The sequence below is a fragment of the Streptacidiphilus sp. EB103A genome (assembly GCF_041261405.1).
Taxonomy (GTDB): domain Bacteria; phylum Actinomycetota; class Actinomycetes; order Streptomycetales; family Streptomycetaceae; genus Streptacidiphilus.
Map to the genome: position 1 here is coordinate 288,357 of NZ_JBGCAQ010000002.1, position 57,671 is coordinate 346,027.

Below are 57,671 nucleotides of genomic sequence, written 5' to 3' on the forward strand. Positions count from 1 at the left end.
ACCCGCGGTCGGTGTCGAGCCTGCTGGGCGATGCCCGGCGGGTGAACGCGGGCGTGGGCTCGTTGGCCGCCGCCTCCGCGGCGGCCTCGCTACTGCTGTACTCCGACGGGGACGTCATCTCCGCGTACCGGGTGATCAGCGCCGCGCTTCGGGCCCCAGACGTCGAGCCGGCCGCGGAGGAGGTCAACTCGGCGATCTGGATCCTGTCGCTAACCGTCGCCCTCAACGGGCGCAAGGAGATGTGGGACTCCTACCGCGAACTGGTGGAGCGGTACCGCGACCTGCTGCCCGAGTCCGTTCTGGTCCGCTCCGAGATCGCTACCAACCCCGCCACCGCCTCGCCCGAGGCACTGGCCACCTTGGACCGGCAGATCGCGGACCTGGCCGCCGAGCGCGATCCCGGGCAGATCATCCGCGTCGCCTACGTCGCCAACGACGTCGACCGCCTCGCCGACCTGCGCGAACCGCTGCTGCGGGTATGGCGCGAAGGCAGGCAGGCGGGTGCCGTCGCCTCGGTGACCAACGCGCTGATGCTGCTGTGTGGAGAGAGTTACCTGGCCGGGCGCTGGGACGACACACTGCGCTTCGCCGAGGAGGGCCTAGAACTCGTCGAGGCCTACGGGTACCTGGAGTTCGTCTGGTACCTGAAGTACAGCAAGGCCCTGGCCGCCGCCGCACTGGGCCAGCAGGACGTGGCCGAGGAACCGCTGGAGTGGATGCTGTCCTGGTCCCTCCCGCGCCAGGCCTTCATCGTGCCCCAGCACGTGTACCGGGTACGGACCCTCGCCGCCATCGGCCGCGGCGACTACGAGACCGCGTACGCCGAGGCGGTCAGGATCAGCCCTCGCGGCGTGGAAGGCGGCACCGCCCAGCAACTGCAACTGTTCGTGGCCTACGACCTGGTCGAGGCGGCTGTACGCACCGGCCGCACCGCACAGGCCCGGGATTTCGTCGACGCGATGCTGCGCATGGGCATCGCGAAGATCTCCTCCCGCTGGGCGCTGCTCGTGGCGGGAGCCCAGGGCCTGGTGTCTGAGAGGGAAGCGGCCACTGCCTACTTTGAGCGGGCCCTTGAGGCGGCGCCCGAGGAGCTGTGGCCCTTCGAGCGTGCGCGGGTGCTGCTGGCGTACGGCGAGCATCTGCGCCGGGAGCGGGCCACCGTCGAGTCGCGGGTGCACCTGGTTGCGGCGCTGGCGCTGTTCGACCGGCTGCGGGCCGCGCCGTGGGCCGAGCGGGCCAGGAACGAGATGAGCGCCACCGGCCTGTCGCGCCGTCCGGCCGACGTGAGCCAGGTCCAGCTCACCCCGCAGGAGCTGCAGATCGCCACGCTCGCGGCCTCGGGGCTGACGAACGAGGCGATCGAGGAGCGGCTGCACTTGTCCGCGCGCACCGTCAGCGGGCACCTGTACAACGTTTTCCCCAAGCTCGGCGTCACCGCCCGCGCCGGCCGACGGGACGCGCTCACCGCCCTCGACCAGCACGATCGGCAGGGCCGGCCCTAACCGGGCGAGAGAACGTCACCGGCGGAAGAACCAGGTCGGATGACCGGTGCGGTGTGTGGGGCCCCAGGATGAGGATTCGGTTGTCCCCGCCGCTCGGGGGGACAACGCATCCCGGAAGTAACACCACCCAGTCCGACCTTGAGCGACGAACCATTCTTCTTGATCTACATGGGAGTCACTGATGAGTTTCGTCGTACCCCAATCCCCGGCCGGCCTGCATTCCCAGGGCGGTGGCCTGCACGTTCCCGCCGCCGAGGGCATAAGCACATGGTTCAACGGAGACATCTACACGACCAAGCTCACCGCTGAGCAGCCAGGCGGGGCGTTCGGTTTCGTGGAGGCCAGCGTGCCTCCGGGCGGCGGCCCCGCCCCGCATGTCCACGCACACACCGACGAGACGTTCTACCTCGTCTCCGGGGAGCTGGAGTTCCTCGACGGTGACCGGGAGTTCACCGCACGCACCGGCGACCTGGTCTTCTGCCCGCGGGGCAACACCCACCGGTTCACCAACACTGGCTGCACCCGGCCAAGCTGCTCTTCAGGGAGGTGCCGAGGGCTTGTTCGTCGAAGGCGGCGACGAGCCCCGGCCGGGGATGCAGGTGCAGCCGTGGGGGCCCGAGCGCATCGACGAGCGGATGCTGGGCCTGCTGGCCAAGTACGACACGGGCCTGCCCGCCGCCCCGTAGCGGTAGCTGAACAGTAAGGAGCCCGGTAGCGCGTTGCGCGCTACCGGGCTCCTTACTGTTGGGTCAGGTCTCGATGTCGATGACGATCTTGGCGTGGGCCGAGCCGTCCTCGACGGCCGCGTGGGCCTGGGCGACCGTGTCCAGGCTGTAGCGGCGGGGATCGAGCAGCGGCTTGAGCAGGCCGGCGTCGGCCAGGGAGGCGGCTTCGCGCAGGATCTCGCCGTGGTGCTCGCGGCCGTGGCCGGTGAGCATGGGCAGCAGGGTGAACACTCCGGAGTAGGTGGCGCCGCGGAAGGAGAGCGGGGCCAGGCCGTGGGTGCCCCAGCCCAGGGCGCTCAGGACGTGGCCGGTGTAGACGCGCACAGCCGTGAAGGAGTTGTCCAGGACGGTGCCGCCGACGGTGTCGAAGACGATGTCGAAGCCTTCGCCGCCGGTGTGTGCGGCCACGTACTCCTGCACCTCGGTTGTGGCGTAGTCGATCGCGGTGGCACCGAGCTTGCGCACGACCGCGGCGTCGGCGGCCGAGGCCGTGGCGAAGACCTCGGCGCCGCGGGCGCGGGCGATCTGTACCGCGACGTGGCCGATGCCGCCGGCACCGCCGTGCACCAGGACCTTGTGGCCAGGGCCGACCTTGGCTCGGTCCACCAGTCCCTCCCAGGCAGTGACGATCGACAGCGGTAGGGCAGCGGCCTCGCGCATGGTCAAGGTGGCGGGCTTGTGGGCGAGCAGGCGGGCGTCGGCGGCCGCGTACTGAGCCAGTGATCCCTGCAGGTCGCCGACACCGCCGCTCAGGCCGTAGACCTCGTCGCCGACGGCGAAGCCGGTGACCTGCGGCCCCACCTCCTCGACGGTGCCGGCCAGGTCCAGGCCCAGCACCGCGGGCAGGGCAGCACGGGCGTGTGCGGCCAGACCGGCACGGATCTTGGTGTCCAGGGGGTTCACGCCGCTGGCGGCGATCTTGACCAGGACCTGGCCGGGGCCGGGCACGGGTCGGGGGATGTCGGCGAGTTCCAACGCGGTGGCGAACTCGGTCAGGACGGCTGCGCGCATGATCATGGTCTCTCGGTAGGTCCCGGTGGTGGCCGCCGTCACGAGGGGCGGTTGAGTCGGGGGCGGGCTGTTGGACCGGTGTGGGCCAGGTCGAGGACCGCTGCCGTGAAGGCGGCGGGGTTCTCTTGGGGGAGGTTGTGCCCGGCGTGCGGCACCCGGCGGTGGGTGCGCGGGCCGGTGAAGTGCGCCGCTGACGCGGAGCCGCCGGTGGCGGGGAAGTTGCCGTCCGCCTCACCGTCGAGCGTGATGCTCGGCACGGTGATGGGCGGTTGGCGGGCGAACTGCTGCTCGATCTCCTCGTAGGAGGGGTCGCCCGCGGTAAGGCCGAGCCGGTGCCGGTAGGAGTGGATGACCACGTCCACATAGTCCTCGTTGAGAAAGGCCTGGGCGGTGCGGTCCAGGAGCGTGTCGTCGAAGTCCCAGTCGGGGGAGTTGCGCCGCCAGATCACCTCGGCGATGTCGCGGCGGTTGGCGGTCAGGCCGCGCCTGCCGCGTTCGGTGGCGAAGTAGTGGAAGTACCAGAACCCGGCTTCAAGATCGGGTCGGATGGGCCGGGCGGCGATGCTGATGTCCTGGATGAGGTAGTTGTTCACCGACACCAGGCCCGCGCACCGGTCCGGCCACAGCGCCGCGACGACGTTGGCGGCGCGCCCGCCCCAGTCGTAGCCGGCCAGCACGGCGCGCAGCATTTCCAGGGCGTCCATGAGCGCGACGACGTCGGCCCCCAGTGCCGCCTGCTGCCCCGAGCGTGGGGTGGCGGGGTCCCGGAAGCGGGTGGGGCCGTGGCCCCGCAGGTAGGGGACGATCACCCGCATCCCGGCGGCGGCCAGCTGCGGGGCGACGCCGACGTAGCTGTGGACGTCGTAGGGGAATCCGTGCAGCAGCAGGACGGCGGGGCCCTGGGCTGGGCCCGACTCGAAGTAGGCGACGTCCAGGACACCGGCCCGCACCGTGTGCAGGGTGCCGAGCCCGGCAGATCCTAGGGACGTCGCCGGTGCGGGGATCACGGCTGCAGCAGCCACTGGGCCTCGGCGCTGGCGCGCGAGGGGCGCCAGTCGATAACCGTGTGGGTTGCCACCTTGCCGATGCCGAACGGGTCCAGGGCCAGGATCTGGCCCAATGCCTCGCGGTCGGCGGCCCGGGCCAGGACGAGGCCGCCCACCCTGGGGTCCTGGCGGCCCGAGGCGACGAAGTGTCCGGCCGTGAAGTTCTCCTCCAGCCACGCGTTGTGGGCTTCCAGGTGGCGGTCGATTTCTTCGAGCGGCGCGGTGTAGTTCAGGATCACAACGAACATGGTGTGCACTGCCAATCTTCGGACGGAGCGGACGGAGCGGACAGGGCCAGGCTGGTCAGGCGGGCTGGACCCGGGCCCAGAAGTCGTTGAACTCGACGCTGTCGAAGAACGCGACAGCGCTGACGATCCGGTGCTCACGCATGGTCAGGAACCAGGCGTAGGTGTTGTCGTAGCGCGAGCCGTCCCGCACCGTGGCGCTCGCGTCGAACAGGGCGACCACGGTGTCCCCGTCGGCGTACAGCGCCCGCACGGACGGCACCAGCGGGCTGCTCATCCGGGCGTTGAACGGGGTGATGACCGTGTCGAGGAATGCCTGGCGGGTGGGGTAGGTGCCGGAGGCGACGCTGTTGCCGACGATGGTCCAGTCGGCGTCCTCGGCCAGGAGGTCGAACACCCCTCCTGTGCCAGCGGCCCAGGCGTCGAACGCGTCCGCGACCAGTTGCTTGTTGGTTTGCTCGGACATGGTGTTTCTCGTTTCATCGGTGAGGGGTTTCGGCGGCTGCGCCGTCCCTGTCCATGGTCGTCGCCGCCCCTTGGCCGGGCATGAGTCATCCGACCCGGGTTTCACCGCCCCGGACCCACCCGGGTCCAAGCGGGCACCGGCCCGGTGCGCCCACCGCAGGCACATGGCACACCGTTGCGGTGGTGTTGCCGCGGACCGCACGGCTCCGGTTCGACGCAGGCGCCGCATAGATGCCCTTCACAGTCGGGTCGGATGACTGGTGCGGCGTGTGGGGCCCCGGGATGAGGATTCAGTTGTTCCCGCCACTCGGCGGGGCAACGCATCACAACCTGAGGAGCACCTCATGCCGTTCGTCAACGTCAAGCTGGTCGACGGAGTGTTCACCACGCAGGAGAAGCACGAGATGGCCGCCGCCCTGACCGAGGTCATGGTCAAGTTCGAGGGATCCGAGGCCTTCCGCGAGATCGTGTGGGTCCTCATCGAGGAACTGCACACCGACGGCTGGCACATCGGCGGCAAGCCCTTCGCCGGCCCCGCCACCCTCCTGGACACCCTGGGCCGCTCCGCCGCCACCTACCAGACCATCGACGGCCACCCCGTCACCCGCCCCGACCTCGCCAAGGCCGCCCCCTACGTGGAGAAGTAACACCACCCAGCATGACCTGAAGGAGCAACGGCCATGCCCGTCACGCAGATCTCGCCGGTCATCCTCACTCTGGACGACGCGGCCACGGCCACCGCCGCAGGCGTCCACAAGGCCACTGAGCTCGGGGTACCGTTCACCTTCTCGGTCCTCGACGGCGGCGGCAACACCGTACTGGTGACCCGGATGGACGGCGCGGCGCTCGCCTCCATCGACACCTCCGGGGCCAAGGCCCGCACCGCAGTGTATTTCGGCGCCGCGACCGCAGATCTGGCCCCCGCGGTGCAGTCCGGCGCCCCGCTGTCCTCGATCCAGACCGCCACCACCCTCCCGCTGGCCTTCGTCGCCGGCGGCGTCCCGATCACCGACGCCTGCGGCGTCGTCGTCGGGGCGCTGGGTGCCGGCGGCGGATCACCCGCGCAGGACCACGAGGTCGCCGCCTTCGCGGTCCAGGCCCTGCGCCGGCCCTGAACCGGCCGCCCGCCCCGCGTCATCCCATCCCGTCCCATCCCTCCCGGTTAGGAAGCAAAGCCATGCCCTACATCACCGTCGCCAAGGAAAACACCACCGATGTCGACCTGTACTACGAGGACCACGGCCAGGGCTCGCCCGTCGTGCTGATCCACGGCTACCCGCTGGACGGCAAATCCTGGGAGCTGCAGATCCCCGCGCTCCTGAAGGCCGGGCACCGCGTCATCACCTACGACCGCCGGGGCTTCGGCCAGTCCAGCCAGCCCACCACCGGCTACGACTTCGACACCTTCGCCAACGACCTCGACGTGCTGCTCGACGTGCTGCGGCTCAAGGACGTCGCCTTGGTCGGCTTCTCGATGGGCACCGGCGAGATCGGCCGCTACATCGGCGCCCACGGCACCGCGAACCTGCGCAAGGTCGCGTTCCTGGCGCCCATCGAACCGTTCCTGCTGCAGACTCCCGACAACCCCACCGGCCTTCCCGCCGCCGTGTTCAACGGGATCATCTCGGCCGCGCAGCAGGACCGGTACGCCTGGTTCACCACCTTCTTCAACGACTTCTACAACCTCGACGTGAACCTGGGCACCCGCATCAGCGAGGAAGCGGTGCGCAGCAGTTGGAACACCGCCACGCGCATGTCCCCGTACGCGTCCTCGGCCGTGGTGCCCAGCTGGCACACCGACATGCGCGCCGACATCGCCAGGATCGACGTGCCGGCGCTCATCCTGCAGGGCACCGCCGACCGGATCCTGCCGATCGACGCCACCGGACGACAGTTCACCAAGGCGGTCCCCGCCGCGCAGTACGTCGAGATCGACGACGCCCCCCACGGGCTGCTGTGGACCCACGCGGACCAGGTCAACGCCGCACTGGTGGACTTCCTCGCCTCCTGACACCCACCGTGTGGGCGGGCAGGCGCCGACTACCGCCGCCCCTGCCCGCCCACCGCCCACACCGGCTCCTACGCCTCAACCCGACAACCACGTCACGCCCCGCCAGGACAGGCGCACGACTGTGAGTACGCACTCCCTGGCCCGTTTGGTGTGTGAGGGTCGCAGCGCCCCAGCAAAGCCCCTCCCTGCGGAGGGGAATTCGATCAGGAAGGCAGCTCATGACACAGGAAACCGCACGTCCCGCCGAGGCCTCCGGGGTCTACCGCCTCGGCGGCGACCTGCCCGTCAACCGGCTCGGCTACGGTGCGATGCAGTTGACGGGCCCCGGAGTGTGGGGCGACCCCATGGACCCCGAGGAGGCCGTGCGTGTGCTGCGCCGGGCCGTCGAGCTGGGCGTGAACTTCATCGACACCGCCGACTCCTACGGCCCGGTCGTCAGCGAGCAGCTCATCCGCAAGGCCCTGCACCCGTACTCCCAGCACCTGGTGATCGCCACCAAGGGCGGGCTCTCCCGCTCGGGCCCGGGCGACTGGCGCGCGCTCGGCCGCCCCGAGTACCTGCGGCAGCAGACCGAACTGAGCCTGAGCCACCTGGGCCTGGAGCGGATCGACCTCTACCAGCTGCACCGCGTCGACCCCAAGGTCCCGCTGGCCGACCAGGTCGGTGAGCTGCTCCTGCTGCAGCAGGAGGGCAAGATCCGCCACATCGGCCTGTCGGAGGTGACCGTGGAGCAGATCAAGGAAGCCCGGAAGATCGCGGACATCGTCTCCGTGCAGAACCTGTACAACCTGGCCAATCGCGGTGCCGAGGACGTCCTGGAGTACGCCGAGCGGGAGAACCTGGGCTTCATCCCGTGGTTCCCGATGGCCACCGGCCGATTGGCGCGCCCGGGCGGCCCGCTGGACACGCTCGCCAAGGAGCACGGTGCGAGCCCCTCCCAGCTGGCCCTGGCCTGGCTGCTGCGGCGCTCCCCGGTGCTGCTGCCCATCCCCGGTACCTCCCGCGTGGCCCACCTAGAGGAGAACATCCACGCCGCGCAGGTCACCTTGACCAACGCCCAGTTCCAGGCACTCAGCCAGGCCCTCTGACCAGCTCCCCCCGGCGAGCCCTGCTGCGCTCCCCTCGCCGCAGCCACCCATGGCCTCGGTCAGGGCGGCGGCGATGAGGGTGGCCCTCCAACGAACCCCTCCCGCGGAGAAGACATCAACCATGAGCGTCGGTCCCCTCGTCCCCCTGCTCGACTCCTGGCAATGGCACGCCGGGGCCGCCTGCCGGGGCATGGCATCGGCCGTGTTCTTCTCACCCCCGGCGAACGCGGCCAGCGCCGGCGCAAACGTGAACAACGCGCCATGGAGGTCTGCCGGGCCTGCCCGGTCCTCGATGACTGCGCCGCGTTCGCGCTGAGCACCCGTCAGCCATACGGAATCTGGGGGGCCTGACCGAACGCCAACGCGACACTCCGCACCCCGCGTCGAGGGCCGCATGAACGCAGCCGCCCCGCCCTATCCCGGTGATGCGTCCCCTCGACCCGTTCCGGGGCTGCGCATCACCGGGCAGCGCACCCCGGACGGCAGAACCCTGCGTGTCAGTGGCGAGATCGACCTGCACACCGCACCGGCCCTGGAAGCCGAGATCTGTGCCTACCTGCGCTGCCGACCGGCCGCGATCACCGTGGACCTCAGCGCGGTGACCTTCATCGACTGCTCCGGACTCAACGCCCTGCTGCGCTGCCACGCACGCGCCGTGCACGAGCGCACCACCGTGCGCATCGGACCCGTCAGTGCCACGGTCGCCCGTTTCCGCGCACTGGTGTGCGCCCTGCACCCGCTGCCCGGCGACCTGGTCCAGGACCAGGCACTGGGCGCACCTGTGGAGCGATTCGAGGCCCAGCGCGCCCACTCACACACCATCGAGATCAACAGCTCCCACGTCGCCATGATCTCCCACCCCGGCACCGTCACCCGCCTCATCGAGGACGCCGCCACCACCGCCCCCTAGACACAGCCCGAGAGCCCAGGCCCCCCAGCAGCTACCGGGTGGCTGTTCTTCCAGGGCGGCCGCCCGACGCATAATTTTCCGCACCCGGGCGTTGAAACAGGACGAGGCAGCGCGGTGCGGTGTCGAATAGAGTCGAGGCACTCACGAAATCCGGGATCGTCATTCCACATTCCTTGAGGTGACCGCAGGCCTATTTCACTCCGGAAGAGGCACCTCCGCATGAACGCAGAGCACCAGGGCACCGAGAGTCCAGGCGTCGGGACCGGCCTGACCGGCAGAAACAGCGAACTGGACCTCATCCGGGCAGTGATCGACGACACCGCCCGGCTCGGCGGCTCGTTGACCCTGTTCGGTGATCCCGGTGTGGGGAAATCCGCCCTGCTCGACGCCGCCGCCGATCTCGCCCGCGCCCGGAACATGAGGACGTTGCGGGCCGCCGGGGCTCAGTTCGAGGCCAATATCGCGTTCGCCGGACTCAACCAGCTGCTGGTGCCACTGGTCCCGCTGTTCGCGGAGCTCGACCCGGACCACGAGAGCGCTCTGCGGGTGGCACTGGGCTTCGGCGGCGGCACGACCCCCTCGCGCATCCTCATCTCCACCGCGGCCCTGTCCCTGCTCCTGCTCGCCGCACGAGAACAGCCGCTGGTCGCCATCGTCGACGACGCCCAGTGGCTCGACGACGCCAGCGCCGACGTCCTGTCGTTCGTGGCCCGCCGGGTCGCCGGAACCCGCGTGCGCATGCTCACGACGGTCCGCACGACCGGGGAGCCCCTGCGCATGCGCGGCGACGTCAACAGCCTCACCATCCGTGCCCTGGACCACTCCCAGTCCGAAGCCCTGCTGCTCACCCGCTACCCGGACCTGGCCGGGCACGTGCGCCGGCGCATCGTCTCCGAATCCCAGGGGAACCCGCTCGCCCTGGTCGAGCTACCCGCGACGCTGACCTCGGACCGCTACCCCACGGCGGAGACGCTTCCCGCCGTGCTGCCGCTGACCGAGCGGCTCACCCGGATGTTCAGTGCCCGGATCGCCGCGCTCCCGCCGGAGACCCGGGACCTGCTCCTGCTGCTCGCCCTGGACGGCTCGGGCCAGGCGCTGTCCGAGGAGAGCGTGGTGGGACCCGATGCCGCCACCCATCTCGACCTCGCCGAACGCGAGCGCATCATCGTCGTCGACGGCCGCCACTCGATCGTCTTCCGCCACCCGCTGGTGCGCTCCGCCGTCGTCGAACTGGCCCGCCCCGAGCAACGCCGCAGGGCCCACCGGACACTCGCCGACTGCCACCGCGCCGATCCGGGACGCCGTGCCTGGCACCTCGCCGACGCGTCCTTCGGCCCCGACGAGGAGGTCGCCACCCTCCTGCAGCACGAGTCGATCCAGGCACTCAAACGCGGAGACCCCTCCGCGGCGGTGGCGGCGATGACACGATCGGCCGACCTGAGCCCGGATCCCGAGCACCGATCCCAGCGCCTGGCCGGGGCCGCGTACTTCGCGGCCGAGGTCATGGGAGACCTGCAGTCGGTCTCCCAACTGCTCACCGACGCGCGCCGCCTGGACGCCAACGTCGGCTCGCTGGCCACCGCCTCGGCCGCGGCCTCGCTCATGCTGTACTCCGACGCGGACGTCGTCTCGGCCTTCCGGGTGCTCACCACCGCTCTGCGCGCCCCCGAGGCGGAGCCGACCGCGGAGGAGATCAACGCCGCGATCTGGGTCCTGTCGGTGATCGCCTCGCTCAACGGGCGCAAGGAGATGTGGGACCCCTACCTCGAACTGGTCGACAGGTACCGCGACATGCTGCCGGAGGGCCTGCTGATCCGCTCCGAGGTCGTGTCCAATCCGGCCCTGGTCTCCCCGGAGGCACTGCACGCCCTGGACCAGGAGATCGCGACCCTGGCCACCGAACTCGACCCCGGGCACATCATCCGCGTGGGATACGTCGCCAACGACGTCGACCGCCTCGCCGACCTGCGCGAACCGCTGCTGCGCGTCTGGCAGGACGCCGCCCGCACGGGCGCCGTCGCCTCCGTCACCAACGCGCTCATGCTGCTCTGCGCGGAGAGCTACCTCGCCGGGCGATGGGACGACACCCAGCGCTTCGCGGAGGAGGGACTGGAGCGCGCCGAATCCTACGGGTACGTCAACTTCGTCTGGTTCCTGCACTACAGCAGGGCACTCGCCGCAGCCGCGCTCGGGCAGCAGGAGGAAGCGGAGGAACCGCTGGAGGCAATGCTGGCCTGGTCGATCCCGCGTCAGGCCTTCATCGTGCCGCAGCACGTGTACCGCGTACGGACCCTCGCGGCGATCGGCCGCGGCGACTTCGAGACGGCGTACGCGGAGGCGACCAGGATCAGCCCCCGCGGACTGGAATCCGGCACCGCTCGGCAACTGCAACTGTTCGTCGCCTACGACCTCGTCGAGGCGGCCGTTCGGACCGGCCGGTCGGACCAGGCGCGGGACTACGTCGAGGCGATGCTGCGGATGGGCATCTCCAGGATCTCCTCCCGCTGGTCGATGCTCGTGGCCGCGGCGCAGGGGCTGGTGTCCGAGGGGGAGGCGGCGAGCGCCCACTTCGAGCGGGCCCTCGCAGCTGCGCCCGAGAATCTGTGGCCCTTCGAGCGCGGGCGCGTACTGCTCGCCTACGGCGAGCACCTGCGCAGGGAGCGGGCCACCGTCGAGTCACGCGTACGCATCAACGCCGCGCTGGCGATCTTCGATCGGCTGCGGGCCGCACCATGGGCCGAGCGCGCCAGGAACGAACTGGCGGCGACCGGAGTGTCCCGGCGGCAGACCGGCTCGACCGACATCCTGCTCACTCCGCAGGAGTTGCAGATCGCGGCGCTCGCGGCCTCGGGGCTGACGAACAAGGCAATCGGCGAACGGCTCCACCTGTCCGCCCGCACGGTCAGCGGACACCTCTACAACGTCTTCCCGAAACTCGGCATCACCGCCCGCGCCGGCCTGCGCGACGCGCTCACCGCCCTCACGACACCGGAGGACCGGCCGCCGGGCGCGGTGGCGCGTCAGGACCCCGACGACCGGTGAGCCGTCGGAGTCCTGGTGTTTCGTCGGGTCAGCTGTCGACGACGATCCGGCTCGGGCAGCGCCGTCCCCAGCGGCCAGATGCGCCTGGCCAATCGCGTCGGGGGTCTAGCGGCGGGGACCCAGCGGGCGGTAAGCACGGGCAACAGGGTGAACGCGCCGGATGACGGACTGGAGAGCAGCGATCAACGCCACCGGGCGAACGGCGGGCAGGCACAGCTGCGGTCCAGGACGCTGCGCTCGTCATTCCTTGTGACCAAACGAGGGCGGGGCGTTCTCGGCAACAGACGCCTCGATTTTCGACCTGTGCTGCGGCCTGTGGAGGTCACTGAGTCGGTCGGCCCACTGCGCGGTGACGGCGAGTACTCGCTTGCCGAGGCGGGTCGGACGGGCCGGGTGGCCGTGGCCGCCGTGGATCAGGAGTTGGCCGTCAAGGGTTCTCTCCAGTCGGCGGATCTGCCGTGCCACCGTGGTCGGATCCAGGCCCGTTTCGCGAGCGAAGGCCTTCAGGGAGGGAAATCGGGCGGCTTCAAGGAACCGCAGTAGCTGGCGCCGGCCGCTGCGGGTTCCGACGGCTGGCCGCAGCAGCGGCGGGAACTGCTCCGCTCCTGCGATGGTCGGCGCCTGTGGCCGCCTTCGGGAGGCGTGCGCGTCCCCTAGTCCGCCAGCAGCGGGAACGGCAGGGAGCAAGCGCCAGCGTCCGGGTGTGGTGCGGCGGGTATCGGAACCGGGCTCGTCGGACGCTGTCCGGTCCCAGATCGGGGCGTTCACACAGGCCAGGGCTCGGAATGTTGATACCGGAGTGCGGATAGCGTCGCTGCCGGGCCCTGCACTGCGGACAGGTGTCGGCCAGTAGCCGGCGGTGGGCCACACAGGCGTAGGACCAGCCGAACCTCCAGGACAGCTGCCACCGACCCCCGGTCTCGGCAAGGCAGTCGGGGCAGAAGCGCGAGCCGGCTCCCGTGCCCTGGCTCCAGATCTGTCTGCGGTGCACAGCGCCCCGGTCACGGTCGATCAGCAGGGCGCGCTGGTCGAAGTGCTCCAGCGTCGTGGCGCGCAGAGCCGTCAGCGTGGCACCGGTCGCCGTGGCCAGGCGCTCGGCCTGTGCCGGGTCGAGACAGAACAGCCAGCGTGCGCGTTGGCGCCCAGGCGTCGTGAACTCGTCGAGTAAGCCCCACCTCGGTCAGGAACTCGTTCATAGGGGTGCGGAGCTGGGCGGCCTGGGCCTCCAGCCACGAATCGAGGGCCTCCCGGGGGACCGGCGCAAGCCGTAGCGGCAGCGACCGCGTCGGCTTCACTCCGAGCCCACCGCCGGCTTGGCTCCCGGAGGCGGAGGCCCCGTCGGGATGCTGGTCATGGTCCCGTGTTTGAAACTCAGCTCCGTCGCCTTCCGGGCCCGCTCCGCTGCGGCGTCGAGCTTCACGCGTTCGAGGAGGCTCTTGTCCAGGCGTTCGGCGCCCGTCCGGGCAGCGCGCGTTGGCAGCCCCTGTTGATCAGTGTCATCAGCGAGCCGATATGGCCCGAGGAGCGGTAGTAGAGGTAGTCGGACAGCTCCTCGGCGAGCATGCCGGGGGACTTACGGCTGAGCACGATCCGCTGTTCGATCGCCAACAGCAAGTAGCGCCACTCCCAGTGCTGCTTGTCGGTCCCGAGCCCGAACACGTCCATGGTCAGCGGGGTGGTCCGGCGGCCGGTCTGCGCCAGCGTGATGTCACCCATCTCGCTGGCCTCGGAGTACAGGCCCCGGTCCTCCAGGCCCATACCGATGAAGATCAGCGTCACCGGGAACTCGTTCGCGATGTGCTTGAAGTGGTTGCTGACCTCCCTCCCGTTTTTATCTGTCCACTTCAAAAGTGCAGGTCATCGACGATCAGGACCCTGGACTCGCACTCCAGCACCCCGGTCACGAAGGCCGGCGCTCGACGCAGTTCGTCGCTCTCGGACAGCGGCGTGGCCAGGTCCGTCGTGAAGTGCTGGCACCACAGCAGTCGCAGGACTGCCGCCCGCACCTTCCACTGCGGGTGGCGCGGAAAGGCGTGGAACGCCTCGCCCAGTGACGCGCCGTACAGATCCGTCTCCCGGATCTCTGTGAGCAGGTGTCAGGGCTTGACGTCGACGACCAGCGGCACGTTGCTCTCCCGCAGCGGAGGAAGTCCGGGACATGGCGACGCCGTCGGTCGTCCGCTGTGGTGGACAGGAGGAACGGCTGGGCGAAGACGGCCCTCACGTCTTGATCGAAGTCGGCGTAGGGCAGGCGTGTCAGCTCCAGCCTGGACTCGTAGACGACGTGGTCACGCATGGTTCCGGACCAGTACGTGCCCGAGTAATGCTTCTGGCCGTACTGCCACCGGAACGTCCGCCAAAACACCGACGGCTCGAAGATGTCGACACCCGTCGTCGGCCAGGACCGGTCCTCGTTGATCGTCCCGTCCATACGGCGAAGGCTCATTGACACTTCGCCAACACGAGACATGGCCCAACCCCCGGACTGCACGGACGCAGGAGGAACCCTCCGGCCCAGACCAGCTGAGACATCCTCACCATCGCGCCGGCGGGCGCCACTGCATAGTTCAGGACCGGGAACAGCACTACTACGAGTGAACGGTCAAACGGGAGTTCGTCTCAATTCCCTGTCCTTTGGGACAGACGAGGGACACCGCCAATGAGAAAAGGACATCAGAAATGCGAACCTACACCAGCACTCATCGGATAGATCGGTGTTGTACGGCAAGCGGTCGCTCACGCAGAACAGCCCAGCACCGCCGCATCGACTGGCCAGCACGGATACGCGAGAATCACTCGTTCGAGTGACGGCATATCAGACATCAATTCACATACCGCCCTCTCGGGCAGGGACGTTCGGGCCCTGCTGCGGACCCTACGGGCCCTCGTGGCCGGGGCCGGTCACGGAGCACCGTAGAGGTGAGCGGCGATGCGGCCGCCAGACTTCACAGGGAGCACGTGATGAAGGAGTTCGACGGCTCGGCACCTGACCACCTCTCATCCGGCGGGCGGTCGATCCAGGACGCCCGCATCTACCTGTACTGCGTCAGGTGCACCGTCCGACTCGTCGCGGTCCTGGAGAGTCCCGCCCTCATGGCCGCCATGGTCGAGGACACCTGTCTGCGCATCGCCGTTCAGGACTGGCACGGCAGGCTGCCGTCCCGCCGGCACCGCAGGTCGCTGACCCGCTGGCATGCCGAGGGGGCCTTCCTGTGCCGCCAGGCGCAGCGTCTGGGGGCGGTGGCGGAGCAGGCGCTCGCCGAGGCCCCCGGGGCCCGTCCGGAGCCGTGCTGAGCGCCGGGAACGGGACCTTCGGGCCCCTGGCAGGGCCGCATGCCCTCTGCGAACTGCCTTACCACAGCTGGACATTGAAGGGGCAACGACAACTCGCCCCATGACCGGAAGGAACGGGCATCATGGCACTCCACCAGAACCCGCAGCAGCACCTCCGCCTCCACCTCCCGACCTGGCGCCGGAGCGCGGGCGCCACGGTCGCGGCGACCTCCGAGTCCGCCGTGACGACGGCCATCGCCGCGTACGCCCTGGCCGCCACCCGGACCCTGCTCGGCTTCGTCTTCCTGTGGGCCTTCTTCGACAAGGCCTTCGGCTGGGGCTACGCGACTCCGGCCGCCAGGAGCTGGGTCAACGGCGGCTCGCCGACCAAGGGCTTCCTGAAGGGGGTCTCCGCCGGCCCGATGGAGTCCACCTTCCACTCCTGGGCCGGCAGCGGCCTGGTCGACTGGCTGTTCATGCTGGGCCTGCTCGGCATCGGCATCGGTCTGGTCAGCGGCGTCGCGCTGAAGCTCACCGCCGCCGCCGGGACCGCGATGATGGCCTTCATGTGGCTGGCCGAATGGCCGCTCGCCCGGCACACCTCGGCCGGTGCGGCGACCATGTCGAGCAACCCGGTCGTGGACTACCACGTCATGTTCGCGGCCATCATGATCGCCGTCGCGGTCAGCGCCGCCGGCACCGCTTTCAGCCTCGGCAGGCTGTGGGCCCGGCTGCCCTTCGTCAGCCGTAACGGCTGGCTCCGCTGACGCCGGCCCCCGAGCCCCGTGCGGGCGTCGCATCGGCGACGCCCGCACGGGGCTCGACTTGTGCCCGCTTCCGGGGTGACCGCCGGTTTCAGCGGGCGAGGTCGCGGCGGGTCAGCAGGGCAGTGGCCGCGGCCAGGCCGGTAATGCCGACGGCGGCTAGGACAGTGAGGGAGAGCCAGGGCACGGTGCCGTGGGCCAGGGCGTCGCCGGGCGTGTAGTAGTGGAAGGGTGTGACGAAGCGCAGTGGCGCAGCGGGAGACCAGGCCTGCGCGATGAAGTTGACGGCGAATCCGACCGCGCCGAGGGCGACCGTGGTGCCGACGACCTGCGCGCGCCGGCTGCCGGCGGCCGAGACCGCGAGGGCGGGGCCGGTCAGGGACAGGCAGAAGCCGCAGCCGAGCAGCCCGGCGATGAACACCCCGCTGAGCGGGACCGCCCGGTGCAACTGCGGGGTGAGGGCGACTCCGGCGGCGATGGTGAGCGTGGCGGCGGCGTTGAGCAGTACGACGGTGGCGGCCAGGGCGGCGGTGCGCTCGGCGAGCAGCCGGATCCGGGAGAGCGGACGCACCATCAGGAGTTCGATGGTGCCGGACTCGACGTCTGCGGCGACTGTCGCGGCGGCGAGGGAGCCGATGGCGGTGAGCTGGATGGCGATCCAGAAGGGGTGGACCAGGCCGGCGCCCAGCAGGCCGGGGTAGGAGGCGATGGAGACGTCGCCGTTGGAGCCGCTGAAGGCCTTGAACGCACCTGGGGGCTGTCTGCCCGCGCCTACGGAGAACAGCTGGGTGGGCGCGATCGTGCGGGCGACGACGACGATGAGTGCCTCGAAGACGACCAGAGCGGCGGCGAGGGCGGCCAGCATCCGGCGGCGGCGGTGCAGGGCCAGCCAGAGCAGCGGGAATCGGCCTCTCATGACGGTACCTCAGTCTCGTCCTCGGGGCCGGAGCCGGAGCCAGGGGTGCGGTAGAGATCGAGGAAGGCCTCGTCCAGTCCGGCTTCCTCGACGGTGAGGTCCGCGACGGGCAGGGCGAGCAGTTCGCGCAGGGTGGTGACGAGCTGGTCCGGTGGGACGAGCAGGCGGACCCGGTCACCCTCCCAGAGCGGCGCCCATTGCTCGGCGGCACCGAGCGGCCGCCGTCCCAGGGCGTCAGCGAAGGTCAGCTGCACCCTGCGGGCGCGTGCTTCGCGCAGGGCCGCGACGCGCTGGACGGTGACCATGCGGCCGGCCCGAACGATCGCGACCCGGGCGCAAGCGCGCTGGACCTCGGGCAGCACGTGGCTGGAGAGCAGCACGGTGCCTCCGGCCGCGGCGGTCTCGGTCAGCAGGTCGAAGAAGGTCTCCTGCACCAGCGGGTCCAGGCCCTCGCTGGGCTCGTCCAGCACCACCAGTCGGGGTTGGTGCTGGAGGGCCTGGACCAGGCCGAGCTTCTGCTTCATACCGCGGGAGTAGTCCCGGACCGGCCTGGCGAGGTCCTGCGCGTCCAGCCCGAGGCGTTCGCACAGCTCGTCCCGGCGCGGTGTCGGGACGCCCTGAAGGTCGCCCAGCAGGCGCAGGGACTGATGTCCGGTCAGTTCCGGGTAGAGGCGGAGCTCGCCGGGCAGGTAGCCGAGGGCCGGGGCGAGCCGGCGGTGGTCCGCGATCGGGTCGAGGCCGAGCACCCGGATCCGGCCCGAGCTGGGACGGAGCAGGCCGACCAGGCAGCGGATCGTAGTGGTCTTGCCCGCGCCGTTCGGGCCGAGAAAGCCGAAGACCTCCCCGCGCTCCACGGTGATGTCGAGATCCTCGATACCGGTTACCGGACCGTATCTCTTGGCCAGTGACCGCAGCTCGATCGCAGCCGTCGCTTCGTCCATGGGCGGTTCTCCTCGTGCCTGCTGCTGCGCGGTCCGGCCGCATACCCCCTTCACTGTGGCGGAGCGGCGCGGATTCCGGCAGCCGCCGATGGTCCCTGTCCCTAAGACAACGAAGTGGGGTGCGACGAGGCCTCGGGCCCCGCCGTACCCCACTTCCGGACTGCGCTGCCTATGCTCAGGGGGCCAGACCGCTTCGGGCGGCAGCCGGTGTGTCGTCGAAGCGGTAGCCGAGCTGGTCGACCACCGCGATCACTCCGTCCACGCCCTTGGCCAGCTGGATCAGGGCGTGCGCGACGCTGCGGTGCTGCAGGGTGCCCGACAGGGTGACCATGCCGTCGGCGACCTTGACGTCCAGCTGGTCCGGGGACAGGCCCAGGACCCGGCCGACGACCTCGTGGCGGATCTCCTCGCGGATGGCCTGGTCGTGGCGCAGGAAGACGCGCAGCAGGTCGCTGCGGCTGACGACGCCGATCAGCCGGCCGGCCTCGTCGACCACCAGCAGCCGCTTGAAGTGCCGCTGCTCCATCACCCGGGCGGCCTCCACGACCGTCCACTCCGGGCGGGCGCATACCGCGGGGCTGGTCATCAGTCCGCGTGCGGTGGTGGCCTCGCTGCGGTCGCGGTCGCGTGCGGACAGCCGCGGCTTGGGCAGCAGTCCGTTGGGGTCCTCGCCGGCCGCTTCGTGGCGCAGCAGGTCCGCCTCGGAGACGACACCCAGCGGCCGGTCCTGGTCGTCGATGACCGGGACGGAGGTGATGTCGTTGCCCGCCAGCAGCTGGGCGATCTCCTTGAAGGGGGTGTCGGGGCCGACGCTCACGACGCCCGGCGTCATCAGTTCTCCCACGATTCGGTGTCGCATCGTCAGATTTCCTTCCCGGTAGCGGTGGTCAGCGGGTGACTGGACGGGGTTCGGCCAGTTCCTGTTCCTCTTCCACTCTCGCCGGTGCGGCGGGTCCCGGCATGGGCCGAGGGACCCGCCGCAGCCGCCGATCGGCCCCCTTGGCACCGCGTCGGCAAGGCTCGGCACGGCTCACCATCAGGGCCTTGACCCGCTACGGTGACCTCCGACAGGTCTCGGCATATGCAGCACTGTGGAGGTAGCCCGTGAGTGGGGAAGAGGCGACGGCCCGGTTGCCCCAGCTTCGCCTGGACGAGTTGTTGGGGGAGCTGCAGTCGCGGATCGACGCGGCCCGCGGCACCCGGGACCGGGTGCAGAGCCTGCTTGAGGCCGTGATGTCGGTGGGCCGTGAGCTGGACCTGGCCCAGGCGCTGCGCCGGATCGTGGAGGCCGCCGCGGTCCTGGTCGACGCCCGCTATGCGGCTCTCGGCGTGATCGGCCCGGACGGGGAGACCCTGTCGCAGTTCCTGACGGTGGGGCTGGACCAGGACCAGGTCGACGCGATCGGTTCGCTGCCTTCGGGGCACGGGATCCTGGGCGAGCTGATCCGCCACCCGGAACCGCTGCGGCTGACCGAGCTGTCCGACCACCCCGCCTCACACGGCTTCCCGGCCCATCACCCGCCGATGCACACCTTCCTCGGGGTCCCGGTACGGGTCCGCGACCAGGTGTTCGGCAACCTCTACCTGACCGACAAGAACGGCGGCCAGGACTTCGACGCCGACGACGAGGCGGTGATCGCCACCCTGGCGGTGGCCGCCGGCGTGGCGATCGACAACGCCCGGCTCTACGAGGAGGGCCGGCGCCGGCAGAGCTGGCTGCAGGCCGGCGCGGAGATCACCCGCAGCCTGCTGTCGGGCCAGGAGCGCCTGGAGGTGCTGCAGCTGATCGCTCAGCGCGGCATGGACATAACCGGGGCCGTGCTCGCCGACGTCACGGTGCCGGTTACCGGTACCGACCAGCTCGTGGTGGAACTCGCCCTGGGTGCGGACGCCCCCGCGCGGCTGGGGCTGACCATCCCGGTCAACGGCACCCTGTCCGGTGCCGCTTTCGCCGGCGCTTCTCCGGAGACCAGCGCGGATCTGCGCACGGATCTGCGCTTCCCCGCAGGGCCGCGCAGGTTCGAGGGGATGGGGTCGGGGGGGGGGGGGGGGGGGGGGGGGGCGCCCCCCCCCCCCCCCGGGGGGGGGGGGGGGGGGGCCGGGGGGGGGGGGGCGGGGGCGGCCCCCCCCCCCCGCCGGGCACGGGCGCCGGCTCCGGCCCGCCCCCGCGGGCCCGCGGGGGGGGGGGGGGTGGGGGGGGGGGGGGGGGGCGCGGGGGGCCCCGCCCACCGCCGAGATCCAAGGGGTGCTGCTGCTTGCCCGGGCGGTTGGGGAACCCGTCTTCACCGCCGAGGAGATCGGGCCGCTGCTGGGTTTCGCGGACCAGGCCGCGCTGGCCATGGAACTGGCTGTGCGGCGCAGGGATGCCGACCAGCTCGCCCTGCTGGAGGACCGCGACCGGATCGCCCGCGACCTGCACGACCTCGCCATCCAGCGGCTCTTCGCCACCGGGATGACCCTGCAGAGCGCCGCACGGTTCATCGAGCACCCCGGCGCGTCGGAACGCGTCCTCCGGGCGATCGCGGACCTGGACGAGACCATCAAAATCATCCGGACCACGATCTTCGGGCTGCGCGCGCGGGAGGCCCAGGGCGGGCAGGCCCTGCGGGCGCGGGCTGCCCAGGCGGTCGGGGAGGTCCAGCACCTGCTCGGCTTCGCCCCCCGGTTGAGCATGGAGGGCCTGCTCGACACCGACGTGCCGCAGCAGTTGGCCGAGGAGGTGATGGCGGTGCTCGCGGAAGCACTCAGCAACACAGCCCGCCACGCGCAGGCCACCCGTGTCGAGGTGGCCCTGCAGGCGACCGCCAAGGAAGTCGTCCTGACGGTGAACGACGACGGAGTAGGCATGCCCCCCGCGGGGCGGCGCAGTGGGCTGGCCAACCTGGCCGAGCGCGCCGGACGGCTGGGAGGGTCCTTCGAGGCGTCCGCGGCGGCGGAGGGCGGCACCCGCCTGGTGTGGCGGGCGCCGCTGGAGCGGTCCTAGCCGGCCCGCAGGGGCCGGGTACGGGTCTCCGCCCGGGTGACGGTCAGGCGCGGGGGCGGCCCGTCGCCGACGCGCTGCGCGCGGCGTGTTCGTTGGTCTGGGTGGCGATGACCGCGGCCTGGACGCGGCGCTCCACCCCGAGCTTGGCCAGCAGCCGGGAGATGTGGTTCTTGACCGTCTTCTCGGCCAGGAACAGCTGCTGGCCGATCTGGCGGTTGGTGAGTCCCTCGCCGATCAGGGCCAGGATCTCGCGCTCGCGCTCGGTCAGGGCCGAGAGGGCGTCCGGAGGCTGCTGGTCCTTGACGGCGTCACCGCGCATCCTGGCCATCAGCCGGGTGGTGGCGCCGGGGTCGAGCATGGACTGGCCGGAGGCGACCGTGCGCACCGCGGCCACCAGGTCGGTGCCGGTGATCTGCTTGAGGACGTAGCCCGAGGCGCCCGCCATGATCGCGTCCAGCAGCGCCTCCTCGTCGTCGAAGGAGGTCAGCATCAGGCAGGCGAGCTCCGGCATCTGCGAGCGCAGCTCCCGGCAGACGCTCACCCCGTCGCCGTCCGGCAGCCGCACGTCCAGAACCGCCACGTCCGGGCGCAGGGCCGGCACCCGGACCAGGGCCTGGGCGACGGTGCCGGCCTCGCCGACCACCTCCAGGTCCGGCTCGGCGTCCAGGAGGTCGTGCACACCACGGCGCACCACTTCGTGGTCGTCCAGGAGGAAGACCCGGACGGGTCCCTTGGACTTGGCTCCTTCAGTGCTCTCCGGCATGGCACGACTCCGTGTTCCTGGCTCGGTCCGCTGCGGCGGGCTGTAGTGAATCTTTCCCTGCCACGGGACTCAGGACCAGGGCCGGTCGGCCCCATTTGCGGTGGCGCTGTCGCGTCGTGCCGGGCGCAGCAGCCCTCAGAGCCCGGACGGGGGCCGTTCGCGCACGGTGGCCAAGGAGGCGAGGGTGTGCGGTTCACCGCGGCGGACGGTGCCGGGGGCCCGGCGGGCCGGATGGTCGGCGTGGTGGGAGGAGGTGAGCTGCCAGGGGACGCTGATGACCATGACCCCGGGTGTGAAGAGCAGCCGGCTCTTGAGCCAGAGCGCGGACTGGTTGTGCAGCAGTTGTTCCCACCAGTGGCCCACGACGTACTCGGGGATGAACACGGCGACCGCGTCTCGGGGACTGGTACGGCGGAACTCGCGGACGTAGCCGACGACCGGTCGGGTGACCTCGCGGAAGGGCGAGTCGAGCACGTGCAGCGGGACGTCGATGTCGAAGTCGGCCCACTGCTGCTCCAGCCGTGCCGTGGCGTCGGGTTCCACGGAGACGGTCAGCGCGGTGAGGGTGGTGGTGCGGAAGGCCTGGGCGTAGGCCAGGGCCCGCAGGGTGGGCTTGTGGACCTTGGCGACCAGGATGATGCCGTGGATCTGGGCCGGACGGACGGAGTCGGCGTGCGGATCCTGGACCGCCAGCTCCTCGGCGACCCGGTCGTAGTGGCGGTGGATGCCGGGCATCGTCGTCCACAGCAGTAGTGCGGCGACCACGGCCAGCCAGGCGCCCTCGGTGAACTTGGTGATCAGGACGATCACCAGGACGAGCGCGGTGACGCAGGCGCCCACCGTGTTGATGGCCCGTGACCTCATGGTCGAACGGCGTGCGCGGGGGTCGGCCTGGGTGGCCAGGACCTGGTTCCAGTGTTTGACCATGCCGAACTGCGAGAGCGTGAAGGAGGTGAAGACGCCGAGGATGTACAGGTGGATGAGGCTGGTGACGCTGGCATCGTAGATCCAGAGCAGTGCTGCGGCGACGACCGCCAGGGCCAGGATGCCGTTGGAGAACGCCAGGCGGTCGCCCCGGGTGTGCAGCTGGTGCGGCAGGTAGCGGTGTTCGGCCAGGATCGAGGCCAGCAGCGGGAAGCCGTTGAAGGCGGTGTTCGCGGCCAGGATCAGCACCAGGGCGGTGACGGTCTGGATGCCGTAGAACAGCATGCTGTGGTTCCCGCCGAAGACGGCGGCGGCGAGCTGGGCGATCACGGTGGGCTGGGCGGCGGTGTGGCAGTCGCCCGGGAAGCCGCTGAGCCGGCAGGCGCTGTCGGTGATGTGCACCTTCGCGGTCAGGGCCAGCACGGTGATGCCGGCGAACATCGCCACGGCGGCGGTGCCCATCACAGCGAGTGTGGTGGCGGCGTTCCTCGCCTTGGGCACGCGGAACGCGGGGACGCCGTTGGAGATGGCCTCGACACCGGTCAGGGCGGTGCAGCCGGAGGCGAAGGCGCGCAGGGCCAGCAGCAGCAGGCCCAGCCCGGTCAGGGAGTCCTTCCCGGTCACCGGGACGATGCCGAACACCGCGCTGGAGGCGACGGGGCCGTGCCCCATCGCCACGCGGAAGAGGCCGGTGCCGACCATGAGCAGGATTCCGCCGATGAACAGGTAGGTGGGTGCGGCGAAGGCCCGCCCGGACTCGCGGACCCCGCGCAGGTTCACCGCCGCCAGCAGGACCACGAACCCCACTGCCATCGACACCCGGTGGCCCGCCAGCGAGGGCAGGGCGGAGATGATGTTGTCCACCCCGGAGGCGACCGAGACCGCGACGGTCATCACATAGTCCACCAGCAGCGAGGCGGCGACGACCAGGGCGGCGTTGGGGCCCAGGTTGCTGCGCACCACCTCGTAGGAGCCGCCGCCGCTGGGGTAGGCGTGCACGACCTGCCGGTAGGACAGCACCACCACCGCCATCAGCAGGACCACGGCCGCGGCGACCCAGGGGGCCAGGTACAGGAAGGCGGTGCCGCCCACGGCCAGGACCAGCAGGATCTCCTGGGTCGCGTAGGCCACCGAGGACAGCGGGTCGGAGGCGAAGATCGGCAGGGCGAGCCGTTTGGGCAGCAGTGTCCGGCCCAGGTCCTCGCTGCGCAGGGCCTGGCCGATCACCAGCCGCTTGAGGGCGTGGGCGGTGCGGGCCGCCGGTGCCGGGGTGTCGGAGGAGTGGTCCGGGGCGGGGGCGTCGACGGTCATGACGGGCAGTCAACGGCGCCGGGCGCGCCGGGCGCGAGGGTGTGCTGCTGCATGGCTCTCGTGCCTCCTGGAAGGGCGGGCCTCGGACGATAGGGTTTCCTCGCCCTACTGTCGGCCCGTCAGCACAGCGGTCCCCAGGGCCGTTCGGTCCCCAACGAGGGACCGCTGGGCCCGGGGGACCGCGGCCGTACGTCGCCCGTGGTTACGGCTCCGGCACCACAGCGACCGGGCAGGGGGCGTGGTGCAGGACCGCGTGGTTGACCGCGCCCAGTCCGAGGCCCAGGTGTCCGTGCCGCCGCCGGGCCCCGACCACGATGAGGTCGGCGTCGGCCCCGGCGGCCAGCAGGGCCGTGGCGGGGCCGCCCTGGAGCGCCTGCCGGTGGATCTTGATGCCCGCGGCCTGCGCACCCGGCAGGCTCATCGCGTCCAGCCGCTCCTGAGCGGCGGCCACCGGGTCGGGAGCGCCGGCCAGGAGCGGCCAGGCCTGGACGAGGTCGAGGCGGGCGTCCCAGAGCTGCGCCTCCGCCACGGCGAAGGACGGGGCGTGGCCAGGATGGTCGTCAATACCGAGGCCCAGCACGATCCGGCCGTTGCGGTGTCCCGGTTCCTGGACCGCGCCGGGCACGACGACCACCGGGTACGTGGCCCGTCCGGCCACCCGCAGGCTCACCGAGCCGAGCAGCAGCCCCGCGAAGCCGCCGTGACCACGGCTGCCGAGCACCAGGAGCGGTGCCAGCTGGTGCAGCCCCAGCAGGGCGGGAACGGTGTCCTCGGGGATGATCTGGGTCTGTACCTCGATCTCGGGGTGTCGGGTGGCGGCCCGCCGCAGTGCGTCGGCCACCACGTCGTCGGCCACGGCCCGGATTGACGTGGGGTCGCCTTCGTCCATCTCCGGGAGTTCGTAGCGCTCCCACAGGCAGGCGTAGACCACCAGGAGGCGCACGTCGCGACGCGCGGCCTCGTCCGCGGCCCAGTCCAGCGCGTGCAGGCTTGCGGGGGAGCCGTCGACTGCCGCGACGACACAGGTGATCGACATCTTCATCTCCTGGATGGCTGGTGGTGGAAGTCAGGGAGAACTCGGCTGCTGCGACGCGGCGATGCCCAGCTCGCACGCCCCGCGGGGGCTTGATGCCCCCTCGGGCCCGTAGCCCAGGCGGATCAGCAGTTGCACGTGTCCGTGTCCCCGGCGCGGGTCGCGCAGGGAGGTGCGGAGGTCGGGCCATTCCATCGCCTGGTGCAGCAGGGAACTGCGCAGCTGGTGGGCGGTGGCCAGCAGCAGCACGTACTGCAGGGCCTGACCGGTGCGCAGCCAGTCGACGCGGCTGTCGTGCGCGGTGGACAGGACGGCGATCAGCGGGTGCAGCTCGAAGGGGGCGGCCGGCAGCCGTGCGGCATACCGTTCGGCGGTGAAGTCGCGCACGGGGATGCGCTCGAAGGCGTCCTGGGGCCCGAGTGCCGCGGCCGGGATCCCGTAGGGGCCGGTCTCGGCGCGCAGCAGCCATTGCCGGCTCTCCTGGCTGCGGCTCGGGTCGGCCAGCGTGCGGTGCTCGGCCTCGGCGGTCAGGCCCAGCACCCGCCGCACCTCGGCTTCGGCGGCGACCTCGAACACCGCGCCCTCGACATGGGCGGCTTCGGCGAGCTCCGCGATGATGCCGGTGGGAACGGTGCGGGGGGTGAACGGCAGGCGGCTGCTGTGGCGGCGCCAGATCGCGTCGAAGAGATCCGGGCCGGCCCCGGCGCACGTGCCGCGGCTCTCGGAGAGTCTGACGGTGGCCAGTAGCTGCGGTTCGGAGGGATCGGCCAGCAGACGAACCGCAGGCTCCCAGCCGAGGTGGCGCGCGGCCACCCGCAGATTGAACAGACTGGCGCCGATGGAGACGTGCAGGGCGCGTCCGGAGGGGTCGATCGCCCGGAGCGCGCGCTCGGGAACCGCGCGCACCTCCAGGGTCGCGGTCTCCGGGCGGAGCCGGTAGCGCCAGGGCTGGGTGTTGTGGATGGAGGGCGCGGCCGCGGCCGCGGAGAGCAGCTGTTCCAGTGCTCCGGCGTCGAGCGGGCGGTGTGCGGTGCTGACGTTCATCGCGGCCTCCTCCGGGAGACGTGTTCTCATGTTGCCTGTAGCCCAAGACTGCCCCCTGCGCCGGGCCCGGGGATGGGCCGAACGGTCCCCGCCTTGCGGCCGAACAGCGCAACGCGGTGCGGATCGCGGCGGGAACGATCGGCCGGACAGGGCCTATCGGCCCTGGACCGAGGCCCCGCTCTTGGACCCGTTCGGCCCTGTGCCGGGCCCGCGGAGCCGGGGCAGTCTGGAGCGGACAGGTTCGGCCACCGTGCTGCGCCGCCTCCCGCCTTGTCCCTCTTCCCACCGGAGCGACCCGCCATGAACCAGTCCATCACCGACGCCGAGGTCCAGACCCTGGACGCGCACTGGCGTGCGGCCAACTACCTGGCCGTGGGTCAGATCTACCTGCTGGACAACCCGCTGCTGCGCGAGCCGCTGCGGGCCGAGCACGTCAAGCCACGACTGCTGGGCCATTGGGGTACCTCGCCGGGGCTGAACCTGGTGCACACCCACCTGAACCGGCTGATCCAGGCCCGCGGCCTGGACGCGATCTGCATCTGGGGGCCCGGCCACGGCGGCCCGGCGGTGCTGGCGAACTCCTGGCTGGAGGGCAGCTACACCGGCGCCTACCCGGACATCACCCGCGACGAGGAGGGGATGCGGAAGCTGTTCCGCCAGTTCTCCTTCCCCGGCGGCGTCCCCAGCCACGTCGCACCGGAGACCCCGGGCTCCATCCACGAGGGCGGCGAGCTGGGGTACTCCCTGGCCCACGCCTACGGGGCGGCCTTCGACAACCCCGGCCTGCTGGTGGCCTGTGTGATCGGCGACGGCGAGGCCGAGACCGGCCCGCTGGCCGGCTCCTGGCACGCCAACAAGTTCCTGGACCCGGTCCATGACGGTGCGGTGCTGCCGATCCTGCACCTGAACGGCTACAAGATCGCCAACCCGACCGTGCTGTCCCGCATCCCTGAATCCGAGCTGGACGAGCTGCTGCGCGGCTACGGCCACGAGCCGATCCATGTCACCGGCGACGACCCGATCACCGTGCACCGCGCGATGGCCGACGCCATGGACCGGGCCCACGACGCGATCACCACCGCCCAGCGCGCGGCCCGTGAGGAGGGCGCGACCGAGCGCCCGCGCTGGCCGATGATCGTGCTGCGCACCCCCAAAGGTTGGACCGGACCGGACAAGGTCGACGGTCTCCAGGTCGAGGGCACCTGGCGGGCCCACCAGGTCCCGCTGGACGGGATCCACACCAACCCGGAGCACCTGCGGCAGCTGGAGGCGTGGCTGCGCTCGTACCGCCCCGAAGAGCTGTTCGACGAGCAGGGCCGGCCCCGCGCCGAGGTGCTGTCGCACGTCCCCGAGGGCGAGCGCCGGCTCGGCGCCAACCCGCACGCCAACGGCGGGCTGCTGCTGCGCGATCTGCCGCTGCGCGAGCTGGAGCGCTTCGCCGTCCCGGTCGACAAGCCCGGCGCGACGATGCACGAGCCCACCCGGATCCTCGGCGACCTGCTGGAGCAGGTGATGGCCGACACCGCCGCCCGGCGCGACTTCCGGCTGGTGGGCCCGGACGAGACTGCCTCCAACCGGCTCCAGGCGGTCTACCAGGCCACCGGCAAGGCCTGGCAGGGCGAGGTGCTGCCGGTGGACGAGAACCTGGCCCGCGACGGCCGGGTGGTGGAGGTGCTGTCCGAGCACCTGTGCCAGGGCTGGCTGGAGGGCTACCTGCTGACCGGCCGTCACGGCCTGTTCTCCTGCTACGAGGCGTTCGTGCACATCATTGACTCCATGGTCAACCAGCACATCAAGTGGCTGCGGACGACCCGTCAGATCCCCTGGCGGGCCCCGATCGCCTCGCTGAACTACCTGCTCACCTCGCATGTCTGGCGCCAGGACCACAACGGCTTCTCGCACCAGGACCCCGGCTTCGTGGACCACGTGCTGAACAAGAGCCCCGAGGTGGTCCGGGTCTACTTCCCGCCGGACGCGAACACCCTGCTCAGCGTCGGCGAGCACATCCTGCGCAGCCGCGACTACGTCAACGTGGTGGTGGCCGGGAAGCAGCCCTGCTTCGACTGGCTCTCGCTGGACCAGGCCCGGGTGCACTGCGCCCGCGGCGCCGGGATCTGGGAGTGGGCCGGCACCGAGGACGGCAGTCGCGACCCGGACGTCGTGCTGGCCTGCGCCGGGGACGTGCCCACCCTGGAGGTGATGGCCGCCGCCCAGCTGCTGCGCGAGCACCTGCCGCAGCTCGCGGTACGGGTGGTCAATGTGGTCGACCTGGCCCGGCTGATGCCCGCCGGTGAGCACCCGCACGGGATGAGCGACAAGGAGTACGACTCCCTGTTCACCCCCGACAAGCCGGTGATCTTCGCCTACCACGGCTACCCCTGGCTGATCCACCGGCTGGCCTACCGCCACAGCAACCACGACCAGCTGCATGTGCGCGGCTACAAGGAGTCCGGGACCACCACCACCCCCTTCGACATGGTGGTGCGCAACGACCTGGACCGCTACCGCCTGGTCATGGACGTCATCGACCGGGTCCCCGGGCTGGCGGTGCGCGCGGCCGGGGTGCGTCAGCAGATGGCCGACGTCCGGGCCCGCCACCACGACTGGATCCGCGCCCACGGCACCGACCTGCCCGAGGTCGCCGACTGGACCTGGAACGGCTGACCCGCCGCGACGCCCGATACTCGAATCAGTACCAGCCTGTCCCCCCGAGGAGGGGATTCCCATGCAGAGCGACCCGACGCTGGACACCGCGACCGCGGAGGCCCTGGTCACCGCGGCGACCGCCGCGCCCTCGATCCACAACACCCAGCCTTGGCGGTTCCACCTGGACCGCGACAGCCGCACCGTCGAGGTGCACGCCGCCTGGGAGCGGGCGCTGCCGCTGGCCGATCCCGACGGCCGGGCCCTGCACGTCTCCGTCGGCGCGGCGGTGCTCAACCTCCGGGTCGCGGTGGCCCACCTGGGGTGGGAGCCCGTGCTTCGGCTGCTGCCCACCACCAGCGACCCGGGCCACCTCGCCTCGGTACGCCTGGCCGGACCGCCGCGCACGGCCGCGGACGGCGGCCCCGATCTCTACCCGTCCATCGCGCGCAGGCACAGCAGCCGGCTGCCCTTCACCGGCGAGGAACTGCCCGGCGCCGTCCTGGCCGAGCTGTTCGAGGCCGCCGGCGCCGAGGGGGCGGTGCTGACCAGCCCGGGGCCGGCCGAGTCCGCGCGCCTGCTGTCGCTGACGGCCGACGCCGAACTGCGCCGTACCGCGGCCCGGGACCGGCTCGAGGAGACCCGGTCCTGGCTCAAGGACTCGAACGAGGGTCCCTTCGGCATCCCCTACGCGGCGCTCGGCCCGCGCGACGCGCAGGCGCGCGTGCCGATGCGCGACTTCACCGGACTGGAACGCGGGCGGGCCGTGCCGCCGCCGCAGCGTTTCGAGGACCGTCCCCGCCTGCTGCTGCTCTCCACCGGCGCCGATCACCCGGCCGACTGGCTGCGGGCCGGAATGGCCCTGGAACGCGTCCTGCTGCTGCTGACGGCCCACGGACTGCGGGCGTCGCTGCTGTACCAGGCCCTGGAGTGGCCGGACCTGCGGTGGCTGCTGCGCGACCCCGGGACCTCCGGCGCGGGGAGTCCGCAGATGGTGCTCCGGGTGGGGTACGGGCCCGAGGGCCCCGCCACGCCGCGCCGTCCGGTGCCGGAGGTCCTGGCCGAGTCGCCGCCCGGCCGCCACCCGGCCGCGTCCTCGGCAGGCCCGGGCGATTGACGGCCCGCGGGGGGCGTTCCACGATCGGTACGGGCCAGGTCCCGGCGTCGGCACACCGTCGGCGTCGGTTCTTCGGCGTCGGTCCTTCACAGACGAAAGGAGTCGGTCATGTCGCACCCAGTGATCGTCGGAGCCGATGACGCGGCGAGTACCGGGGCCGCTGTCGACTGGGCCGCCGACGAGGCCGACCTCCGAGGCGCCCGGCTGCACCTGGTCCACGCCCGGCAGGGGGAGCCCGAGGGGCCCGGACCCGAGGACGCCGACCAGGCCCGGCAGAGCGGCGCGCAGATGCTCGACGCCCTGGTCCGTCGGGCGGCGGACCGGCACCCGGAGCTGCGGATCACCAGCGGCGCCGTCGAGGTGCCCCCGCGCGAGGCGCTCACCGCCCTCAGCGCCGAGGCCCAGCTGCTCGTCCTCGGCTCGCGCGGGCGCGGCGGGTTCCCCGCACTGCTGATCGGTTCGACCAGTCTCCACCTGGCCGCGCATGCCGCCTGCCCGGTGGTGGTGGTGCCGGGGAACGCCCCGGAGCCCGGCGCCGGGGTCGCCGTCGGACTGGACGGCCGCCAGGCCGACGACGAGGTGCTGGCCTTCGCCTTCGAGACCGCCCAGCGACGACAGCTTCCGCTGACGGCTGTGCACGCCTGGAGCTACCCGCTGATCAGGCTGTCCGGGCACCCGGCTCCGCCGGTCTACGAGCTCGGCCATGTGGAGGCGGAGGAGGCCCGGCTGGTCGCCGAGCTCCTGGCCGGGTGGCGGGAGAAGTACCCCGGCGTGCCGGTGGCGGAGGACATCGTCCGCTCCGGACCGGCGAAGCGCCTGGTGGCCGTCTCCGGGAGCCGGCAGCTGCTGGTCGTCGGCCGTCGCGGTACCCCGGACGGCCCAGTGGGCCGTCTCGGATCGGTGAGCCAGGCCGTGGTCCAGCACGCGAGGTGTCCGGTCGCGGTGGTCCCGGTCGGCTGATCCCGCCCTGGTCGTCCGCTGTGCGCCGCTGATCGCAAACGGTCGGTCCCAGGCAGGTTGGGGACAAACCGACGAAGGCCGGTCCGGTTCGTGCTGGGATGTCCTGCACGCAGAGTCGGGCGACCACAAGGCGGCAGCACCATGGCGACCACTACCGAGGAGCCCTTCAGAGCTCTGCTGGAGGCAGCTCCCGACGCCATGGTGATCGTGGACGACAGCGGGGTGATCCGGCTGGTCAACGCCCAGACCGAGGCCCTGTTCGGCTACCCCCGGCACGAACTGCTCGGCAGGCCGATCGAGATCCTGGTGCCGCACCGCTTCCGCGCCCAGCACCCCGGCCACCGGTTCGGCTACTCGGTGAACCAGCAGGTCCGCCCGATGGGCGCGGGCCTGGAGCTGTACGGGCTGCGCAAGGACGGCGCGGAGTTCCCGGTGGAGATCAGCCTCAGCCCGCTGGAGACCCCGGACGGGCTGCTGATCTCGGCCGCCGTCCGCGACGTCAGCGAGCGCAAGGCCGCCGAGGAGCGCTTCCGCGGACTTCTGGAAGCCGCCCCCGACGCCATGGTGATCGTGGACGACGCCGGTGTCATCCAGCTCGTCAACGCCCAGACCGAGACGCTGTTCGGCTACGACCGGGAGGAGCTGCTCGGGCGGCGGGTGGAGGTGCTGGTGCCGGCGCGGTTCCACCAGCATCACCCCGCTCACCGGCACGGTTACGTCGACAACCGCCGGGTCCGCCCGATGGGCGCGGGCCTGGAGCTGTACGGGCTGCGCAAGGACGGCGCGGAGTTCCCGGTGGAGATCAGCCTCAGCCCGTTGGAGACCCCCGACGGCACCCTGGTCTCCGCCGCCATCCGGGACGTCAGCGCGCGCAAGCGGACCGAGGACCAGCTGGCCGAGCTCTACGAGCAGCAGCGGCACGTCGCGCTGACCCTGCAGCGGAGCCTGATGGGCTCCCCGCCCCCGCTGCCCGGGATGGACACCTCCAGCCGCTACTTCCCGGCCCGTCAGGGCGCCGGAGTGGGCGGCGACTGGTTCGACCTGATCGCCCTGGGTGGCGGCCGGGTCGGGATCCTGATCGGCGACGTGATGGGCCGCGGCCTGGAGGCAGCCGCCGTGATGGGGCAGCTGCGCTCGGCCTCGCATGCCCTGGCCAAGACCGGTATGCCGCCCTGGCAGCTGATGCGGGCCCTGGACGCGGTGGTCAGCGAACTCCCCGACCAGCTGGTGACCTGCTGCTATCTGGTCCTCGACCCCGACGAGGGCCAGCTGACGGTGTGCTCGGCCGGGCATCTACCGGTTCTGCTCGTCGACCCGGACAGCCGTGTGCGCAGGCTGCCCGTGCCGGTCAGCGTCCCCCTGGGCGTGGGCGAGGTGCCGCACCAGGAGACCAGGCTGCCGGTGCAACCAGGATCGGTCCTGGCCCTCTACACCGACGGACTGGTGGAGACACCCGTCAGCGACATCGAACTGCAGATCGACGCGCTCAGCATCGCCCTGGAGAAGGCGGTGGCGGACACCGGCGGGCTGGAGGCCGCGGCGGACTCCGTACTGGCAGCACTGCTGCCCGACCCGGAGGACTACGCCGACGACGTGACCCTGCTGCTGGCCCGGATCCCGCAGGCGCCGGTCACCGCCGTGTCGGCGACGCTGACCGCTGAGCCGGTCAGCGTCGGCGCGGGACGGCGGTTCCTGCGCAACACCCTGAGGGAATGGGACTGCGAGGAACTCAGCGACACCGCCTGCCTGCTGGCCTCGGAGCTGCTGTCCAACGCGGTCCGGCACGCCTGCGGCCCGCTGCGGCTGCGGCTGCGACAGACGGGGGACGAACTGAGCGTCGAAGTGTGCGACGGCAGCCCTGTGCTGCCCCGCGCCAGGTCCGCGAGCCCGGAGGAGGAGTCGGGCCGCGGACTGGCCCTGGTCGACTGCCTGGCCGCGTCCTGGGGCACGCTGCCCACCGGGGACGGCAAGGCGGTCTGGTTCTCGCTGCCGCTGCGTGCTGGTCAGGCCGGCGGCTCGGCCCCGATGGCGGCGCGTCCGGCCTCCAGCCGGGCGACCGGGATGCGGTAGGGCGAGCAGGAGACGTAGTCCAGGCCGGTCCGGTGGAAGAAGTGCACCGAGGCGGGGTCGCCGCCGTGCTCGCCGCACACCCCGGTCTGCAGGCCCGGACGGGAGGCCCGGCCCTCGCGCACGGCGATCTCGACGAGTCGGCCGACGCCCTCCTGGTCCAGGGTCTCGAACGGGGAGACCCGGAAGACGCCCTGTTCCATGTAGCGGGTGAAGAACGCGGCCTCCACGTCGTCGCGGGAGAAGCCCCAGGTGGTCTGGGTGAGGTCGTTGGTCCCGAAGGAGAAGAACTCGGCGGCCTCGGCGATCCGGCCCGCGGTCAGCGCGGCCCGGGGCAGCTCGATCATCGTGCCGATCGGCAGTTCCATCCCGTTTCCGACCTCGGCCAGCACCCGCTCGATCTCGGTGCGCACCAGGCGCAGCTCCTGGACGGTGTCCACCAGCGGCACCATGATCTCCGCGCGCGGGTCGCCGCCCGCCCGCCGCCTGGCGAGCACCGCCTCGGCCACCGCGCGGACCTGCATGGCGACCAGGCCCGGCACGACCAGGGCCAGGCGCACCCCGCGCAGGCCCAGCATCGGGTTCTCCTCGTGCATCCGGTTCACCGCCTCCAGCAGCCGTTCGTCGTGCGGGTCCACGGCGCGGCCCTCGGCGCGTTGGGTGGCCAGGCGTACCGACAGCTCGGTACGGTCGGGCAGGAACTCCAGGGTGCGCAGATGGCCCATCAGTTCGCGGTGGCAACGGGGCGACAGGGTCGCCAGTTCCTGGAGCGCGACGGTGTTGCGGATGCCCGCGACCACGTCCTCGCCCTGCGCGTCGGACAGGTAGTCCCCGTAGGCGCCGCGCCGCGCCGTCCGGTGGCGGGGTCGCGGGTGAAGGCCACGCCGGTGCCGGAGTCGGGGCCGAGGTTGCCGAAGACCATGGCCTGCACGTTGACGGCGGTGCCCAGGTCGTCCGGGATGCCCTCGCGTCGACGGTAGATCCTGGCCCGCTCCCCGCGCCAGGACTCGAACACCGCCCGCACCGCCCCGGCGAGCTGCTCGGCCGGGTCCTGCGGGAAGTCGCGGCCGGTGTTCTCGCGCACGATGGCGTGGAACGCGGCGGTGAGCCGGCGCAGGTCGTCCGTCCCCAGCTCCAGGTCGGTGGCGGCGCCCGCCTCGGCGCGGGCCAGGTCCAGGGCGGCGTCGAAGAGCGCGCCGTCCACGCCGAGCACGGTGCTGCCGTACATCTGCACCAGCCGCCGGTAGGAGTCCCAGGCTGTGCGCTCCTGGCCGGTGGCCTTTCCCAGGCCCTGCACGGTGTCGTCGTTCAGACCCAGGTCGAGGATGGTGTCCATCATCCCGGGCATCGAGAAGCGCCCGCCCGAGCGCACCGACAGCAGCAGCGGGTCGTCCGGGTCGCCCAGGCGGCGGCCCATCCGCTGCTCCAGGGCGGCGAGGTGGCCGGCGATCTCCTCGGCCAGGCCCTCCGGCTCCTGGCCGGTGACCAGGTAGTAGCGGCAGGCGCGGGTGCTGACCGTGAAACCCGGCGGGACGGGGAGCCCCATCCGGGTCATCTCGGCGAGGTTGGCGCCCTTGCCGCCGAGCCGGTCCGCCTGGTGGCGGTCGCCCTCGGCGAAGTCGGACACATAGCGGGTCATGGCTTCCTCCTGCTGCTGGGACTGCGCGGACGCTGCTGCTCAGTGGTGGTGCGGGGGGTGGACGACGCCGTGGACCCGGTCCGGGCCGAGGTCGATCCTGCGGTCGTCGAAGGTGTAGCGGAGCTGGTCGTGCACGGCGACCACGCCGTCGACACCCCGGCACAGCCGGACCGCGACGGGCACCAGGGTCTGCCGTTCGAGGGTTCCGCGCAGGGTCACCACCCCGTCCCTGACCTCGACCTGGACGTCGGCGGGCGCGATGAGCAGGGTCTGCTCCAGCACCTCGTGGACGATCTCCTGACGGATGGCGCCGTCGGGGCGCAGGAAGACCCGGATGAGATCGCCGCGGCTGACGATGCCGGCCAGTACCCCGGCCGCGTCGATCACCGGCAGGCGCTTGATGTGGTGACGGTCCATCATCCGGGCCGCCTCCACCAGGCTCCACTCGGGCCGGGCGGCGAAGACCGTGGTGGTCATCAGGCCCTCGGCGGTCTCGGCCTCGGCCCGTTTCCGGTCACGCGGCCGCATCCACACGCCGGTCGCGCGGCCCTCGGGGTCCGGTTGCGCGGACTCCTTGCGCAGCAGGTCGGCCTCGGAGATGATCCCGATCGGTCGCTGCTGCGTGTCGACCACGGGGACGGCGCTGACGTCGTTGCGGGCCAGCAGGGCCGCCACGGCCTTGAACGGGGTGTCACGGTGCGCGGTGACCACCTGATGGGTCATCACGTCCTGAACGGTGCGGTGTCGCATGGCGGTTCACTCCTCGTGGGCGTCGGGCAGACGGCGGAGCCTGCGCAGGTAGGGGTCGGGGGCGGGGCGGGGTTCCAGCCGCAGCCGGGCGTCGACGCAGGCGATGCCGGACTTGGAGGCGATCACCGGGTTGAGGTCGACGTCGGTGAGCTGCGGCAGGTCGGATGCCAGCGCGCTGAGCCGGGACAGGAGGTCCTCCAGGGCATCCAGGTCGGCCGGCGGGGCGCCGCGGTAGCCGAACAGCAGCGGCGCCCCGTGCGGGCTGGTGAGCAGGGTGCGGATGTCGGTGGTGGTGAGCGGGGCGAGCCGGGCCGCGCGGTCGTCCAGCAGGTCCACGGCGGTGCCGCCCATGCCGAACAGCACCAGCGGGCCGAAGACCTGGTCCTGGACCATCCCGGCGAACAGCTCCGTGCCGGGGGAGGCCTGCGGCTGGACCACCACGCCGGCCAGCCGGTCGCCGAAGTCGCGGACGAAGCCGCGGTAGGCGTCCCGGACGGCCTCGCGGCCGTGCAGGTTGGTGCGGACCGCGCCCACGTCGCTCTTGTGGACCTGGCCGGGCCAGTAGGCCTTGAGGACCACGCGGTGCTCGTGCCCCAGCGGCGCCAGGGTGCCGGCCGCCTCGACGGTGTCGTGCAGATCGGTCGCCCAGGCGCTGGGGACCAGCGGGAGGCCGTAGCAGTCCAGCAGCCGGGCGGTGGCCACGGGGTCGAGCCAGCCTCCTTCGGGATGCTCGGAGAGGAAGCTGTCCACGACCGCCACGGCCGCCTTGCGGTCGATTCCCTCGGGCCGGGGGACGTCGGCGGAGGGCTGGGCGAGCCAGCGGGCCCGGTCGGTGGCGTGCGCCAGGGCGCGGGCTGCCGACTGCGGGTCGGCGTAGCAGGGGAGCCTGCCGCCGTCCTGGGTGGTCAGGTAGTCGACCGGGGCCCGCTGGTCCAGCCGGACCACCGCGATCGGACGGGTGCGCCGGGCCGGGGTGCTCAGCAGCTCTCGCACCGGGTCGGTGCCCAGGGCGGTCGGGGCCAGGCACAGCAGCACCGCGTCCACCGCGCCGCTGTCGGCCAGCAGGGCGACGGCGGTGGCCAGGGCCTCGGGGCTGACGGCCGCGGTGGTGTCCACCGGGTTCGCGGCACTGGACCCCTGGGGCAGCACGGCGAGCAGCTTGCGGGCCAGCTCGGCGGGCAGCTCCGGCAGGACCAGTCCGGACTCGGAGCAGGCGTCCGCGGCCAGGACGCCGATGCCGCCGGCGTTGGAGACCACGGCGACCTTCCCGGTGCTGCCGGGCAGCGGCTGGGCGTGCAACAGGGCGGCGGTCTCGACGAGTTCGCTGATCCCGGCGGTGGCGGTGATGCCGGCCTGGGCGAACAGGGCCTGCCGGGTCACGGTCGGGGTGGCCGCGGCCGCGGTGTGCGAGGCGGCGCCCCGGCGTCCGGCGGCCGAGCGCCCGGCGTCGACGGTCAGCACCGGAATGGTGCGGGTGACCCGGCGGGCGGTGCGGGCGAAGGCGCGTGGGCTGCCGAAGGACTCCAGGTGCAGGATCGCCAGCTCGGTGCGCCGGTCGTGCTCCCACCACTGGAGCAGGTCGTTTCCGCTGACGTCGTACTTGTCGCCGAGCGAGACGAAGCTGGAGACGCCGATGCCGAGCGCGTTCAGACGTTCCATCAGGGCGATGCCCACCCCGCCGGACTGCACCGCGACCCCGGCGCTGCCAGGGGCGGCCACCACCGCGCCGAACTGGGCGTCCAGCCGTACGGCGGGGTCGGTCTGGGCGATGCCGAGGCAGTTGGGGCCGACCAGGCGCATGCTGTGCCGGCGGCAGGCGTCGAGCAGCTTGCGGGACTGCTGCCGGTCCAGGCCGGAGGTGAGCACGACCAGCGCGCGCACGCCCAGGCGTCCGCAGTCCACGGCCACCTGGGGCACCTGGTCGGCGGGCACGGCCACGACGGCGAGGTCGGGGACGCCGGGAAGCGCGGCCACCGAGGGGTGGCACGGCAGGCCGTCGATGGTTGCGGCATGCGGGTTCACCGCCCACACCGGTCCCTCGAAGTGCCCCGCGCGGATCTTCAGCAGCACGGTGTGCCCCACCGAGCCGGCGCGTTCGGAGACGCCGACCACCGCGATCGAGCGCGGGTGCAGCAGCGGGACCAGGCTGAGGACGTCGGCGCCTGCGGCGCGCTCGTCCAGGGTGGCCAGATAGGTCTCGTCACGCTCGTCCAGGCGCACGACGACGCGTACTTCGGGGCCCTCGACGTGGCGTTCCACGCGCAGGCCGAGATCGTGGAAGACCTGGAGCATCGCCCGGTTCTCGCTCAGCGCCTCGGCCTCGAAGATCCGCACGCCGCGGTCGAGTGCCGCGTGCACCAGGTGCTCGATCAGCAGGGTGCCCACACCGAGGTGATGCCGGCTGTCGGCCACGGCCACGGCGATCTCGGCGACCATCGGCCGTTGGCTGTCCACGTCGTACTCGACCACCCCGAGCAACTCCTCCTCGCCCAGCCCGGCCGCGACGAAGCAGCCCAGCGCGAGGAAGCCGGCGCGGGTGGGCGCGCACAGGCGGTCGGCACACAGTTCCGGGGCGCGCCTGCTCATCGCGAAGAAGCGCATCCGCTGATTGCCCGGCGACATCCGGTTCGCGTGCAGGTCCAGCACGGCAGCGTGGTCGTCGGCCTCCAACGGGCGGATGGTGACCGTGCTCCCGTCGCTGAGCAGCGCGTCCGCGGCTGCGGGCTGTGACAGCGTCCTGACCATGGTGGGACTCCTCTGTGGCGTGGCTTACGGGCGGCGTGGCGTGCGGCTGTGCCGGCACATCTCACTCTCCGCCGGGCCGCCGCCACGGCACAGGGACCGATCGGCCCTACCCCCCTGCCGGTAGCCCCCGATGTCGCGGCCCGTACCGCGCCCGCGTCGCCGGTGACGCCGTCACCCCGCCGGGTGCCGTCCGGCGCGCGATCGGGGCCGTCCGGCCCCATGCCGTACCCCGCCGGCGCGCGCATCGTGAAGTCGAGGACGAGGGACAACGGGAGAGGGCCATGGCAGCGACACGGCACTACGACAGCACCGGGGCGGCGGCCCGCCAGCCGCGTCCCGCCACCGCGCGCATCCCCTGGGACGGACTGCCCCGGCACACCCCGGTCCGGGATCTGATGACCCGCCGGGTCGTCACGGTCGACCCCAGGACCGACCACGCCGGCATGGTCGCCGCGGTGGGCGACCACCACCACGACCTGCTGCCCGTGGTCGACGCCGAGGGCCGGGTGATGGGAATCGTCGCCGCCTCGGACCTGCTCGCCAAGCTCGCCCTGACCGTGCTGCCGCACCAGGGCATGCGGTTCGAGCCCCGCTGGGTCCGCGCGCTGCGCCGCAGGGGCGCCGGGGTCACCGCCGGCGAGCTGATGACCACCCCCGCCTGGACCGTCACCGCGGACACCAGCGCCGCCGAGGCCGCCCTGCTGGCCGTCCGCCACCGGGTCCACCACCTGCCGGTCACCGACGACCGGCGCCGGCTGGTCGGCATGGTCTGCCTCTGCGACCTGCTGGGCGCCGTGCGCCGGGACGACGCCGAGATCCGCTCCGAGGTCCTCTACCTCGCCGTCGCCGCGGACGCCGGAACCGACCGCGCCACCCTGCGGGTGGACTGCGACCACGGCCGGATCCTGCTCGACGCCCACACCACGAAGCGCAGCCAGGCCGGCGCCCTCCTGGACCGCGTCCGCGCCGTCGAGGGCGTCGTCGATGTCGCCGACACGCTGCGCTGGGACATCGACGACCTCGCCGTGCCGAGCCGCCCGCACCACCTCTGACCCACCGACCCAGAAGGAGCGAAGACGCCATGCCCACCCCCCGCAAGGTCCGCGACGTGATGACGACCGACGCCGTCACGGTGACCCGCCAGACCCCCTTCAAGGACGTGGCCGAGGTGCTCAGCCGGCGCCGTATCAGCGCCGTCCCGGTCGTGGACGGGAACGGGCTGATCGTCGGCATCGTCTCCCAGGGCGATCTGCTGCCCAAGGAGGCATACCGGGACCGCCTGCCCAGCCGGCGCGAGGTCCTGCTGCACCTGGAGGAGATCGAGAAGGCGGGCGGCACCACCGCCGGCGACATCATGACCGTCCCCGTCGCGGTGATCGGCCCGCATGCCACGCTCAGCGAGGCGGCCCGGCTGATGGCCCGCCGCCACGTCCACCGGCTGCCCGTCGTGGACGGCCGCGAGCAGCTGCTGGGCATTGTCAGCCGCGGCGACCTGCTCAAGGTGTTCCTCGTCAGCGACGAGCAGCTGAGCGCATCCGTGCTGGCGGAGCTGGCGCAGGCGATGCCGGACACGGACATCGGCGGCCTCACCGTCACCGTCGAGGACGGAAGGGCCGTGATCGGCGGCGTACTGGACGACACCGCGATGGTCCCCGTCCTGGCCCGGGTCGCCCGTGCCGTAGAGGGAGTCGTGGACGTCGACGTGCGCCTGGACCACCCGCACCGGACGGAACCGCCGCCGGACTTCCAGGCGCTGTACTGACTCCGCCGCCGCACCCGGCTGCTCGGCCAGCGGGCCAGGGACCACCGGCCCTGCCGGAAGGTCCCGCACGACCCTGCGCCGACACACCGTCGGCGGCCGAGACTGGTCACAACACACCGGAACCCACACCGGAACCCACGGCGGCCCCAGCCGCAGCCGAGGAGGCGAGACCGATGGCAACGCCCGCAGCCGCACCTGTTCCGTCCCACCCAGCACCCCGCCGATCAGGACTGGCTGTCACACTGGCCCGTCGCCACAACCCGCTGTGGCGACGCACCGACAGCCTGCGCAGCCGACTGCGGGTCCTACTCGTGCTCGCCCTCATCGCCGTCGCGGCCCTCTCGGCCCTGCTCGCCCTCGGCCTCTACCGGAGCGACCGGGCCGCCGCCGCCCGCCACGCGGCCACTCTGCGGCAGACCCAGGCCGTGGCGCTGACCAACGCCGATCAGAGCCACGCGGGTTACGGCGCCAACGTCACCGCCGAAATCCGCTGGACCGGCCCGACCGGCGCGTCGCACCAGTCCCGCGCCGCTGTCGATCCCGGCACCGTGGCCGGAGCCAGGGTCACCGTGTGGCTCGACAGCGCCGACCAGGTGACAGCTCCGCCCGTGAGCGCGGCCGACTCTGTCGGCAGGGCGGTCCTGCTCGGTGGCCTGTCCCTCCTCGGCGGCGGCGTTCTGATGACTGTCGGCGCCTCACTCGCCCGCTCCCGCCTGAACCGTGTCGACCTGCGGAACTGGGACCGGGACTGGCAGGACACCGAACCCACCTGGACCCGGAGAAACTAGCCGGACCGTCGGGCGGTGGACCCCTGACGGTGGATCGGATTCTGTCGGGCTTGTGCGTGCGAACGCTTGACAGGCATGTGCATGCACCGTAGAAATCAGCTGGCGAGAGAGCGCTCTCTTCCGCACGAACAACGCCAACCGGCCCTACGGGCGGGCGTGTTGCGGCTTCACCCGGCCGCAGCTTCGCCATGCCCGCTGCTGGAACCGGGAAGGCGCGAGCCGCGCTGAAGGGAAGGCAACGTGTTCGTCATACCGCGTATCGGCCGGAGAGTCGGCCGCCGAAGCGAACCTCGAAGGCAGGCGTCCAGGACGCCGGCGAGGGGACGCTCGATCCTGGCCACAGCGGCGCTCATCGCCGGATGCCTCTCCGGCGCCGTCGCCACCACGATGGTCGCCGCCCCGGCGGCGCAGGCGGACACCGTGCCGCCGGCGCCGTCGGGCTGGACGACCGTGTTCGGCGACAACTTCGCCGGGGCGGCCGGTTCCGCCCCGTCGTCGGCCAACTGGTTCTACGACATCGGCACCGGCTACGGGACGGGGGAGAGCGAGCAGACCACCAGCTCGACCGCCAACTCCTACCTGGACGGCAACGGCCACCTCGTCCTGAAGGCCATCAACAACGGTGGGACCTGGACCTCCGCACGGCTGGAGAGCACCCGCGAGGACTTCCAGGCCCCGGCGGGCGGCAAACTCGAGATGACCGCCTCGATCCAGCAGCCCAATCCCGCCAACGGCCTGGGCTACTGGCCGGCGTTCTGGGCCCTCGGATCCCCGATGCGGGCCGGCGGCGGCTGGCCCCAGTCCGGCGAGATCGACATGATGGAGGACGTCAACGGCCTGAACCAGGCCTCGCAGACCCTCCACGACTCGGCCAACAGCCCCGGACACGGGCTGATCGCCTGCCCCGGCGCGGGCTCCACCTGCCAGACCGGCTACCACACCTACTCGGTCATCATCGACCGGACCAACACCAGCGCCGAGACCCTGCAGTTCCTGATGGACGGCACGGTGGAGAGTACCGTCACCGAGGCGTCGGTGGGCACCACGGCCTGGCAGCAGGCCATCGACCACGGGTTCTTCATCATCTGGGACCTCGCGATGGGCGGCAACTACCCGGACGGGGTCAACGGCTCCGCGACCCCCACGGCGGCGACGACCTCGGGCGCGGCCATGAGCGTGGGATACGTGGCCGTGTACGAGCAGGGCGGCAACTCCACCCCCACCGGGACTGCCACCGCGACCGGCGCGGTCAAGGGGATCAACAGCCTCTGCCTGGCCAACCAGAACTCCCTCAACACGGAGGGCAACCCGATCACCGTGAGCGGCTGCGACGGCAGCGCGGGCCAGCAGTGGTCGCCGTACAGCGACAACACCTTCCGGGTCCAGGGCGGCTGCCTGGACGTGGTCAGCGCCGGGACGACCAGCGGCACCAACGTCGACTGGTATCCCTGCAACGGAACCGCGGCCCAGGGCTGGACCCACCAGGCCAACGGCGAGCTGCTGAACCCGAGTTCCGGGCTGTGCCTGACCGATCCGGGCGGCAACACCGCCTCCCGGCTCGACATCGAGACCTGCACCGACTCCGCCCAGCAGCAGTGGACGCTGCCCAGCGGCGGCACCGCCAACACGGTGACGGTGACGAGCCCCGGCAGCCAGAGCACGACGGTGGGTACGGCAGCGAGCGTGCAGGTGCACGCGACTGACTCGGCGTCAGGCCAGACGCTGACCTACGCCGCCACCGGACTGCCCGCCGGGCTGTCGATCAACGCCACCTCCGGCCTGATCTCCGGGACCCCGACCGCTGCAGGCACCTCAAACGTGACGGTGACCGCCACCGACAGCACCGGCGCGGTCGGATCGACCGCCTTCAGCTGGGTCGTGAACGCGGCCGGCGGTGGGTGCGGAACGACCAACATCGCGTTGAACAAGACGGCGACGGCGTCCTCGGCGGAGAATGCGGGTACTCCGGCGCAGAATGCGGTGGACGGTAATACCGGTACGCGTTGGTCGAGTGCGTTCTCGGATCCGCAGTGGTTGCAGGTGGATCTGGGTTCGGTTCAGAGTATCTGTCAGGTGGTTCTGAACTGGGAGACGGCGTATGCGACGGCGTTCCAGTTGCAGACTTCCAATGACGGGACGACCTGGTCCACGATCTACTCCACCGTGACCGGTACCGGCGGCGTGCAGACGTTGAACGTCACTGGTTCCGGGCGCTATCTGCGGATGAACGGCACCGCACGCGCCACCCAGTACGGCTACTCCCTGTGGGAACTGCAGGCCTTCGCCGGAACGACGAGCGGGGGTGCGTGCGGGACCACGAACGTCGCGTTGAACAAGACGGCGACGGCGTCCTCGGCGGAGAATGCGGGTACTCCGGCGCAGAATGCGGTGGACGGTAATACCGGTACGCGTTGGTCGAGTGCGTTCTCGGATCCGCAGTGGTTGCAGGTGGATCTGGGTTCGGTTCAGAGTATCTGTCAGGTGGTTCTGAACTGGGAGACGGCGTATGCGACGGCGTTCCAGTTGCAGACTTCCAATGACGGGACGACCTGGTCCACGATCTACTCCACCACGACCGGTACCGGCGGCGTGCAGACGTTGAATGTCACCGGTTCCGGGCGCTATCTGCGGATGAACGGCACCGCACGCGCCACCCAGTACGGCTACTCCCTGTGGGAATTGCAGGCCTTCAGCAGCAGCTGACCACACCGGTGCGGGGTGGGCCGGGCATCCGCTTCCCGGCCCACCCCGCACGTACGCACGCATGCCGCGCCTCGATCCTCGGTCCTCAGTCCGGACGGCTGACCGCGCGCCAGCAGGCGTCGGCGATGTCGTCGAGCTGTGTCTCCGTCAGCTCGACCTCGCCGGCCGCTAGCCGGATGGCCGGGCCGAGGGCGAGCTCGTAGAGCACCTCCAGGGGCAGCTGGAGGATCCGTGCGGAGAAGTCGGGCAGAGCCACCTCGGCCAGCAGCGGGTCGTTCTCGTCGGCGAGGGCCGCCTCGTGGGCGGCGGAGCGGTAGGGGGAGTGCTCGACCTGCAGGAGGAACTGCGCGCGCTCCGGGTCGGCCCGGAGGTGGTGGTAGCAGGCCAGCCACAGCGTGTGGAACCGCTCGTCGATCGCGGCGTCGTGGTTCAGGTCCGCGGTGGCCGCGACGCCGAGTGCGGCCTTCGTCTCGCAGTACGCGGCCAGCACCAGTTCGTCCTTGGACGCGTAGTGCGTGTAAGCGGTCCCGGTGGCCACCCCCGCCTCGCGCGCCACCGCGCTCATCGAGGCGCCGTGGAAGCCGTTGCGGGCGACGAGCGTGCGCAGTGCGCTGCGCACGGCCGCCGCCCGGTCTGTCGGTGCGCGGTCTGTCGGTGCCGCCATCAGGCGACCGTCGGGGTGCGCACGTCGATCGCGATGCCGGTCTCGCGCTCGGACACCTCCCAGAGCTTGGCGACGGCCCGGTCCATCCCGATCCTGCGGAGGACGGGCTTGCGCACCGGTGCGCCGTTGTTGACGAACAGGGGGCCGTAGAACTCGCCGCCCTTCGCGGCGGGGTCGGTGCCGGCGCGCAGTTGAGAGAGTGCGCCGTCGTCGGCGGACATGCCGGTGCGGCGAGTCATGGACAGTGCGAACCGCTGCGTCGCGCCCCCGCCGGAGCCCTCCACGCTGACCGTCTGCAGGTTGGTGTCGGAGAGGCCGGGGTGCGCGATCAGACTGGCCGTGGTCGCGCCGGCCCGCGCCAGCTCGTGCTGCAGGCCCAGACCGAAGTGGAAGTTGGCGAGCTTCGCCTGACCGTAGGCACGCCACGGCCCGTAGCGGCCGTTCAGGTGCGGGTCGGCCACGTCGACGGCGCGGCCCATGTGGTGCGCCGTGCTGGTGACGGTCACGATCCGGGAACCGGAGGTGCGCAGCAGTGCGGGCAGCAGCAGCGCGGTGAGCGTCCAGTGGCCCAGGTGGTCGACGCCGAACTGCATCTCGAAGCCGTCGACGGTCCTGGCCTCGCCGATCGCCATCACTCCGGCGTTGTTGACCAGCAGGTCGAGGCGCTGGTGCGCGGCCAGGATCTCCTGCGCAGCCTGGCGCACCGAAGCCTGCGAGGAGAGATCCAGCGCAACCAGCTCCAGCGAGGCCTTGGGCACACTCGCGCGGATCTCCTCGACCGCGGCGGCGGCCTTCTTCTGGTTGCGCACCGCCATCACCACATGCGCGCCCTTCGCGGCCAGCTCGCGGGCGGTCACCAGCCCGAGCCCCCCGTTGGCACCGGTGACGACGGCCGTCCGGCCGTGCTGGTCGGGAATGTCCGCAGCGGTCCAGCTCATCCCAGCACCTCCGAATGAATGTTCATTCACCCAGAATAGGAAGCCGTCGTCCGGACGGCAAGCCCGACTCCGGCGCGGGTGACCGGGGAAGTGGTCCGTCACGGAGCCAGGGTCCGCGGGCCGCGTGTGGTCGCGGGCTAGGATCGCGCCATGAGTACGTCGGCGGCGCCGCTGGGACGGGGGAGTTGAAGCGGCACCTGGGCGTGTTCGACGCCGTGGTGATCGGCCTGGGGTCGATGATCGGCGCAGGGGTCTTCGCCGCGTTCGCGCCGGCTGCGGCGGTGGCGGGGTCCGGGTTGCTGCCGGGGCTGACGCTGGCCGCGGTTGTCGCGTACTGCAATGCCACCTCCTCCGCCCGGCTGGCTGCCCGCTATCCGCAGTCCGGAGGCACCTATGTCTACGGGCGGGAGCGGCTCGGGGACTTCTGGGGCTACCTGGCGGGCTGGGGGTTCGTGGTCGGCAAGACCGCGTCCTGCGCGGCGATGGCCCTGACCGTCGGTTCCTATGCGTGGCCCGGGCAGGCGCACGCCGTCGCGGTGGCTTCGGTGGTGACGCTGACCGCCGTGAACTACGTCGGTGTGCAGAAGGCGGCATGGCTGACGCGAGGGATCGTCGCGGTCGTCCTGGCGGTGCTGGCCGCGGTGGTCGCCGGCTGCCTGGCCGGAGGCACCGCCGAGGCCGGGCATCTCGATGTGGGGGCGGGTGCCACGTTCGGCGGGGTGCTCCGTGCGGCCGGGCTGCTGTTCTTCGCCTTCGCCGGTTACGCGCGGATCGCCACCCTCGGCGAGGAGGTCCGCGACCCGAAGCGCACCATCCCACGCGCGATCCCGATCGCGCTCGGCATCACCCTGGCCGTGTACTCGGCTGTCGCCGTCGCGGTCCTGGCAGTGCTGGGCCCGGACCACCTCGCCCACAGCACGGCGCCGCTGACCGATGCCGTCCGGGCGGCCGGGGTTCCCGGCCTGGCCCCGGTGGTGCGGGTCGGAGCGGCCCTCGCGGCGCTCGGCTCGCTTCTGGCACTGATCCTCGGTGTCTCACGAACCACGCTGGCGATGGCCCGCGACCGGCACCTGCCGTACGGCCTCGCCGCCGTCCACCCCCGTTTCCAGGTACCGCACCGCGCCGAACTCGCGGTCGGCGCGGTGGTCGCCGTCCTGGCCGCCACCACGGACGTCCGCGGCGCGATCGGCTTCTCCTCGTTCGGCGTGCTGGCCTACTACGCCATCGCCAACGCCTCCGCCTGGACCCTGAGCCCGGCGGAGGGTCGCCCCGCCGGGATCGTGCCCGTTGTCGGCGCGTTCGGCTGCCTGGTCCTGGCCTTCGCCCTGCCACTGGGCTCGGTGCTGTGGGGGAGCGCGGTGCTCGTCCTCGGCGCCGCGGCCTACGCTCTGCGCAGGAGAGTCGATGCCTGTGCCTGATCAGGAAAGGACCCGATCCCCTTGACCGAATACCCGCTGCGCGCGATCGGGCGCGTCGAGTCGGCGCTGGCCGACCGGGCGACCGCACCCCGACAGCCCGACGAGGGCGCCCCCGACGCCTGGCTGGTCTTCGACGACCGCTACGCCGCGGCGCTGGAAGGTCTGACCCCGGGCACGGACGTGCTCCTGCTCACCTGGCTCGACCGCGCCGACCGCGACACGCTCACCGTCCACCCGCGAGGCGATGCGAGCCGGCCGCGTACGGGAGTCTTCGCCACCCGCGCACCCGACCGGCCCAACCCGATCGGCCTGCACACCGTCCACATCCTCGCCGTAGCGGGCACGCGCGTCCACGTTCGCAATCTCGAAGCCCTCGACGCGACCCCGATCCTGGACGTCAAACCCCTCCTCACCCCGGACCGCTGACACCATCGCGCATGTCCGTTGCTAGCGTGCAGCGCATGATCGGAAGCGGACCGGTGCGGCGCATATCCGCTGTGCTCCCGCAGGAGGGGTCGTCACAGCGGGCGTTGATTCTGTCCAGCTTCGTCAACCGAGTCGGCAACGGGCTGTTCAACACCGCTGCGGTGCTCTATTTCACACTGGTCGTGCACCTGCCCGCGACCCAGGTGGGTGCGGGGCTGACCATCGCGGGACTGGTCGGGTTGCTGGCGGGTGTTCCGGCAGGTCACCTGGCGGACCGTCATGGACCTCGCAGCGTCATGCTGGCGACGCTCGGTGTTCAGACCGCGACGATGATCGCGTTCGTCTTCGTTCACACCTGGGCTCTGTTCACATTGGTTGCCACCCTGGACCTGTTGGCCGCCTCGGCGAACAACGCGGCGCGCGGCGCCCTCATCGCCCGTGTCGGGGGCGAGCGCCCTGCGGCGTTCCGGGCAAGGCTGCGCACCTTCGTCAACCTGGGGGTCGTCCTGGGGACCCTCGGCGCCGGTGTCGCCGTCCAGATCGACACCAGGGCCGCCTACACGGCGCTCATCGTCGGCAACGCCGCCAGTTACCTGGGCTGTGCGCTGCTGCTCCTGCGCGTCCCGGAGCACCGGGCACCACCGGTCCCGGCAAAGCGCCGCAGGCTGGAGGCCCTGGCCGACCGGCCGTTCGTGGTATTCGCCGCTCTCGACGGCGCGATGGGTCTGCAGTACCAGGCGGTCTCCCTGCTCCTGCCGATCTGGATCTCCGTCCACACACACGCGCCGCGCTGGACCGTGGCCGCCGTCTATGCGGTCAACTCCGGTGTGTGCGTGCTGTTCCAGACCAGGATCGGCTCCGCGGTGGAGACGACGAGCCAGGGCGGCAGGGCGTTCCGGCGGGCCGGACTGTTCTTCCTGGTCAGCTGTCCGCTGGTGGCACTGACTGCCGACGTTCCGGCCTGGGTCGCTCCGGCTCTGCTGATCGTCGCCGTCGCTGTGCACAGCCTCGGCGAGGTGTGGCAGTCCTCGGCCGGATTCTCGCTCGGCTTCGGTCTGGCACCCGACCACGCCCAGGGCCAGTACCAAGGGCTGCTCGGCCTCGGATTCGACACCGGGCAGGCCCTCGCCCCGGTGATCCTCACCAGCGTCTGCCTCGGCCTGGGACAGGCGGGGTGGCTGCTGCTCGGCGCGTTCCTGGCTGCGCTCGGACTGGCCGGTCCACCCGTGGCCACGTGGGCCGAGCGGACCCGCCCTTGAAAGCTGGTGCTGGAACGGAGGCAACCTTTCTGGGCCGGGCGACCACTGGTGTGTGGGAAGTTCTCTTCGCCGGAGTCTCACGCGGATCACGTGTTCTCCCGAAACAGGTAAGGACTCATTCGTGGAACCCATCTCCCGCCGTCGGCGGCGCATCGCCCTCGTCTCCGCCGTTGCCGTGGCGGCGGCCGGGCTCGTCGCCTACCTGGTCATGGGTGGAAGCCCCGCCCGGGTGGCCGCTGTCGGGCAGGTCACGGTGACAACCGTGGCCTCCGAGCCGGTGGTCGTCCCGTCGACCGCGTCAGAGCGGCAGACGTCAGCGGCGTCCCCGTCTCCGAGGGCGAAGCCGGCGGCGACCACTGCGGCGGCTCGGCCGTCGGCCACGGGCACGGTGCGGACGGGTTCGGCGGCAGCGCCGCTGGCCGGACGGATTCGGCCCGGGGTCGGCTACCAGGGAGTCGCCACCGCCTATGACGCCGGGAACGGCGACGGCGCCTGCCTGTACGGCCCGAGCGCCGACCTCATGATCGCGGCGATGAACTACACCGACTACGAGTCGTCCAAGGCATGCGGTGCGTATGTGCTCGTCCGCACGTCCGGTGGCGCCTCCATTACGCTACGGATCACCAACGAGTGCCCGGCGCCCTGCGCGCCCGGGCAACTCGACCTCAGCACCCAGGCGTTCGCCAAGCTCGCTCCCCTCTCGCGTGGTCGGATCCCCATCACCTGGAGTCTGCTGAGCCCCAGCACATCCGGCACCATCTCGATCCGCTACAAGGCCGGGTCCAGTCGCTATTGGTGCGGCATCCAGGTGATCGGCCACCGGAACCCGGTGGCGCAGCTGGAGGTCCGGACCGGCGGCGGCTGGCTTCAACTGCCACGCACCGACTACAACTACTTCCTTTCCGCCCATGGCAGCGGCTGCGGCGGCGCGATCAGGGTCACCGACATCTACGGAGAGCACGTGGTCGTCGACGGCATCGCACTGCGACCGGACGTCGTGCAACCGACCCGTGTTCAGTTCGGCCAGCACTGACACAGCGGCCCCACAGCTGCGACCGGGCACGGACCTGGCTAGTCTGCTCATGCCGATCGGTGCCCGGACCGGGGCCGGGTGGGCGGTCGAGAGGTGATCATGCGGGTGCGGTTGCTGGGTCCGGTGGAACTGTCCGACGGTGAGGGCGCGACGGTGCCGATCGCCGCGCCCAAACGTCGCGCCGTGCTGGCTGTGCTCGCACTGGAGTTGAACCGGGTGGTGCCCGTCGAGCGGCTGCTCGACCTGATCTGGGACGGCGCGCCGCCGCCACGGGCGCGCACCGCGCTGCAGGGGCACGTGTCCGCACTCCGGCGGCTGCTGGCCGAGACCGGGGCGGAGGAAGGGACCGGTACCGCACCCGGCCTCGCCCTGGTGACCCGGGACCCCGGCTACGCCCTGCTGGGCGCCGACTCGGACGTGGATCTGCACGCATTCCGGTCCCTGTGCGAGCAGGCTGCGGGAACCGAGGACGACCAGGCCGCCGCAGACCTGCTCGGCCGGGCCCTGGACCTGTGGCAGGGTCCTCCGCTCGCCGACCTGTCCAGCAGCGCGCTACGGCACGGCGTGGCCGCACAGCTCGCGGGGTCCCGAATATCCGCCCTGGAGTCCTGGGCCGAACGCAAGTTGAGGCTGGTCCGGGGGCAGGAGGCGGTGACCGCGCTGGAGCAGGCGGTGCGGGAGGACCCGTTCCGCGAGCCGCTGGTCCGGTTGCTCGTTCTCGGCCTCTACCAGGCCGACCGGCAGAGCGACGCCATCGAACTCTTCCACCGCACACGCGAGTTGCTCAGCACCGAGCTCGGCCTGGACCCCGGCGCCCCGCTCCGGGCCGCGTACGAGACGGTGCTGCGCGCCGAACCGGCCACGGCGTCCGTCTCCACGGCCGGCTCCCTCGACACGGCCGGCACCGTGCTGCTCGGTCCGCCGCCGCCCCCGCCGGGACGTCCGTCGGCGCCGGCCCAACTGCCCAGCGAGGGAGCGGGTTTCGTCGGGCGCACCACCGAGATCGGTGCTCTCGAATCGGTCTGCGGCGTCGGCGGTCCCGCGGATCCGGGCCTCGCCCTGGTCGTCGGACCGGCGGGCGTCGGCAAGACCTCGCTCGCGCTGCGCTGGGCGCACCGGAGCGCCCCGGGATTCCCCGACGGCCAGCTCTTCGCGGACCTGCGCGGCTTCTCCGCCGCCCCCCAGGTGGCCACCGCCTCCGTGCTCACCGGGTTCCTGCACGCCCTCGGCGCCCGCGAGGCCGACATTCCGTCGGGACTGGACCAGCGGGTCGCCCTCTACCGGTCGCTGCTCGCCGAGCGGCGGGTGCTCGTGGTCCTCGACAATGTGCGGGCGGTCTCCGACGTGCTGCCGCTGCTTCCCTCGGGAGCCGGCTGCGCCGCCGTGGTGACCAGCAGGAATCTGCTCGGAGGTCTGGTCGCCCGGCAGGGGGCGACGGTGCTGCGGGTGGAGGCGCTGCCTCCGGACGCGTCGCGCGACCTGCTGGCCGGCACCGTCGGCCGGGACCGGGTCGCCGCCGAGGCCGAGGCCACCCGCGAACTCGCCCGTCTGTGCGACGGATTGCCGCTGGCGCTGCGGGTGGCCGGGGCCCGGCTCGCGATGCATCCCAACTGGACGGTCTCCGACCTGGTCGAAGAACTCTCCGACGAGCAGGCCCGGCTGGCCTCGCTCACCACCGACGACGCCGATCTCGGAGTGGAGGCCGCCCTGCAACTGTCGTACCGCGCACTGCCGGGACCGGCCGCCGAGCTGTTCCGACTGCTCGGCCTCCACGCCGGCCCCGACGTGGACCGCCGGACCGCGGCAGCCCTTCTCGGCGGGACGCAGTCCGACGCCCGGCAGGCACTGGCCGCGCTGGCGTCGGCGCATCTCGTGCAGGAGACCACAGCCGGGCGCTTCGCCCGCCACGACCTGGTCCGGCTCTACACCGTGCAGCTCGCGGAGCGGAGCCTGGGCGCCGCCGAGCGGGACAGCGTGCAGAGCCGGCTGCTCGACCACTACCTCGCCGCGACGGCCGCCGCCGCGGAGCGGGTCAGCTCGCAGAAGCACCTCTACCGGCCGGAGACCGCGGAGGCCCGCGAACTCTCTGCCGAGCCCGCTGCCGAGGAGACCGGCGCGGAGGCCTCGGCGATCTGGTTCCGGACCGAGGCGGCGGCGGTGCGGGCGCTGGTGTCCGCCGCCGCGGAGGGGCCGCGGGCCCGACAGGCCTGGCAACTCGCTTGCAACAGCATGCCGCTGTACTTCGGTACGGAGCATGTGGACGACTGGGTGGCCGCCAGCCTCGCCGGGCTGCGCGCCGCGGAGTTCCACGGCGACCTGACCGGCCGGTCCCGGCTGCACGCCGACGTCGGCATGGCCCTGGACGAGCGCGGCGACCATGCGTCCGCACTGCACTACTTGGAGCGTGCGGTGGAGCTGGCGCAGGAGTCCGGCAGCCGTGCCACCCGCTACCTGGCGCTCTTCCGGCTCGCCATCGGGTACATGGGGACCGGCGCACTGGAACGGGCCAGGGAGACCATGGAAGCGGCCCTGAGCGAGGCCCGGGAGCTGGGGGACGTCCCCGCGCAGGCCCAGAACCTCAACAACCTCGGCCATGTGCTCAACCTGCTCGGCCGGCCCGGCGAGGCGCTCGACCGCGCCGAGCAGGCACGGTCGCTGACCGCGGACGCGCCGTCCTCGCACACGCATCTCGCCTCGCTGGTCACCACGGCGGACGCGCTGCACGCGCTCGGCCGGAAGGAGGAGGCGATCGCCTGCGCCAGGGAGGCGGTCAGGCTCGCCCGCGAGTACGGCAACCCGGCCTACGAGGCGCAGGCGCTGCACCTGATCGGGCAGTTCCAGAAGGACCTGGGGCGACCGGACGAGGCAGCGGAGACGTTGCGGCAGTCGCTGGACCTGCTGGCCCCGCTCGGACGTCCCGAGGCCGAGGCCATCAACGCCCTGCTCGCTCCGGACGGCGGGACCGCGCCCGGGGGTCAGCAGGCGATCGACGGCGCCGACGATGCGTGACCGGACCGGCCGGACCGCGCGGGTGAGTCCGACACAGCGGGGAGTCCGGGGTTCGACGGGGGCCCGCAGTGCGGGCAGGGGCGGCACCCGGGCCCACCGGAACCGGCCACGAGCCGGCCGTCGGTGAGCTGGAGAACCTCGCCCCAGCCGCCGCAGAGCGGGCAGCCGTAGTGCGCACGGGCTGAGGGCGGGCATCGTCGGCACACGGCAGCACCTCGATCGGGACGGGTCTCGGAGGGGTCGGTGGTGCGGGGGAGTGCCCGGCCCGCAGGGGGGCCGGGCCGGGCAATTGCGCACGCCGGGAACGGCGGCGCGACGTAAAGTCGGTGACGGTGGGTCAGGTCTAGAACGAGATGTGCGACATGGTCACTCCTCAGGTCTGGTGGGCGGTTCGGGGCAGCAAGCCGGCCGTGGGCCGGCTGGTCAGCTGAGGCCGAGGTCGGCCAGCGCGGTGGTCCAGTCGGTGGCTATCGCGTTCCGGGCCTGGGCGAGGGTGACGGTTCCGGCGCACACGGCCTTCTTGAGCTTGTTCTCGACCGAGTCCTTCCCGCTGGAACTGCCGCCGCTGGCGGCGGAGTGCGGCTCGGGCCACAGGTTCTTGGGGTCCTTCGGGGCGCCGCCCAGTTCGAGGGGGATGAAGTGGTCCTCCTCGTAGTCGGCGGTGGTGGTGTCCGCGTAGCCGTACTCGGCGATCTGAGTGATCTTCAGCGCGGTGGTGTAGGAGGAGGACGGGCGCACCGTGGCGGTCCAGCCGGACACGCAGATGGTGCTGCCGATGGTGCTCTGGGTGACGCTCGGGTTGAGCGCTCCCGGGGTGCAGACCGGGTCGGGCAGCGGGAGGTAGTCCTGCGAGCAGGTGGTGGCCGCGTGGGCGCTGCCGCCGGTGCCGAGGACGAGAACGGCGCCGCTGAGGGCGAGGGCCAGGCCTGACGCGGCGATGCGTCGGCGGGCTGCCTGCATGGTCACTCCATGGGGTAGATCCCGAAACTCCACCGGGATTCCTGTGCCTGACAGGTCGTTAGGCCGCCCCGTCCCCGGGCTTCCTTGGGGACACACCCTGCTGCGCCCCGCTAACGCCGCGCCGACGCGGCGCTAACGCCTGCGGCACCGGCGCCCGCGAGGGCGGCGCGGTGCGCTCGCTGCGGAAACGTGACTGCCCGCCGACGGGGTCGGCGGGCAGTCACGGCGAGGACGGGCTACGGCCCGGCTTCGTTCAGCTGAGGTGCGCGGCAGCGCGGGTGCCGTCGAACTCCTGCCAGGAGCCCGCCTCGTAGATCGCTCAGCCGGTGCTCAGGTCGGCCACCGCGGCCACGTCCGGCACGGTGCGCTTGGATCCGGGTGGCGCCGGTCTTGCCTCCGACCACTCGGTGAACACCGGTTCATTGAGGATCGAGTGGGCTGTGGGTGGAGTGTGTCAGAGTTCGATGCAGTAGTGGACCTGGGTGTCCTGGGTGACGAACCCGGCACTCTCGTAGACTCCGAACTCTTTGCTCGAACTATCGGCGTCGACCCTGAGGCTGGCCCGTCCGTAGCCCTGGTCCTGCGCGGCCCGAAGCGTGTGTGAGATCAGGGCTTCGGTCACGCCGCGCTCCTCGTACGCGGGCCGCGTGGCGATGACCCTGACGTACGCGTCACGGATGCCGGTCGCCACCGTGTCCGCCTCCCACGAGACGACCAGGAGGACCCCGGCCACCGTCCCGGTCTCGACGTCACGGAGCAGAAAGCTCAACTCGGGCCGGAAGTTCGCGTTCACGGCCCAGACCTTCCACTCCTCGGCGCTGAGCTGCGACCTGCTCAAGTCGTCCTGGACGGCCTCGTTGCGGACCGCGCGGAACTCCTCGTCGGTCTCGGCCGTGTAGCCCTCGATCCGCAGGCCGTCGGGGACAGGGGCGTCCGGAATGGCGGTGCCGAGCGGATGCTTCATGTGCCGGCCCCACTTCGTCGCCGTCATGCCTGCCGCACGGTACAGGGCGACGGCCCCGTGAACATGCTCGCCGTAGATGGATTCGACGACCAGTTGGAGCGTGGGGTGGTGCAGTGCGTGCAGCGCCTCGGCGGTCGCCAGCCCGTGCTGCATGAGCTTCGTCCCGAGTCCCTGGCGACGATGGGTGGGGCGGACGGCGCCGGCCGCCTGCACCCGGTGGACGATCTCGGCTGTCGGCTTGTAGTGGACCGCCGAGAAGCCGAGCATCGTCGCGCCGTCGAACACCGCCAGAGTGGACGTCGGGAGGTCGTCGACCGGTGAGTCCAGCTCCTCGGCCGCGTCCTCCGCGGTGTACTGCCCCCAGACGTGGTCCTCCGCGTCGATCGCGTTCAGGAGGTCGGCCATCGCCGCGCCGTCGGACACGGCCATCGGGCGCCATATGAGGTTCTGTGATTCGACAGTCATGATCGCAACCTTATGGAGTCCGGCAAGGGCTGTCTTCCCGATTTAGGGCCTGCGGGACCGTGCTGCACGCGGACACCAACGCGTCCCACAGCGTCGCCCGCAAGGGCCAGGCTGTGGGACAGCGGGGCGTGGGTCACGCGTCCTGTCGTGCATGAGTCCGCCCGCATTTCGGGCCCCGGGGTCAGCCCCAGGGCTGGGCGACGAGCCAGCTGGAGTCGTCGCTCCAGGAGGTGGCGCTGTCCCAGGCGTTGCTGCCGCCGTCACTGGCGAGGTAGACGGTGTAGTTGTAGTGGCGCAGGTACTTGGTGGTGTAGTTGACGGACTGGAACGAGTAGCCCTGGCCGTTGTGGCCGGTCTGCGGGCAGAAGGTGGCGTCCTGGGCGAACAGGGTGCTGTTGTCGGTGCCGACCAGGTAGAGCTGGAAATTGGAGTGGCGCAGGTACTGGCCCGGGTCGTTGGCGGACTCGAACGACAGGCAGGAGCTGTTGGCCAGGCCGGCCCTGACGATCCAGGTGGCGTCGGCCTTGTCGGTGGCCGTGCTGGCGGAGCTGATCGCGGAGATGACGACCTGGCTGTCGGAGTCGTCGTGGCGGACGTAGTCCGAGGTGCAGCACGCTGTCGTGGCGCGCAGGGAGATCCGCGACCCGGGGGTCAGCGTCCCTGCGGCGGCGGTCGAGGTGCTGTAGCCTGCCGCGGTGATATTGGCCTGGACGGCGTTCTCGGTCGCGTCGGAGGGGTAGCCGGAGGTCATGACGCCCTCGTAGAAGGTGCCGGCGGAGCCCTTGCTGTTGTCGCCGCCGATGCCGAGCAGGATCGCCCCCTCCTTGTGCATCGGGTTGTAGCCCGCCGGGCGTGCGCCGCTGTAGGAGGTCGACAGGCTGCCGGACTGGGCGTTGCCGGAGCGGATGGCCCACTGGTTGGGGCCGCCCTTGACGACGGCGGTCAGGAAGCGGCTGCTGACGGTGGGGTTGCCGGCGTTGTAGCCGGCGTTCACGCCGGAGTACAGGCCGTTCTCCAGGTCGGCCATGACCCAGGGGCCGTTGCCGGTGCCGTATCCCCAGACCTTGATGTTGCCGAAGTAGACGGCCTCCATGTGGCCGTTGCCGGTGTTGTTGTTGCTGGTCTCGGCGTTGCCGTAGTCGAAGCAGCAGCCGCCGTTGTAGTGGGTGCCGTCGAAGACGGCGTAGATGCCCTCGGCGGCGTCGCCGGTGGCGATGCCGGAGGTGCTGTCGTCGCGGTAGCCGGTGCCGGCGGCGACGTAGACGCCGTAGGCCTCGTGGCCGCCGACCGTGATCGGCGCCGCGTAGGCGTTGGCGAGGGTGTCGGGTCCGCCGGCTTCGCCGCCGCCGGGGGCCTGGGTGAGGTTGTTGCCCTTGCCCGACTGGTCGTAGACGACGGTGATGACGCAACTCGTGCCGGCGCAGAACGAGTCCTGTGCGGCGGCGTTGGCGTAGCCGCCCGCGCTGAGGACGCCGATGTTCAGCACGGCGCTGTCCGACGAGCGCTTGACCTGGTAGAGCGACCCGTTGTAGGCGGCGTACAGCGCGCGGGTGGTGCTGTGGGCGGCGACGCACGGAGTGCCTCCGGCCGCGTAGATGTCACACGGCCCCTGCGCGGCGGCCTGCGACGTCGAGGCCGTTCCGACGAGGAGGCCGGCGGCGAGGGCCAGCGTCGCCCCCGCGGCCGTCAGTGAGCGCCGGGTCCAGCGCATCCATCCTGGAACGATCATGTGCCAACTCCTTTGTTAGCGTTAACAATTCGCTTGAGGGGACTCCCGTCCGCAACGCGCAGGGAATGCTGCTCGGGCAGCGAGACGGCCTCACTATCGCGGTGGGCTGATGCTGCGTCAAGGATGTGAACCTGGATGTCCGCTGGCTCCTCGATGGCCACAATCAAACAAATCCAAGAGCCGGTTCGCCCATGCTGCAACATATATTGACTTTGTGTCAGCTGTGAGGTTGAGTTCCAGTCGCCTCGCACATGACAGGGCAGCAGCGCCGACCTCGGTCGGCGGCCCTGCTCAGAGGCTCCTCTCGGCATGTCCCCCACCCATGCACACCGAGGACGGAGAGACTCATGCGTTCAGGAATCCCCAGGCGCTTCGGCCGCAGGGCCCGCGGACTGGTAGCCGTGCTGACCGCCGGCGCGGCGGCTCTGGCCGGTGCGCTGCTGCCGATGCCGCAGGCCCAGGCCGAGAGCAACGGCGTCGGCCTGACCCCCGCGCTGGGCTGGAGCAGTTGGAGCTACGTCCGGTACGCGCCGACCGCCGCCGTGATCGACGCCCAGGCCGACGCCATGAAGAGCAGCGGGCTGGCGGCCATCGGCTACCAGTACGTCAACATCGACGACTTCTACTACCAGTGCCCCGGCAGCCAGGGCCCGGCGGTGGACCAGTACGGCCGCTGGGCGACCGACACCACCAAGTTCCCGTCCTCGGGCTCCACCGACGGGATCGCCGTGGTCGCGTCCCATGTGCACGCCGACGGGCTGAAGTTCGGGATCTACGTCACCCCGGGCATCTCCAAGCAGGCCGTCGCCCAGAACACCCCCATCCAGGGCACGAGTTACCACGCGGACGACATCGCCACCACGAGCTCCGAGAGCAACTACAACTGCGGCGGCATGGTCGGGATCGACTACAGCAAGCCCGGCGCGCAGGCGTTCATCAACTCCTGGGCCAACGAGTTCGCCTCCTGGGGCGTCGACTACGTCAAGATCGACGGCGTCGGGACCGGCGACGTCGGCGACGTCACGGCCTGGTCGGCCGCGCTGCAGCAGAGCGGCCGCCCGATCCACCTGGAGCTGTCCAACAACCTCGCCATCGGCAGCGCGGGCACCTGGGCGAAGTACTCCAACGGCTGGCGCACCGGCGGGGACGTCGAGTGCTACTGCGGCTCGAACGGCAGCAGCTTTCCGCTGACGGACTGGGGCAACATCCAGCAGCGCTACGCCCAGGTCGCGGCCTGGCAGCCCTACGGAGGCCCGGGGGCGTTCAACGACTACGACTCGATCGAGGTCGGCAACGGCTCCAACGACGGGCTGACCGCGCCGGAGCGGCAGTCCCAGCTCAGCCTCTGGGCGATGGCCGCCTCCCCGCTGATCCTGGGCACCGACCTGACCCACCTCGACTCCACCGACCTCGGCTACCTCAAGAACACAGCCGTGCTGGCCGTCGACCAGGACGCCATCGACGCCTCCCGGATCGTCAGCAACGGCAACCAGCAGGTGTTCAGCAAGACCGAGTCGGACGGCAGCGTGATCATCGGGCTGTTCAACTACTCCGGCAGCAGCAGCCAGACCGTCAGCGTCAACCTGGCCTCCGTCGGGATCACCGGCTCGCCGACCGCCACCGACCTGTGGACCG

General features: G+C 71.6%; 46 protein-coding genes and 4 pseudogenes (1 of these 50 only partly in view). 27 read left to right on the forward strand and 23 right to left on the reverse strand.

Annotated elements, in window-relative coordinates; genetic code table 11:
• The first annotated feature begins 11 nt into the window (after positions 1-11).
• The 3 genes and pseudogenes from ABH941_RS04230 (at position 12) to ABH941_RS04240 (ending at position 2,188) form a co-directional block, all read left to right on the forward strand.
• Entirely contained in the window at positions 12-1,502 is a 1,491-nt protein-coding gene (locus ABH941_RS04230; protein ID WP_370127188.1) for a LuxR C-terminal-related transcriptional regulator, read from the forward strand.
• Positions 1,503-1,683: 181 nt separating this feature from the next.
• Positions 1,684-1,959 (forward strand): annotated as a pseudogene (locus ABH941_RS04235) (cupin domain-containing protein); the annotation flags it as partial.
• A 100-nt stretch (positions 1,960-2,059) separates the two neighbouring features.
• Complete coding sequence (locus ABH941_RS04240) at positions 2,060-2,188, forward strand: hypothetical protein (RefSeq protein ID WP_370127387.1); 129 nt, start codon at positions 2,060-2,062, stop codon at positions 2,186-2,188.
• 63 nt (positions 2,189-2,251) lie between these two features.
• On the opposite strand, the gene ABH941_RS04245 is transcribed toward ABH941_RS04240, so the two are convergent.
• The 4 genes from ABH941_RS04245 to ABH941_RS04260 are packed head-to-tail and all read right to left on the reverse strand — an operon-like array spanning position 2,252 to position 4,995.
• Entirely contained in the window at positions 2,252-3,244 is a 993-nt protein-coding gene (locus ABH941_RS04245; RefSeq protein ID WP_370127189.1) for a zinc-dependent alcohol dehydrogenase family protein, read from the reverse strand.
• A gap of 32 nt (positions 3,245-3,276) precedes the next feature.
• Complete coding sequence (locus ABH941_RS04250; protein WP_370127190.1) at positions 3,277-4,245, reverse strand: alpha/beta fold hydrolase; 969 nt, start codon at positions 4,243-4,245, stop codon at positions 3,277-3,279.
• Positions 4,242-4,532 (reverse strand): YciI family protein, encoded by a 291-nt coding sequence (locus ABH941_RS04255; protein WP_370127191.1) that lies wholly within the window; start codon positions 4,530-4,532, stop codon positions 4,242-4,244. Before ABH941_RS04255 ends, ABH941_RS04250 begins: the two co-directional genes overlap by 4 nt.
• A 55-nt stretch (positions 4,533-4,587) precedes the next feature.
• The gene (locus ABH941_RS04260; protein ID WP_370127192.1) at positions 4,588-4,995 is read right to left on the reverse strand and encodes a nuclear transport factor 2 family protein; all 408 of its coding nucleotides are present in this window, start codon (positions 4,993-4,995) and stop codon (positions 4,588-4,590) included.
• A gap of 343 nt (positions 4,996-5,338) precedes the next feature.
• Between ABH941_RS04260 and ABH941_RS04265 the strand changes: the two genes are divergently transcribed.
• From ABH941_RS04265 to ABH941_RS04295, 7 genes are all read left to right on the forward strand, one after another.
• On the forward strand, positions 5,339-5,641 hold the full coding sequence (locus ABH941_RS04265) for a 4-oxalocrotonate tautomerase family protein (protein ID WP_370127193.1): 303 nt from the start codon (positions 5,339-5,341) through the stop codon (positions 5,639-5,641).
• Positions 5,642-5,674: 33 nt separating this feature from the next.
• Positions 5,675-6,109: a heme-binding protein gene (locus tag ABH941_RS04270; RefSeq protein ID WP_370127194.1), complete on the forward strand. Its 435-nt coding sequence runs from the start codon at positions 5,675-5,677 to the stop codon at positions 6,107-6,109.
• Between the two features lie 62 nt (positions 6,110-6,171).
• A complete protein-coding gene (locus tag ABH941_RS04275) occupies positions 6,172-7,005 on the forward strand; it encodes an alpha/beta fold hydrolase (protein WP_370127195.1) in 834 nt (277 codons plus the stop codon).
• A gap of 218 nt (positions 7,006-7,223) precedes the next feature.
• On the forward strand, positions 7,224-8,093 hold the full coding sequence (locus tag ABH941_RS04280) for an aldo/keto reductase (RefSeq protein ID WP_370127196.1): 870 nt from the start codon (positions 7,224-7,226) through the stop codon (positions 8,091-8,093).
• A 261-nt stretch (positions 8,094-8,354) separates the two neighbouring features.
• Positions 8,355-8,444 (forward strand): WhiB family transcriptional regulator, encoded by a 90-nt coding sequence (locus ABH941_RS04285; protein WP_370127381.1) that lies wholly within the window; start codon positions 8,355-8,357, stop codon positions 8,442-8,444.
• A 43-nt stretch (positions 8,445-8,487) separates the two neighbouring features.
• Positions 8,488-9,003 (forward strand): STAS domain-containing protein, encoded by a 516-nt coding sequence (locus tag ABH941_RS04290; RefSeq protein ID WP_370127197.1) that lies wholly within the window; start codon positions 8,488-8,490, stop codon positions 9,001-9,003.
• Between the two features lie 219 nt (positions 9,004-9,222).
• Positions 9,223-12,045, forward strand: coding sequence for an AAA family ATPase (locus ABH941_RS04295; protein WP_370127198.1), 2,823 nt, complete (start codon positions 9,223-9,225; stop codon positions 12,043-12,045).
• A gap of 240 nt (positions 12,046-12,285) precedes the next feature.
• On the opposite strand, the gene ABH941_RS04300 is transcribed toward ABH941_RS04295, so the two are convergent.
• From ABH941_RS04300 to ABH941_RS04315, 4 genes and pseudogenes are all read right to left on the reverse strand, one after another.
• Positions 12,286-12,657 carry a LysR family transcriptional regulator gene (locus ABH941_RS04300; RefSeq protein ID WP_370127382.1) on the reverse strand — a complete coding sequence of 124 codons (372 nt, stop codon included), beginning with the start codon at positions 12,655-12,657 and terminating at the stop codon, positions 12,286-12,288.
• Positions 12,572-13,180 (reverse strand): annotated as a pseudogene (locus ABH941_RS04305) (TniQ family protein); the annotation flags it as partial. The pseudogene ABH941_RS04305 and the gene ABH941_RS04300, both read right to left, overlap by 86 nt.
• Before the next feature lie 281 nt (positions 13,181-13,461).
• Positions 13,462-13,824, reverse strand: a complete 363-nt coding sequence (locus tag ABH941_RS04310) for a hypothetical protein (protein ID WP_370127199.1) — start codon at positions 13,822-13,824, stop codon at positions 13,462-13,464.
• A gap of 65 nt (positions 13,825-13,889) precedes the next feature.
• Positions 13,890-14,051: a hypothetical protein gene (locus ABH941_RS04315; RefSeq protein ID WP_370127200.1), complete on the reverse strand. Its 162-nt coding sequence runs from the start codon at positions 14,049-14,051 to the stop codon at positions 13,890-13,892.
• A gap of 955 nt (positions 14,052-15,006) precedes the next feature.
• On the opposite strand from ABH941_RS04315, the gene ABH941_RS04320 reads away from it, so the two are divergent.
• On the forward strand, positions 15,007-15,339 hold the full coding sequence (locus ABH941_RS04320) for a hypothetical protein (RefSeq protein WP_370127201.1): 333 nt from the start codon (positions 15,007-15,009) through the stop codon (positions 15,337-15,339).
• Positions 15,340-15,461: 122 nt separating this feature from the next.
• A complete protein-coding gene (locus ABH941_RS04325) occupies positions 15,462-16,085 on the forward strand; it encodes a hypothetical protein (protein ID WP_370127202.1) in 624 nt (207 codons plus the stop codon).
• Positions 16,086-16,173: 88 nt separating this feature from the next.
• On the opposite strand, the gene ABH941_RS04330 is transcribed toward ABH941_RS04325, so the two are convergent.
• The 3 genes from ABH941_RS04330 to ABH941_RS04340 all read right to left on the reverse strand — a co-directional run bounded on the left by ABH941_RS04330 (position 16,174) and on the right by ABH941_RS04340 (position 18,798).
• Entirely contained in the window at positions 16,174-16,998 is an 825-nt protein-coding gene (locus tag ABH941_RS04330) for a hypothetical protein (protein WP_370127203.1), read from the reverse strand.
• Entirely contained in the window at positions 16,995-17,939 is a 945-nt protein-coding gene (locus tag ABH941_RS04335) for an ABC transporter ATP-binding protein (RefSeq protein WP_370127204.1), read from the reverse strand. Before ABH941_RS04335 ends, ABH941_RS04330 begins: the two co-directional genes overlap by 4 nt.
• A 175-nt stretch (positions 17,940-18,114) precedes the next feature.
• Entirely contained in the window at positions 18,115-18,798 is a 684-nt protein-coding gene (locus tag ABH941_RS04340) for a CBS domain-containing protein (RefSeq protein ID WP_370127205.1), read from the reverse strand.
• Positions 18,799-19,043: 245 nt separating this feature from the next.
• On the opposite strand from ABH941_RS04340, the pseudogene ABH941_RS04345 reads away from it, so the two are divergent.
• Positions 19,044-20,922: pseudogene (locus ABH941_RS04345) on the forward strand (GAF domain-containing protein).
• 43 nt (positions 20,923-20,965) lie between these two features.
• Here the strand turns inward: ABH941_RS04345 and ABH941_RS04350 are convergent.
• The 4 genes from ABH941_RS04350 to ABH941_RS04365 all read right to left on the reverse strand — a co-directional run bounded on the left by ABH941_RS04350 (position 20,966) and on the right by ABH941_RS04365 (position 25,997).
• Positions 20,966-21,685 (reverse strand): response regulator, encoded by a 720-nt coding sequence (locus ABH941_RS04350; RefSeq protein ID WP_370127206.1) that lies wholly within the window; start codon positions 21,683-21,685, stop codon positions 20,966-20,968.
• Between the two features lie 135 nt (positions 21,686-21,820).
• Complete coding sequence (locus tag ABH941_RS04355; RefSeq protein ID WP_370127207.1) at positions 21,821-23,920, reverse strand: APC family permease; 2,100 nt, start codon at positions 23,918-23,920, stop codon at positions 21,821-21,823.
• Positions 23,921-24,122: 202 nt separating this feature from the next.
• The gene (locus ABH941_RS04360; RefSeq protein ID WP_370127208.1) at positions 24,123-24,956 is read right to left on the reverse strand and encodes a universal stress protein; all 834 of its coding nucleotides are present in this window, start codon (positions 24,954-24,956) and stop codon (positions 24,123-24,125) included.
• 30 nt (positions 24,957-24,986) lie between these two features.
• Entirely contained in the window at positions 24,987-25,997 is a 1,011-nt protein-coding gene (locus ABH941_RS04365; protein WP_370127209.1) for a hypothetical protein, read from the reverse strand.
• Positions 25,998-26,297: 300 nt separating this feature from the next.
• Here ABH941_RS04365 and ABH941_RS04370 point away from each other — a divergent pair, with 300 nt between their 5' ends.
• The 4 genes from ABH941_RS04370 to ABH941_RS04385 all read left to right on the forward strand — a co-directional run bounded on the left by ABH941_RS04370 (position 26,298) and on the right by ABH941_RS04385 (position 32,787).
• Positions 26,298-28,661: a phosphoketolase gene (locus ABH941_RS04370; protein ID WP_370127210.1), complete on the forward strand. Its 2,364-nt coding sequence runs from the start codon at positions 26,298-26,300 to the stop codon at positions 28,659-28,661.
• A gap of 61 nt (positions 28,662-28,722) precedes the next feature.
• The gene (locus ABH941_RS04375) at positions 28,723-29,757 is read left to right on the forward strand and encodes a nitroreductase family protein (protein ID WP_370127211.1); all 1,035 of its coding nucleotides are present in this window, start codon (positions 28,723-28,725) and stop codon (positions 29,755-29,757) included.
• 108 nt (positions 29,758-29,865) lie between these two features.
• Positions 29,866-30,717, forward strand: coding sequence for a universal stress protein (locus ABH941_RS04380; RefSeq protein ID WP_370127212.1), 852 nt, complete (start codon positions 29,866-29,868; stop codon positions 30,715-30,717).
• A 141-nt stretch (positions 30,718-30,858) separates the two neighbouring features.
• Positions 30,859-32,787, forward strand: coding sequence for a PAS domain S-box protein (locus tag ABH941_RS04385; protein WP_370127213.1), 1,929 nt, complete (start codon positions 30,859-30,861; stop codon positions 32,785-32,787).
• On the opposite strand, the pseudogene ABH941_RS04390 reads toward ABH941_RS04385, so the two are convergent.
• From ABH941_RS04390 to ABH941_RS04400, 3 genes and pseudogenes are all read right to left on the reverse strand, one after another.
• A pseudogene (locus tag ABH941_RS04390) lies at positions 32,721-34,423 on the reverse strand (putative PEP-binding protein). The gene ABH941_RS04385 and the pseudogene ABH941_RS04390 overlap by 67 nt on opposite strands.
• Before the next feature lie 39 nt (positions 34,424-34,462).
• Complete coding sequence (locus tag ABH941_RS04395; protein ID WP_370127214.1) at positions 34,463-35,173, reverse strand: CBS domain-containing protein; 711 nt, start codon at positions 35,171-35,173, stop codon at positions 34,463-34,465.
• Between the two features lie 6 nt (positions 35,174-35,179).
• Entirely contained in the window at positions 35,180-37,918 is a 2,739-nt protein-coding gene (locus ABH941_RS04400; RefSeq protein ID WP_370127215.1) for a GNAT family N-acetyltransferase, read from the reverse strand.
• A 281-nt stretch (positions 37,919-38,199) separates the two neighbouring features.
• Between ABH941_RS04400 and ABH941_RS04405 the strand changes: the two genes are divergently transcribed.
• The 4 genes from ABH941_RS04405 (at position 38,200) to ABH941_RS04420 (ending at position 43,171) form a co-directional block, all read left to right on the forward strand.
• Positions 38,200-38,970, forward strand: a complete 771-nt coding sequence (locus ABH941_RS04405) for a CBS domain-containing protein (RefSeq protein WP_370127216.1) — start codon at positions 38,200-38,202, stop codon at positions 38,968-38,970.
• Positions 38,971-38,999: 29 nt separating this feature from the next.
• Complete coding sequence (locus ABH941_RS04410) at positions 39,000-39,680, forward strand: CBS domain-containing protein (protein WP_370127218.1); 681 nt, start codon at positions 39,000-39,002, stop codon at positions 39,678-39,680.
• Between the two features lie 173 nt (positions 39,681-39,853).
• Entirely contained in the window at positions 39,854-40,468 is a 615-nt protein-coding gene (locus ABH941_RS04415) for a hypothetical protein (RefSeq protein WP_370127219.1), read from the forward strand.
• A gap of 240 nt (positions 40,469-40,708) precedes the next feature.
• Positions 40,709-43,171, forward strand: coding sequence for a discoidin domain-containing protein (locus ABH941_RS04420; RefSeq protein ID WP_370127221.1), 2,463 nt, complete (start codon positions 40,709-40,711; stop codon positions 43,169-43,171).
• A gap of 85 nt (positions 43,172-43,256) precedes the next feature.
• Here ABH941_RS04420 and ABH941_RS04425 read toward each other — a convergent pair whose 3' ends face one another.
• Together ABH941_RS04425 and ABH941_RS04430 are read right to left on the reverse strand one after the other, a co-directional pair.
• Positions 43,257-43,835 carry a TetR/AcrR family transcriptional regulator gene (locus ABH941_RS04425; RefSeq protein WP_370127223.1) on the reverse strand — a complete coding sequence of 193 codons (579 nt, stop codon included), beginning with the start codon at positions 43,833-43,835 and terminating at the stop codon, positions 43,257-43,259.
• Positions 43,835-44,773 (reverse strand): oxidoreductase, encoded by a 939-nt coding sequence (locus tag ABH941_RS04430; protein ID WP_370127224.1) that lies wholly within the window; start codon positions 44,771-44,773, stop codon positions 43,835-43,837. Before ABH941_RS04430 ends, ABH941_RS04425 begins: the two co-directional genes overlap by 1 nt.
• A gap of 185 nt (positions 44,774-44,958) precedes the next feature.
• Between ABH941_RS04430 and ABH941_RS04435 the strand changes: the two genes are divergently transcribed.
• The 5 genes from ABH941_RS04435 (at position 44,959) to ABH941_RS04455 (ending at position 51,918) form a co-directional block, all read left to right on the forward strand.
• Complete coding sequence (locus ABH941_RS04435; RefSeq protein ID WP_370127225.1) at positions 44,959-46,191, forward strand: APC family permease; 1,233 nt, start codon at positions 44,959-44,961, stop codon at positions 46,189-46,191.
• Between the two features lie 21 nt (positions 46,192-46,212).
• Positions 46,213-46,617 carry a tRNA (N6-threonylcarbamoyladenosine(37)-N6)-methyltransferase TrmO gene (tsaA, locus tag ABH941_RS04440; RefSeq protein ID WP_370127226.1) on the forward strand — a complete coding sequence of 135 codons (405 nt, stop codon included), beginning with the start codon at positions 46,213-46,215 and terminating at the stop codon, positions 46,615-46,617.
• 35 nt (positions 46,618-46,652) lie between these two features.
• On the forward strand, positions 46,653-47,876 hold the full coding sequence (locus tag ABH941_RS04445; RefSeq protein WP_370127227.1) for an MFS transporter: 1,224 nt from the start codon (positions 46,653-46,655) through the stop codon (positions 47,874-47,876).
• Positions 47,877-47,997: 121 nt separating this feature from the next.
• Positions 47,998-48,909: an expansin EXLX1 family cellulose-binding protein gene (locus ABH941_RS04450; protein WP_370127228.1), complete on the forward strand. Its 912-nt coding sequence runs from the start codon at positions 47,998-48,000 to the stop codon at positions 48,907-48,909.
• 99 nt (positions 48,910-49,008) lie between these two features.
• Positions 49,009-51,918 carry a BTAD domain-containing putative transcriptional regulator gene (locus ABH941_RS04455; RefSeq protein ID WP_370127229.1) on the forward strand — a complete coding sequence of 970 codons (2,910 nt, stop codon included), beginning with the start codon at positions 49,009-49,011 and terminating at the stop codon, positions 51,916-51,918.
• Positions 51,919-52,341: 423 nt separating this feature from the next.
• Here ABH941_RS04455 and ABH941_RS04460 read toward each other — a convergent pair whose 3' ends face one another.
• From ABH941_RS04460 to ABH941_RS04470, 3 genes are all read right to left on the reverse strand, one after another.
• Positions 52,342-52,878: a hypothetical protein gene (locus ABH941_RS04460; protein WP_370127230.1), complete on the reverse strand. Its 537-nt coding sequence runs from the start codon at positions 52,876-52,878 to the stop codon at positions 52,342-52,344.
• Between the two features lie 454 nt (positions 52,879-53,332).
• Entirely contained in the window at positions 53,333-54,307 is a 975-nt protein-coding gene (locus tag ABH941_RS04465) for a GNAT family N-acetyltransferase (RefSeq protein WP_370127231.1), read from the reverse strand.
• A 181-nt stretch (positions 54,308-54,488) separates the two neighbouring features.
• On the reverse strand, positions 54,489-56,036 hold the full coding sequence (locus tag ABH941_RS04470; protein WP_370127232.1) for an alpha-L-arabinofuranosidase B: 1,548 nt from the start codon (positions 56,034-56,036) through the stop codon (positions 54,489-54,491).
• 347 nt (positions 56,037-56,383) lie between these two features.
• Here ABH941_RS04470 and ABH941_RS04475 point away from each other — a divergent pair, with 347 nt between their 5' ends.
• Positions 56,384-57,671 carry the 5' portion of a ricin-type beta-trefoil lectin domain protein gene (locus tag ABH941_RS04475; RefSeq protein ID WP_370127233.1) on the forward strand. It continues 473 nt past the right edge of the window, so only the first 1,288 of its 1,761 coding nucleotides appear in the window; its start codon is at positions 56,384-56,386; its stop codon lies off the right edge, out of view.

Bases quoted from the DNA above. Each gene is read 5' to 3' on its own strand.
- ABH941_RS04245 (WP_370127189.1), bottom strand. From the start codon at position 3,244: ATGATCATGCGCGCAGCCGTCCTGACCGAGTTCGCCACCGCGTTGGAA.
- ABH941_RS04255 (WP_370127191.1), bottom strand. From the start codon at position 4,532: ATGTTCGTTGTGATCCTGAACTACACCGCGCCGCTCGAAGAAATCGAC.
- ABH941_RS04260 (WP_370127192.1), bottom strand. From the start codon at position 4,995: ATGTCCGAGCAAACCAACAAGCAACTGGTCGCGGACGCGTTCGACGCC.
- ABH941_RS04265 (WP_370127193.1), top strand. From the start codon at position 5,339: ATGCCGTTCGTCAACGTCAAGCTGGTCGACGGAGTGTTCACCACGCAG.
- ABH941_RS04270 (WP_370127194.1), top strand. From the start codon at position 5,675: ATGCCCGTCACGCAGATCTCGCCGGTCATCCTCACTCTGGACGACGCG.
- ABH941_RS04275 (WP_370127195.1), top strand. From the start codon at position 6,172: ATGCCCTACATCACCGTCGCCAAGGAAAACACCACCGATGTCGACCTG.
- ABH941_RS04280 (WP_370127196.1), top strand. From the start codon at position 7,224: ATGACACAGGAAACCGCACGTCCCGCCGAGGCCTCCGGGGTCTACCGC.
- ABH941_RS04285 (WP_370127381.1), top strand. From the start codon at position 8,355: ATGGAGGTCTGCCGGGCCTGCCCGGTCCTCGATGACTGCGCCGCGTTC.
- ABH941_RS04290 (WP_370127197.1), top strand. From the start codon at position 8,488: ATGAACGCAGCCGCCCCGCCCTATCCCGGTGATGCGTCCCCTCGACCC.
- ABH941_RS04295 (WP_370127198.1), top strand. From the start codon at position 9,223: ATGAACGCAGAGCACCAGGGCACCGAGAGTCCAGGCGTCGGGACCGGC.
- ABH941_RS04320 (WP_370127201.1), top strand. From the start codon at position 15,007: ATGAAGGAGTTCGACGGCTCGGCACCTGACCACCTCTCATCCGGCGGG.
- ABH941_RS04325 (WP_370127202.1), top strand. From the start codon at position 15,462: ATGGCACTCCACCAGAACCCGCAGCAGCACCTCCGCCTCCACCTCCCG.
- ABH941_RS04330 (WP_370127203.1), bottom strand. From the start codon at position 16,998: ATGAGAGGCCGATTCCCGCTGCTCTGGCTGGCCCTGCACCGCCGCCGC.
- ABH941_RS04335 (WP_370127204.1), bottom strand. From the start codon at position 17,939: ATGGACGAAGCGACGGCTGCGATCGAGCTGCGGTCACTGGCCAAGAGA.
- ABH941_RS04340 (WP_370127205.1), bottom strand. From the start codon at position 18,798: ATGCGACACCGAATCGTGGGAGAACTGATGACGCCGGGCGTCGTGAGC.
- ABH941_RS04350 (WP_370127206.1), bottom strand. From the start codon at position 21,685: ATGCCGGAGAGCACTGAAGGAGCCAAGTCCAAGGGACCCGTCCGGGTC.
- ABH941_RS04355 (WP_370127207.1), bottom strand. From the start codon at position 23,920: ATGACCGTCGACGCCCCCGCCCCGGACCACTCCTCCGACACCCCGGCA.
- ABH941_RS04360 (WP_370127208.1), bottom strand. From the start codon at position 24,956: ATGTCGATCACCTGTGTCGTCGCGGCAGTCGACGGCTCCCCCGCAAGC.
- ABH941_RS04365 (WP_370127209.1), bottom strand. From the start codon at position 25,997: ATGAACGTCAGCACCGCACACCGCCCGCTCGACGCCGGAGCACTGGAA.
- ABH941_RS04370 (WP_370127210.1), top strand. From the start codon at position 26,298: ATGAACCAGTCCATCACCGACGCCGAGGTCCAGACCCTGGACGCGCAC.
- ABH941_RS04375 (WP_370127211.1), top strand. From the start codon at position 28,723: ATGCAGAGCGACCCGACGCTGGACACCGCGACCGCGGAGGCCCTGGTC.
- ABH941_RS04380 (WP_370127212.1), top strand. From the start codon at position 29,866: ATGTCGCACCCAGTGATCGTCGGAGCCGATGACGCGGCGAGTACCGGG.
- ABH941_RS04385 (WP_370127213.1), top strand. From the start codon at position 30,859: ATGGCGACCACTACCGAGGAGCCCTTCAGAGCTCTGCTGGAGGCAGCT.
- ABH941_RS04395 (WP_370127214.1), bottom strand. From the start codon at position 35,173: ATGCGACACCGCACCGTTCAGGACGTGATGACCCATCAGGTGGTCACC.
- ABH941_RS04400 (WP_370127215.1), bottom strand. From the start codon at position 37,918: ATGGTCAGGACGCTGTCACAGCCCGCAGCCGCGGACGCGCTGCTCAGC.
- ABH941_RS04405 (WP_370127216.1), top strand. From the start codon at position 38,200: ATGGCAGCGACACGGCACTACGACAGCACCGGGGCGGCGGCCCGCCAG.
- ABH941_RS04410 (WP_370127218.1), top strand. From the start codon at position 39,000: ATGCCCACCCCCCGCAAGGTCCGCGACGTGATGACGACCGACGCCGTC.
- ABH941_RS04415 (WP_370127219.1), top strand. From the start codon at position 39,854: ATGGCAACGCCCGCAGCCGCACCTGTTCCGTCCCACCCAGCACCCCGC.
- ABH941_RS04425 (WP_370127223.1), bottom strand. From the start codon at position 43,835: ATGGCGGCACCGACAGACCGCGCACCGACAGACCGGGCGGCGGCCGTG.
- ABH941_RS04430 (WP_370127224.1), bottom strand. From the start codon at position 44,773: ATGAGCTGGACCGCTGCGGACATTCCCGACCAGCACGGCCGGACGGCC.
- ABH941_RS04445 (WP_370127227.1), top strand. From the start codon at position 46,653: ATGATCGGAAGCGGACCGGTGCGGCGCATATCCGCTGTGCTCCCGCAG.
- ABH941_RS04455 (WP_370127229.1), top strand. From the start codon at position 49,009: ATGCGGGTGCGGTTGCTGGGTCCGGTGGAACTGTCCGACGGTGAGGGC.
- ABH941_RS04460 (WP_370127230.1), bottom strand. From the start codon at position 52,878: ATGCAGGCAGCCCGCCGACGCATCGCCGCGTCAGGCCTGGCCCTCGCC.
- ABH941_RS04465 (WP_370127231.1), bottom strand. From the start codon at position 54,307: ATGACTGTCGAATCACAGAACCTCATATGGCGCCCGATGGCCGTGTCC.
- ABH941_RS04470 (WP_370127232.1), bottom strand. From the start codon at position 56,036: ATGATCGTTCCAGGATGGATGCGCTGGACCCGGCGCTCACTGACGGCC.